General features: G+C 56.5%; 48 protein-coding genes, 1 tRNA gene and 1 pseudogene. 31 read left to right on the top strand and 19 right to left on the bottom strand.

Annotation, left to right across the window (positions count from 1 at the left end):
* Positions 1-115 precede the first annotated feature (115 nt).
* Positions 116-766: a sensor histidine kinase gene (locus DU506_RS22740; RefSeq protein WP_415843614.1), complete on the top strand. Its 651-nt coding sequence runs from the start codon at positions 116-118 to the stop codon at positions 764-766.
* A 12-nt stretch (positions 767-778) separates the two neighbouring features.
* On the opposite strand, the gene dsbG is transcribed toward DU506_RS22740, so the two are convergent.
* The 3 genes from dsbG to dsbD are packed head-to-tail and all read right to left on the bottom strand — an operon-like array spanning position 779 to position 4,277.
* Positions 779-1,564 (bottom strand): thiol:disulfide interchange protein DsbG, encoded by a 786-nt coding sequence (gene dsbG, locus DU506_RS03040; protein ID WP_235825416.1) that lies wholly within the window; start codon positions 1,562-1,564, stop codon positions 779-781.
* Positions 1,565-1,620: 56 nt separating this feature from the next.
* Positions 1,621-2,445, bottom strand: a complete 825-nt coding sequence (locus tag DU506_RS03035) for a TlpA disulfide reductase family protein (RefSeq protein ID WP_114485483.1) — start codon at positions 2,443-2,445, stop codon at positions 1,621-1,623.
* On the bottom strand, positions 2,442-4,277 hold the full coding sequence (dsbD, locus tag DU506_RS03030) for a protein-disulfide reductase DsbD (protein ID WP_235825415.1): 1,836 nt from the start codon (positions 4,275-4,277) through the stop codon (positions 2,442-2,444). The genes DU506_RS03035 and dsbD overlap by 4 nt, the downstream gene beginning before the upstream one ends.
* 345 nt (positions 4,278-4,622) lie before the next feature.
* On the opposite strand from dsbD, the gene DU506_RS03025 reads away from it, so the two are divergent.
* The 4 genes from DU506_RS03025 (at position 4,623) to DU506_RS03010 (ending at position 10,998) form a co-directional block, all read left to right on the top strand.
* A complete protein-coding gene (locus DU506_RS03025; protein ID WP_235825414.1) occupies positions 4,623-5,597 on the top strand; it encodes a L,D-transpeptidase family protein in 975 nt (324 codons plus the stop codon).
* A 303-nt stretch (positions 5,598-5,900) separates the two neighbouring features.
* Complete coding sequence (locus DU506_RS03020; protein WP_114485480.1) at positions 5,901-7,148, top strand: efflux RND transporter periplasmic adaptor subunit; 1,248 nt, start codon at positions 5,901-5,903, stop codon at positions 7,146-7,148.
* Positions 7,145-10,273: an efflux RND transporter permease subunit gene (locus DU506_RS03015; protein WP_114485479.1), complete on the top strand. Its 3,129-nt coding sequence runs from the start codon at positions 7,145-7,147 to the stop codon at positions 10,271-10,273. The genes DU506_RS03020 and DU506_RS03015 overlap by 4 nt, the downstream gene beginning before the upstream one ends.
* A gap of 53 nt (positions 10,274-10,326) precedes the next feature.
* Positions 10,327-10,998 carry a cell division protein ZipA C-terminal FtsZ-binding domain-containing protein gene (locus DU506_RS03010; RefSeq protein WP_114485478.1) on the top strand — a complete coding sequence of 224 codons (672 nt, stop codon included), beginning with the start codon at positions 10,327-10,329 and terminating at the stop codon, positions 10,996-10,998.
* 118 nt (positions 10,999-11,116) lie between these two features.
* On the opposite strand, the gene cydB is transcribed toward DU506_RS03010, so the two are convergent.
* The 4 genes from cydB to cydD form a co-directional block, all read right to left on the bottom strand.
* Entirely contained in the window at positions 11,117-12,118 is a 1,002-nt protein-coding gene (cydB, locus tag DU506_RS03005) for a cytochrome d ubiquinol oxidase subunit II (protein WP_114485477.1), read from the bottom strand.
* Positions 12,115-13,530 (bottom strand): cytochrome ubiquinol oxidase subunit I, encoded by a 1,416-nt coding sequence (locus tag DU506_RS03000; protein ID WP_114485553.1) that lies wholly within the window; start codon positions 13,528-13,530, stop codon positions 12,115-12,117. Before DU506_RS03000 ends, cydB begins: the two co-directional genes overlap by 4 nt.
* Before the next feature lie 141 nt (positions 13,531-13,671).
* The gene (gene cydC / locus DU506_RS02995) at positions 13,672-15,417 is read right to left on the bottom strand and encodes a thiol reductant ABC exporter subunit CydC (protein ID WP_114485476.1); all 1,746 of its coding nucleotides are present in this window, start codon (positions 15,415-15,417) and stop codon (positions 13,672-13,674) included.
* On the bottom strand, positions 15,410-17,077 hold the full coding sequence (gene cydD / locus DU506_RS02990; RefSeq protein ID WP_114485475.1) for a thiol reductant ABC exporter subunit CydD: 1,668 nt from the start codon (positions 17,075-17,077) through the stop codon (positions 15,410-15,412). The genes cydC and cydD overlap by 8 nt, the downstream gene beginning before the upstream one ends.
* A 193-nt stretch (positions 17,078-17,270) precedes the next feature.
* On the opposite strand from cydD, the gene DU506_RS02985 reads away from it, so the two are divergent.
* The 3 genes from DU506_RS02985 to DU506_RS02975 all read left to right on the top strand — a co-directional run bounded on the left by DU506_RS02985 (position 17,271) and on the right by DU506_RS02975 (position 20,470).
* The gene (locus DU506_RS02985; RefSeq protein WP_114485474.1) at positions 17,271-18,200 is read left to right on the top strand and encodes an aldo/keto reductase; all 930 of its coding nucleotides are present in this window, start codon (positions 17,271-17,273) and stop codon (positions 18,198-18,200) included.
* 30 nt (positions 18,201-18,230) lie between these two features.
* Positions 18,231-18,911 carry a DUF6064 family protein gene (locus DU506_RS02980; RefSeq protein ID WP_147273730.1) on the top strand — a complete coding sequence of 227 codons (681 nt, stop codon included), beginning with the start codon at positions 18,231-18,233 and terminating at the stop codon, positions 18,909-18,911.
* Between the two features lie 173 nt (positions 18,912-19,084).
* Positions 19,085-20,470 (top strand): GGDEF domain-containing protein, encoded by a 1,386-nt coding sequence (locus DU506_RS02975; RefSeq protein WP_220254279.1) that lies wholly within the window; start codon positions 19,085-19,087, stop codon positions 20,468-20,470.
* Positions 20,471-20,533: 63 nt separating this feature from the next.
* Here the strand turns inward: DU506_RS02975 and DU506_RS02970 are convergent, their stop codons facing one another.
* Both DU506_RS02970 and DU506_RS21565 read right to left on the bottom strand, forming a co-directional pair.
* Positions 20,534-22,051 (bottom strand): GntP family permease, encoded by a 1,518-nt coding sequence (locus DU506_RS02970; protein WP_114485472.1) that lies wholly within the window; start codon positions 22,049-22,051, stop codon positions 20,534-20,536.
* Between the two features lie 140 nt (positions 22,052-22,191).
* Positions 22,192-22,350: a hypothetical protein gene (locus tag DU506_RS21565; protein ID WP_181870678.1), complete on the bottom strand. Its 159-nt coding sequence runs from the start codon at positions 22,348-22,350 to the stop codon at positions 22,192-22,194.
* A gap of 60 nt (positions 22,351-22,410) precedes the next feature.
* Here DU506_RS21565 and feaR point away from each other — a divergent pair, with 60 nt between their 5' ends.
* The 4 genes from feaR to DU506_RS02950 all read left to right on the top strand — a co-directional run bounded on the left by feaR (position 22,411) and on the right by DU506_RS02950 (position 28,450).
* Positions 22,411-23,370 carry a transcriptional regulator FeaR gene (gene feaR, locus DU506_RS02965; RefSeq protein ID WP_114485471.1) on the top strand — a complete coding sequence of 320 codons (960 nt, stop codon included), beginning with the start codon at positions 22,411-22,413 and terminating at the stop codon, positions 23,368-23,370.
* A gap of 214 nt (positions 23,371-23,584) precedes the next feature.
* Positions 23,585-24,925 carry an alginate export family protein gene (locus DU506_RS02960; RefSeq protein ID WP_114485470.1) on the top strand — a complete coding sequence of 447 codons (1,341 nt, stop codon included), beginning with the start codon at positions 23,585-23,587 and terminating at the stop codon, positions 24,923-24,925.
* Positions 24,926-24,939: 14 nt separating this feature from the next.
* Positions 24,940-26,436: an aldehyde dehydrogenase family protein gene (locus DU506_RS02955; protein WP_114485469.1), complete on the top strand. Its 1,497-nt coding sequence runs from the start codon at positions 24,940-24,942 to the stop codon at positions 26,434-26,436.
* Between the two features lie 19 nt (positions 26,437-26,455).
* Positions 26,456-28,450, top strand: a complete 1,995-nt coding sequence (locus DU506_RS02950) for a copper amine oxidase (RefSeq protein WP_114485468.1) — start codon at positions 26,456-26,458, stop codon at positions 28,448-28,450.
* A 196-nt stretch (positions 28,451-28,646) separates the two neighbouring features.
* Here the strand turns inward: DU506_RS02950 and DU506_RS02945 are convergent, their stop codons facing one another.
* From DU506_RS02945 to gloB, 6 genes are read right to left on the bottom strand one after another with little or no spacing between them, the layout of a single operon-like run.
* Positions 28,647-30,236: an ABC transporter ATP-binding protein gene (locus DU506_RS02945; RefSeq protein ID WP_114485467.1), complete on the bottom strand. Its 1,590-nt coding sequence runs from the start codon at positions 30,234-30,236 to the stop codon at positions 28,647-28,649.
* Complete coding sequence (locus DU506_RS02940; RefSeq protein ID WP_114485466.1) at positions 30,229-31,305, bottom strand: ABC transporter permease; 1,077 nt, start codon at positions 31,303-31,305, stop codon at positions 30,229-30,231. The genes DU506_RS02945 and DU506_RS02940 overlap by 8 nt, the downstream gene beginning before the upstream one ends.
* Before the next feature lie 4 nt (positions 31,306-31,309).
* A complete protein-coding gene (locus DU506_RS02935) occupies positions 31,310-32,383 on the bottom strand; it encodes a microcin C ABC transporter permease YejB (protein ID WP_114485465.1) in 1,074 nt (357 codons plus the stop codon).
* A gap of 40 nt (positions 32,384-32,423) precedes the next feature.
* Entirely contained in the window at positions 32,424-34,292 is a 1,869-nt protein-coding gene (locus DU506_RS02930) for an extracellular solute-binding protein (protein WP_114485464.1), read from the bottom strand.
* A 32-nt stretch (positions 34,293-34,324) separates the two neighbouring features.
* Positions 34,325-35,467, bottom strand: coding sequence for a transglycosylase SLT domain-containing protein (locus DU506_RS02925; protein ID WP_114485463.1), 1,143 nt, complete (start codon positions 35,465-35,467; stop codon positions 34,325-34,327).
* Positions 35,468-35,520: 53 nt separating this feature from the next.
* Complete coding sequence (gene gloB / locus DU506_RS02920) at positions 35,521-36,288, bottom strand: hydroxyacylglutathione hydrolase (protein WP_114485462.1); 768 nt, start codon at positions 36,286-36,288, stop codon at positions 35,521-35,523.
* Between the two features lie 114 nt (positions 36,289-36,402).
* Between gloB and DU506_RS02915 the strand changes: the two genes are divergently transcribed.
* The 4 genes from DU506_RS02915 to nudC are packed head-to-tail and all read left to right on the top strand — an operon-like array spanning position 36,403 to position 39,198.
* A complete protein-coding gene (locus tag DU506_RS02915; RefSeq protein WP_114485461.1) occupies positions 36,403-37,200 on the top strand; it encodes a class I SAM-dependent methyltransferase in 798 nt (265 codons plus the stop codon).
* On the top strand, positions 37,193-37,681 hold the full coding sequence (rnhA, locus tag DU506_RS02910) for a ribonuclease HI (protein WP_235825413.1): 489 nt from the start codon (positions 37,193-37,195) through the stop codon (positions 37,679-37,681). The genes DU506_RS02915 and rnhA overlap by 8 nt, the downstream gene beginning before the upstream one ends.
* Positions 37,662-38,399: a DNA polymerase III subunit epsilon gene (dnaQ, locus tag DU506_RS02905; protein ID WP_114485460.1), complete on the top strand. Its 738-nt coding sequence runs from the start codon at positions 37,662-37,664 to the stop codon at positions 38,397-38,399. The genes rnhA and dnaQ overlap by 20 nt, the downstream gene beginning before the upstream one ends.
* Complete coding sequence (nudC, locus tag DU506_RS02900; RefSeq protein ID WP_114485459.1) at positions 38,392-39,198, top strand: NAD(+) diphosphatase; 807 nt, start codon at positions 38,392-38,394, stop codon at positions 39,196-39,198. Before dnaQ ends, nudC begins: the two co-directional genes overlap by 8 nt.
* A 44-nt stretch (positions 39,199-39,242) precedes the next feature.
* Here the strand turns inward: nudC and DU506_RS02895 are convergent, their stop codons facing one another.
* The gene (locus DU506_RS02895) at positions 39,243-39,554 is read right to left on the bottom strand and encodes an SCP2 sterol-binding domain-containing protein (protein ID WP_114485458.1); all 312 of its coding nucleotides are present in this window, start codon (positions 39,552-39,554) and stop codon (positions 39,243-39,245) included.
* Between the two features lie 175 nt (positions 39,555-39,729).
* On the opposite strand from DU506_RS02895, the gene sohB reads away from it, so the two are divergent.
* Positions 39,730-40,773, top strand: a complete 1,044-nt coding sequence (gene sohB, locus DU506_RS02890; RefSeq protein WP_114485550.1) for a protease SohB — start codon at positions 39,730-39,732, stop codon at positions 40,771-40,773.
* 51 nt (positions 40,774-40,824) lie between these two features.
* On the opposite strand, the gene DU506_RS02885 is transcribed toward sohB, so the two are convergent.
* The gene (locus tag DU506_RS02885; protein ID WP_114485457.1) at positions 40,825-41,145 is read right to left on the bottom strand and encodes an ArsR/SmtB family transcription factor; all 321 of its coding nucleotides are present in this window, start codon (positions 41,143-41,145) and stop codon (positions 40,825-40,827) included.
* A 276-nt stretch (positions 41,146-41,421) separates the two neighbouring features.
* On the opposite strand from DU506_RS02885, the gene DU506_RS02880 reads away from it, so the two are divergent.
* The 3 genes from DU506_RS02880 to DU506_RS02870 all read left to right on the top strand — a co-directional run bounded on the left by DU506_RS02880 (position 41,422) and on the right by DU506_RS02870 (position 45,124).
* Positions 41,422-43,350 (top strand): propionyl-CoA synthetase, encoded by a 1,929-nt coding sequence (locus tag DU506_RS02880; RefSeq protein ID WP_268877299.1) that lies wholly within the window; start codon positions 41,422-41,424, stop codon positions 43,348-43,350.
* Between the two features lie 244 nt (positions 43,351-43,594).
* Positions 43,595-44,281 (top strand): 7-cyano-7-deazaguanine/7-aminomethyl-7-deazaguanine transporter, encoded by a 687-nt coding sequence (locus tag DU506_RS02875; protein WP_114485455.1) that lies wholly within the window; start codon positions 43,595-43,597, stop codon positions 44,279-44,281.
* An 18-nt stretch (positions 44,282-44,299) separates the two neighbouring features.
* The gene (locus DU506_RS02870) at positions 44,300-45,124 is read left to right on the top strand and encodes an alpha/beta fold hydrolase (RefSeq protein WP_114485454.1); all 825 of its coding nucleotides are present in this window, start codon (positions 44,300-44,302) and stop codon (positions 45,122-45,124) included.
* Positions 45,125-45,141: 17 nt separating this feature from the next.
* Here the strand turns inward: DU506_RS02870 and DU506_RS02865 are convergent, their stop codons facing one another.
* Both DU506_RS02865 and DU506_RS02860 read right to left on the bottom strand, forming a co-directional pair.
* On the bottom strand, positions 45,142-46,530 hold the full coding sequence (locus tag DU506_RS02865; protein WP_114485453.1) for a 3'-5' exonuclease family protein: 1,389 nt from the start codon (positions 46,528-46,530) through the stop codon (positions 45,142-45,144).
* Positions 46,531-46,553: 23 nt separating this feature from the next.
* Positions 46,554-47,684, bottom strand: a complete 1,131-nt coding sequence (locus tag DU506_RS02860) for an ABC transporter substrate-binding protein (RefSeq protein ID WP_114485452.1) — start codon at positions 47,682-47,684, stop codon at positions 46,554-46,556.
* Between the two features lie 166 nt (positions 47,685-47,850).
* Here DU506_RS02860 and DU506_RS02855 point away from each other — a divergent pair, with 166 nt between their 5' ends.
* The 11 genes and pseudogenes from DU506_RS02855 to DU506_RS02805 all read left to right on the top strand — a co-directional run bounded on the left by DU506_RS02855 (position 47,851) and on the right by DU506_RS02805 (position 57,265).
* Positions 47,851-49,557, top strand: a complete 1,707-nt coding sequence (locus DU506_RS02855; RefSeq protein ID WP_114485451.1) for a potassium/proton antiporter — start codon at positions 47,851-47,853, stop codon at positions 49,555-49,557.
* Between the two features lie 48 nt (positions 49,558-49,605).
* A tRNA-Ser gene (locus DU506_RS02850) sits at positions 49,606-49,696 on the top strand.
* 724 nt (positions 49,697-50,420) lie between these two features.
* Positions 50,421-51,262: pseudogene (locus DU506_RS02840) on the top strand (toxic anion resistance protein); the annotation flags it as partial.
* 94 nt (positions 51,263-51,356) lie between these two features.
* Positions 51,357-51,914 (top strand): ferritin-like domain-containing protein, encoded by a 558-nt coding sequence (locus tag DU506_RS02835; RefSeq protein ID WP_114485449.1) that lies wholly within the window; start codon positions 51,357-51,359, stop codon positions 51,912-51,914.
* Between the two features lie 277 nt (positions 51,915-52,191).
* Positions 52,192-52,365, top strand: coding sequence for a hypothetical protein (locus DU506_RS21885; protein WP_220254278.1), 174 nt, complete (start codon positions 52,192-52,194; stop codon positions 52,363-52,365).
* Positions 52,366-52,470: 105 nt separating this feature from the next.
* Complete coding sequence (locus DU506_RS02830) at positions 52,471-53,220, top strand: SDR family oxidoreductase (protein ID WP_235825412.1); 750 nt, start codon at positions 52,471-52,473, stop codon at positions 53,218-53,220.
* A 41-nt stretch (positions 53,221-53,261) separates the two neighbouring features.
* Positions 53,262-53,531 (top strand): cyclic nucleotide-binding domain-containing protein, encoded by a 270-nt coding sequence (locus DU506_RS02825; RefSeq protein WP_181870676.1) that lies wholly within the window; start codon positions 53,262-53,264, stop codon positions 53,529-53,531.
* Between the two features lie 100 nt (positions 53,532-53,631).
* Complete coding sequence (locus tag DU506_RS02820) at positions 53,632-54,744, top strand: RNA-guided endonuclease InsQ/TnpB family protein (RefSeq protein WP_114485447.1); 1,113 nt, start codon at positions 53,632-53,634, stop codon at positions 54,742-54,744.
* Positions 54,745-54,943: 199 nt separating this feature from the next.
* Entirely contained in the window at positions 54,944-55,174 is a 231-nt protein-coding gene (locus DU506_RS22670; protein WP_328587951.1) for a helix-turn-helix domain-containing protein, read from the top strand.
* Positions 55,175-55,192: 18 nt separating this feature from the next.
* A complete protein-coding gene (locus DU506_RS02810) occupies positions 55,193-55,609 on the top strand; it encodes an ISAs1 family transposase (protein ID WP_181870675.1) in 417 nt (138 codons plus the stop codon).
* A 570-nt stretch (positions 55,610-56,179) separates the two neighbouring features.
* Positions 56,180-57,265 (top strand): mechanosensitive ion channel family protein, encoded by a 1,086-nt coding sequence (locus DU506_RS02805; RefSeq protein ID WP_114485445.1) that lies wholly within the window; start codon positions 56,180-56,182, stop codon positions 57,263-57,265.
* The last annotated feature ends 406 nt before the right edge of the window (positions 57,266-57,671 follow it).

The raw sequence follows: 57,671 nt of genomic DNA, 5'->3' as shown, positions 1-57,671 counted from the left end.
GCAGCTGAATTCACGCGACCATGACGACCTCTCGGCATTACCCGTTCGCAGGTTGCCCGGCGAAATTCGGCCGCTGATCGATGGCTTCAACACGTTGCTTGCACGGACTCGGCGGATGCTCGAATTGGAGCAACGTTTCACCGACGATGCCGCTCACGAGCTGCGGACACCGCTGACCGCCATTCGCACCCATCTTCAGATCGCACGACGGGTCGAGGGGAACCAGCACCGGGAAGCAATGCGGCAGGCCGAGGCGGGTGTGGGACGGCTGACGAAAACGCTCGACCAGCTGTTGCTGCTAGCACGGATGGAGAGCGAAGAGATCACCCGGGGAGGTCTCGATTCCACGCCTCTCGAGGAGGCACTGGAAACCGCGATGACCGAAACCGGCAGTCGCGACCGTTGTCGTTACAACGAGAGGGTGAACCGGATACACATCGCCCTGTCGGGTGCGCTACTGGTGATCGCTCTGCGTAATCTGCTCGGGAATGCGGTGCGTCATGGTTTGCCTGGCGCCCCGATCGAAATCGAGGCACAAGAATCGAATGGCATGGCGGTGATCAACATCATCAACCAGGGGGAGACCATTAGGCCCGAACAGCTTGCTCGCCTGACGGAGCGGTTCCAGCGAGGAAGTCACCCCCAGGGTAGTGGCCTGGGACTCTCCATCGTCGACGCGATCGTCACCCGTGCCGGTGGTCGGGTGACGTTCACGTCCGGCAACGGCGTCGGGTTGCGGGTGTCGCTCCAGTTGCCGTCGAGTTGATCCAGTGATGGTTCAGGGCGCGTCGCTACCCATGACGCTGCGAAGCTTGTCCGGCGTGGGAGCACCCATGACTTTGCGTACCTCGCCATCATCGTCCTGATAGAAGGTAACGGGTGTTGCGTAGAGTTGGCCGTCGCGCATCATCTGGGTGTTTTCGCTGACCCACTGTTCGCTTTGATCGCTGCCCGCGCTGTCCGGTAGGGTGCCGTTGCGGAAGTGCTCGGCGATCGCATCGCCGGGGTTATCCGCGCTGAGAAGCGCTGCCGCTTTTTCGGGGCTGTCTGCCTTGAGAATACCTACCATCAGATGGCGAATCTGAACCTTGCCGCTCTCGACCCAGGGTTGGGCATCCTCCCAGAACTTGCGGCAGTAAGGGCAGTTGGGGTCACTGAAGGTATAGATCACTCGTGGTGCATCGGCATCTCCATCGCGAACCCAATGGTGATCAGCCATCTGCTGCCAAAGCTCGGCGTTCTTGGGGCCGTTGACGAGCTGCTCCAGCCGCTCGGTAGAGATGTCTCGTCCCTGAGCATCGATCAGCGTGCCGACGATGGCATGCTCACCGTCCGTGGTCAGATACGCCGCGACGGCCTGGCCGCGCATGCTGGCGGCATAGCCCAGCCCGTCGGGCGCGTCGAATTCACCGTGAATCGTGAAACCTTGCTGCTCCAGCGCTTTAATCGGCGTGGGCCAGTCGTCGTCAGCGGTGGCTGGCAGGCTCGCCGCTAGGGCGATGCCGACACTGAAAGTAGCCATCAAAGCGCGCAGTGGCGTCATGCGGGGATTGCGAATGTACATAGGTGTTGTTTCCGGGGTTGGAAAGATAATGGTTGAAAAGATCATGGTTGGAAGGGTCATGGTTCGAGACGCTCGAGACTGCGATCGAGCGTGGCGCGAGAAAGCTCACCGAAGTGGGTGTCGATAAGCATGCCATCGGCGTTGTAATAGAGCGTGGTCGGCATGGCCATGGCTCCCACTTCCTGGCCGAAGGCCATGTTCGGGTCGCGATAGACGTGATCAAGCGCGAGAGACTCTCGCTGCATGAAGGTATTGATTGTGCCAACGCTCTCGCCCTGATTGACGAACACGAACGTTATGTCGTCCCGCTCCTGCTGGGCCTGTTCGAGTATCGGCATCTCGCGACGGCAAGGGGGGCACCAGCTGGCCCAGAGGTTGATCACCATGGGCCGGCCGGCGTCTTGCAGCACGACGGGCAAGGTCACCTGCGAGCCATCGAGGACGGCCAGCGGTATCGACGGTACGGTCGCCCCTCGAGGAATCATCAGTGCCAGCACACCCGCCGTCAGCGACCAGACCAGAGCGCCTGATACCACGGCGATGCCGAGCGGTCGCCTCTCGCGAGGGTGGCGCCATAGCCGCCAGGCGAGATAGAGCGAGGCGATGGCAAGACCGGCCAGCGGCTCGAAGCCGCCATCGCGGATGTCCAGCCAGGACCAAAACGTGTCGTAGCTCTCCCAGTATCGGGCGACAAAAACGCCCCGCGCCCCGACCACACCGATGAGTAGGGCATTGAACAAGCGATCGCCGACACTGACCTGTCGGCGGCGACCTAGCCAGGCACCGACGATCAGCGCGACGATCATCGACACAACCAGCAAGAGCTGTCCCAGACTCAGGCCGAGCGGGCCGATGGCCAGGCTGCGATCCAGAGGATTCATGGGCTGCTCCCGGTTGTGTCTTTGCCCGCTCGTTTAGCCTGATCGAAGCGGTCGAGAAAGGTTTCGGCGTTCAGTTCGCCGATGATACGTGCACTACGACGTTCGTCCCCGTCGGGGCCGAACCACATCAGCGTCGGCGGGCCGACGACACCGAAGTGCTGCATGATGGCCTGGTCATGAGCATCATAGTCGGTGACATCAATGCTCAGTCGTTGTACATCCTGCAGCTCGGCCTGGACGGTCGGGTCGGTAAAGACTTCCTGCTCGATCACCTTGCAGGAGATGCACCAGTCAGCCGTGAATTCGACGAGCGTCATCCGGTGACTTCCAACGGTCTGCGCGATACGTGCGTCGAGCATTGCCAGGTCATCGACTTCATCGAACGCGAGTGGCTGGCTGGCGGCCGATGCCGTCGAGGAATCGCCCGCCGGTGAGTAAACTGCCAGCGGGCGCCACGGATCATTGGCACCACCGGCGGCACCGATCAGTATCAACGAACTCCACAGGCCGATGATCGCTGCGCTGGCGGTTGCTACCTGGGGCACCACGCTCGAGGCGTTGGCGCTCCGTGCCAAGGCATGAAGCGAAACGGCAAAGCCCAGCCCCAGAGCGCCCCAAAGGCCGAGGACGATGGCATCCGGCACCACGCGGGCGACGAACCAGATCGCCATCCCCAGCAGAACGAAACCGAAAAAGGCTCTAACGCGAATCATCCAGGCACCCGGCTTGGGCAGCAGGCGACTACCCATGGTGCAGATCAGGATCAGCGGTGCGCCCATCCCGAGGCCGAGCGATAGCAGCGCCGCACCACCCAACCAGGGATTACCGCTTTCGGCGATGAACAGTAGCGCCCCCGCCAGCGGTGCGGTCATGCAGGGACCCACCAGCAGAGCGGAGAGCACGCCCATCCCGGCGGCCCCTTTCAAGCGTCCGCCGCGTTGACGCACCATCCTGGCATCCAGACGCTGCCGGAGCATTCTCGGTAGCTCCAGTTCGAACAGGCCGAACATGGCCAGTGCGAGAACAATGAAAAGCAGCGAAAACAGGCCGATGAACCAAGCGTTCTGGAACAGTATCTGCAGGTTGGCGCCGGCCATGGCGGCGGCAACACCGAGTATCGCGTAGGTGGCGGCCATGGGCAGAACGAAGGCGGTAGACAGCACGAAACCAGTCGTTCGGTGACTCTCTCCTGCCTTGCGCTGACCGACGATCAGGCTAGACAGAATCGGGATCATCGGCAGCACGCAGGGCGTGAATGTCAGAAGCAGGCCCATCCCGAAGAAAGCAACCAGCGCCCAGACCCAGTTAGCGCCAGCCAGTTGCGCCGCCAGTTGCTGATCTTCCGCCATCTCCGCTCTTGAATCGGAAGCGGGACTTGATGTCGCGGTGGGGGACGTGTTCGTGGTATCGGAGGGTACGTTGGTTACCGATGCGCCGGCCGCAGCGGGTGCCAGGTCGAAGGTCCGCTGCTGCGGCGGATAGCAAAGCCCGGCGTCGGCGCACCCCTGCCAGTGGAGGGTTATCGTGTCGGCGTCACCGGGGCGAGTGGTCATGTTCAACGCCTGCCGGTAGACCTCGGAGCGACCGAAGTACTCGTCCTCGATGGTCTCCCCATCGGGCATGTCCAGCGATAGCTCGCGGCCTCCCGCTTCGGCAGAGAAACTGTGGCGGTAGAGGTAGTAACCGGGTTCGATTTGCCAATCGATCGCCAGTTCATTGCCATCCTGAGCCAGCGTTGGCTTGAAGGCCTGATCCGGGGGAAGAAAATCCCCCTGCTGCCCGAAGGGACTCTGGGCGGTGGCCAATGTGGCAATGCTGAGCATAGCCAGCATCAGTACCCACCGCACGAGCCTCGATCGCATGACCCCTTGCATTGGCCGCGTTTTTGGTCGCATTTCCATCACTCCTGATTTGATGCCGGCTAGGTTGGACCATGGGGATGAGCTGAAAATGAACCTCCCTTGCTATCTCGGCCTCGAAGGTATATTCATAAAATAAATATCGTTATTCTGATGGGGTTCGACTGGCGTTTTTCTGGTCTTATGGGCGCGTCATCGACCTGTCGCTAAATAAATTAAAGCTTAAAATTGAGTATTGTTATGAATGGTAACTTAGTGGTTTCGGGTTTAAGAAACAGTGTGATATCAGTGCGTACTGCAGTGGCGTTAGGAGCATGTATGTGGCCGTTAGTGGGATATGCAGACGTGGACGCCATACCTGAAAACCACCATGTGATTCCGGCCAAAGGTGACCTTGTAGGACAGAATTATCAAGTGACAGCCAATAAAGAAGATACGCTGATCGATATTGCCCGCACGCATAACGTTGGTTATGAGGAGATACGCTCCGCGAACCCTGAGGTGAGTATCTGGATGCCAGGTGAAGGCGTCGCGGTCACGATTCCAAGACGCCATATTTTACCTAACGTAGCGCGAACAGGCATTGTGATTAACGTCGCCGAACTTAGGCTTTACTATTACCCTGAGGTAGGGGAAGGGGAGGCGCCGCGGATAGAAACGTATCCGATTGGAATTGGCCGCGAAGGCTATAATACGCCGCTTGGGATCACTGAAACGACCATTCGGTTAGAGCAGCCGGCGTGGTATCCGCCGCAATCAATGCGCCAGGAGGCCGCTGAGCGCGGAGATCCTGCCCCGGCTGTTGTCCCCCCAGGACCTGATAATCCCCTAGGTGAGCACGCAATTTTGTTGGATATTCCAGGATACCTGATTCATGGCACAAACCAGCCTGACGGTATCGGTATGCGCGCCAGTCGCGGCTGCATTCGGATGTACCCTGAAGATATTGGGTCGATATTTGATGACATACCCAGCGGCACCCAGGTCAATATTATCGATCAACCGATTAAAGTCGGTGCAGACGAAGAAGGTGCTGCTTATGTGCAAGTCTTCAAGACATTTGCTAATGATGAGTCAATGACTGAAACATTAAAGGAAATGCTTGTTTCGCAATCACTTGTTGTAGAGGGCACTTTGGATAAACTCGATGACGAACGATTAGGCGAACTTTTTGAGCAGCCGGATGATCAATTAAAATTGTTATCGTCATTATATAAAATGCCTAATGGAAGCGGTGATGAACCAACTGATGGGTCAGGAATGCTGAAAGATTTTTTAACGCGAATGGAGTGACAGCACGCAGCGGCTAAGCCGCGCGTTTTTTAATAAAATACCAATTATACAAACTGTGAAGTAAGAAGCAGGGCGCAAGAAAGCAACGAAGTTGGCTGCTTTAAAAGGTGCTTTCACGACGTGCTTTCAAGCGTTCGCGCTTCAGGCTTCCAGTGTGCCTGCCGAAAGAATGCGCCATGGAGCTTGAACCGTCGTACCGAGAATTGCTGCGTTATGTTGCCGCACCACCGGGGGCAGCCAATTCGCCTAAATGCTTTGGCAAGGTATAGTGGCCGCTGTTTTATTCCCTATGCAGATATCCTTATGCTTAAGCGTTTAATACCTGTGGTGATCCTGGCCCTCGGCATCGTCGGCTTTATGGCTTTGCGTTTGACGCGCCCTGAGCCTGCCCCGGCGGTGGCTCAGGAGCGCAGCTGGCCTGTAGAGGCGTTGTCAGTATCGCTCGTCGAGCATGTCCCGTTGCTGCCGCTATTTGGCGAAGTGATGGCACCCGAGATGATCAATTTAGTGGCGCCTATAGAAGCCCGGGTGGCTGCTCGCCCGGTCAGTGACGGGCAGCGAGTCCATGAAGGTGAATTACTGGTGGCGCTTGACGATGCTGATCTTTTTCCACCGCTACGCCAGGCCGAAGCAGAGGTGGCGGATCTTGAGGCCCAGTTAGAGAATGAGCACATCCGCCATGACAACGATCGCCAGGTATTAGCCCGAGAGCGTGAAATCCTTGCAAGTGCCACTCGTCAGCTGGAACGTAACCGGGCGTTGGTGGCGCGAAACCTTACTTCTCAAGCCGATCTTGACGTGGCACGAGACAATGTTGCGCGCGCTCAATTGAATGTGACCAGCCGTGAAAGTGCGGTCGCCGAGTTTCCCTCGCGTCTGGCAAGTCTGGAAGCGCGTCTGGCACGCACTCAGGTGATGCTGGCGACAGCGCAACGCGACCTGGAACGCGGGCGTGTTCATGCACCCTTCGAGGGTAGAGTCACTCGTGTACAAGTAGCGCCCGGTGATCATGTGGCCGCCCGTGCGCCCTTATTGTCACTTTATCCAATTGACGGCTTGGAAATGCGCGCTCGCATCCCCCAGCGCTTTCGAGCGGAAATTGAAGAGCATCTGACGCAAGGCACACCGTTACTGGCCATAGCCGAGAGGAGCGAGCAGCGTTTCGTCCTTGAACGTTTAGCGGGAGAGAGCGACCCGACTGGCACCGAGGCAATCTTCTCGCTAGAAAGCCAAGCTCATGGGCTACGCCCTGGCTCCATGGTGACAGTGCAGCTAGAGCGCCCTGCAGTAGCCAATGCGCTGGCGGTTCCCTACGCCGCTCTGCACGGCCCCAACTTGCTCTACCGCATTAATGGTGATAATCGACTTGAGCGCCAGCACGTTGAGCGCCTGGGAGAAATCCAGAAGGATGAAGGTGAGCGTTGGCTCTTGGTGCGTGCTGAAGAATTAAATGAGGGTGACCGAGTGATGGCAACCCATTTGCCCAATGCCATGCAGGGATTGCGTGTCGAGGTGACTGATGGGCTGGTGGGCAAAGGGATAAACCCATGAACAAACGTAGAGGCCTGATTAATTTTTTTGTCCACCATAAGGTGGCGGCCAACCTGGTGATGCTGGTGATGTTGTTAGGCGGCGCCTTAGGCATCGCACGCATGAACATCCAGTTTTTCCCTACCTTCGCCCTTGATGTGGTCACTGTGCGTGTGGTGTGGAGCGGGGCCTCTGCTGAAGACATAGAACAGGGCATTACCAATCCTCTTGAGCAGAAGCTTCGCAGTCTCGATGACTTGAAGCGCATGACATCGACTTCGGCTCAGGGCATTGCCAACATTACCCTCGAATTCGTGGAAGACAGCGACCCGGTGTTGACGCTTGATGAGGTTCGCCAGCAGGTCGACAGCTTCACTAACTTACCCGCAGCTGCTGAAGCGCCGGAGGTTTCGCGCCAGGCGCGCTATGAACCGGTGGCGCGGTTAATAGTACACGGAGATCTGGCGCCCCATGAGCTGCGCCAGTTAACTCAGCGTTTTGAAGACGAGCTGTTGATGAAGGGTATAGATCGAGTAGAAATTACCGGTCTTCCTGCGCAGCAGATCAGTATTGAAGTACCATCCGAGCGATTGCAGGAACTGGGGCTCTCACTGGAAGAAATTGCCGCTCGGGTCCAGAAGATGTCACGCGATTTACCGGCAGGATTGCTGGGCCAGCAGGACAGTACGAGAGAGTTGCGCTCACTCGAGCAACACCGTGACGCCCTAGCCTTCGAGGACATGACGGTTCTCAGTAGTGACCGAGTGCAGCTACGTCTGGGTGATATTGCCACGATTCACCAGGAGCCGCGCGAGAGGCAGGTCGAACTCGCCTATCGCGGTCAGCCAGCGGCCGAGCTGATTTTGCAGCGCGCCGAGACAGGCGACTCACTGGAAGCGGCTCGAACGTTGGACGCTTGGCTGGAAGAAGTTCGTCCAATCCTGCCATCTAACGTTGGGCTTGAGGTTTACGATGAGTCCTGGCAATTAATCGATGAGCGCATCTCGTTGCTACTGGGCAACGGTGCGACCGGCCTGCTCTTGGTGATTATCCTTCTCTATTTCTTTCTTCCAGCGCGCGTGGCGCTATGGGTGGCCATCGGCATTCCCACGGCTTTTCTCGCGTCCTTGGGCGTTTTCTGGGGCATTGGCGGTTCGATCAATATGCTGTCGTTGTTTGCCTTGATCATGGCGCTAGGCGTGATCGTCGACGATGCCATTGTCGTCGGGGAAGACGCTGACGCTCATCACCGCATGGGCGAGGAGCCTCAGTATGCCTCGGCCGGCGCGGCGCGGCGCATGTTATGGCCAGTGGTGGCATCATCACTCACTACGGTCGCCGCCTTCATGCCCCTGTTGATGGTGGGTGGGGTGATCGGCAATATCCTGGGAGATATTCCGGTCATCATGATCTGTGTCCTGATCGCATCGCTGCTGGAGTGCTTTGTCGTGCTGCCCGCGCACCTGCGCAACGCCTTTGTGCCAAGAGAAAAACATAAGCGGCCTGTCCGTGGCATCACGCGGCTACGTGAACGTTTCGAAACGCGCTTTGATGACTTTCGCGAAGGGCCGTTCCGGCGTTTCTCCGCGCTGACACTGCGCTACCGTGGCGTCACTCTCGCCAGTGCCTTGGCGATCACGCTGGTCACCGCCGGGCTTCTGGCCGGTGGTCGGCTGGGCTTCAATTTTTTCCCATCGCCTGAGTCTAGCGTGGTGTATGCCAATGCCAGTTTCGTCGCAGGTACCGACCGTACGCGTGTGGCTGATTTTGTCGATCATCTGCAGTCGACGCTGGAAGAGACGGATCAGGCCATGGGCGGAGGGCTAGTGCGGGTCGCAGTATCCCGTTATGGCGCTACCCAGGAAGGTGGCTCGCCTGGGCGCACGGGTGATGAGGTCGGGTCGTTGATGGTGGAGCTGATTTCCCCAGATGCTCGCGCCGTGCGCAATGCCGCCTTTATTCGCGCCTGGCGCGAGCGTATACAACAGCCGGCGGGCATCGATAGCCTCAATATTAACGAGCGTGCCGCTGGCCCACCGGGACGTGATGTCAACGTGCGACTGACGGGTGAAGACGCTGAAGCACTGCGACGCGCTGCCGATACCCTAGGGCAAGCAATGGCAGGCTTACCAGGGGTGATCAGTACGCAAGACGACATGCCATGGGGGCGCGAGCAGTTGATCTACCGGGTTAATGCGTTTGGCCAGGTGTTGGGCCTGACCACTGATGCGCTGGGGAGTCAGTTGCGCACCGCCTTCGATGGCCAAGTGGTACAAGTCCATCAGTCCGGTGCCGACGAAATAGAGGTAAGAGTGCAACTGCCTCGGGCGCAGCGCGAGCGTTTGACAACCCTCTCACGTCTGGCAATAACCTTGCCGGATGGCCGTCAGGTGCCGCTTTCCCAAGTGATGGACTTGGAATATCGTCAAGGCTTTGAAACCTTGCGTCATGCTGACGGTCAGCTGGCCGTGGAAGTAACCGCAGAGATCAATAGTCAGGTCACCTCGGCAGAGCAGGTGCTGGAAAGTCTTTCAGCAGAGCTATTGCCAAACTTGGAGCGTGAGCATTTCCTGAATTATAGCTTTGAGGGACGAGCCGCTGACCAACGAGAAACGTTGGCGGACATGCGTACCGGTTTATTGATTGGTCTGGGATTGATGTATGGTGTTCTAACCTGGGTGTTCGCGTCCTGGAGTCTGCCATTGATCGTCATGGCAATCATTCCCTTCTCACTTGTAGGGGCGTTGCTTGGACACTGGGCGCTGGGCATCGATCTCACCATCTTGTCGCTATTCGGCTTGTTTGGGCTGTCGGGCATTGTGGTGAATAACGCCATCATATTGGTCAGCTTTTATCGTCAGCAGCGCAAACAGGGGTTGGCGATTGATGTCGCACTCAATGAAGCGGTGGTGCAGCGAGTACGAGCGGTGCTGTTAACCTCACTGACAACCATTGGTGGACTCTTGCCCTTGTTGTTTGAAACGTCGCTGCAAGCGCAGTTCTTGATTCCCATGGCGACCTCTATCGCCTTTGGCCTGGGTGGTTCTACGCTGCTGGTGCTATTGGTGACGCCCGTTCTGCTTTCATGGCTAGAGCATGGCCGCGAAAGGTTGGCGCTAAAACCGGCGCGGGCAGCGTCGAATTGATAACCAGCTATGCGACTTGAAAACAAAACACCGGTAAAATCCAGGTTGTAGCAATGGAAACCAATAGCGGTGGGAAAACAAAAACAGGAGATAATATGCCGGATGAAATGCTGCTGCCCGTTATTCTTGGTGGATTATCGGTGATTTTAGGGCTTGTGACGGCTATTCTGCTCTACAAAATAGTGATTAAGCCTTCTCGCCAGTCGGCGCCTAACGCCACCACCGAAACGCCCACGAAAAACAAGCAACAGGCGGTGGCGCCCACCCAGGAGCGCCAGCCCTCAAAACATAAAGACGCCAAACCCAAGAAGAAGACGGAGCAATGTCTTTTCGTGGTTTTTGACGAGCCCAGCCATGAGATTAATGCCGCTTTGGGCGCGCTCCTGGCTGAACGCAACGCTTTTTACGAAGCTGACCTCGGGGCATTCCATCTACCCCCTGGACCCCAGGGTTACCCGCTGATGGTGGCCAATGCCACTTCTCCTGGCTTGCTGCCGCCGATCCATAAAGAAGGTGAGCACGCGCCTGTGAAAGGCATCTCCATCCTGATTCGCTTTCTAAATGCACGAAAAGTTTCCCGTCATCCCGATGATCTGATTGCCTTCACCCATACGGTGGCCGACCTGGGCGCGTCACGCATCCTCGATGCCGAGCAGAAACCCATCACGGAAGGCAAGCTGGCCGAGATGCGAAGGGAAGGCGAGGTCGCTGAACAAGAAGGTTAAGAGTCAAGGAGGTAAGCACGTGCCTGAGTTTTTAACGAGCTACTCCCGCTAAGCATCGCACAAAAAGGGCGCCACTTGGGCGCCCAGCGTGCGTCTAACCCATGCAGCTAAAGATGTGTCAGTGATACCCCTCGCCAACCTTGACCTTGCCGCGGAACACCCAGTATGACCAGGCGGTGTACGCTAGCACCACAGGGATGACAAATATCATCCCGACGAGCATGAAGAGCTGTGATTCCGGTGCGGAGGCGGCGTCCCAGATAGTGTAGTCAGGCGGCACAATCACGGGCCATTTGCTGGCGATGAGACCTAGGTAGGTGAAAATGAAAAGCCCCAGCGCCATTACGAACGGCAAACCCTCTTGCTGGCGCTTAACCGAACGGTAGAGCATGGCGGCGCACGCCATGGCCAGGATCGGAAAGACCCAGATCAAATGCAGTTGGTCGAGCCAACGAGCACGGACGTCCAGACTGACAAGGGGCGTCCATAGGCTGACAATGCCGAATACCACGAGTACTGCCAACAGCAGTTTGGGCGCAATGCTATAGGCCCAGGCTTGTACATGGCCCTCAGATTTGAGAATAAGCCAAGTGGCGCCCAGTAACGCATAGCCTGCCATCAAGCCTAAGCCGGTAAGAACGGTAAAGGGTGTCAACCAGTCGAGGGCGCCGCCCACGTAGACAAAGTCCTCCACCGCGAAGCCTTGAATGTATGCGCCGACCACGGCGCCTTGGGCAAAGGCGGCTATCGCTGAGCCCCAGCAGAAGGCGCGGTTCCACCAGTGACGATTTTTCTTGGATTTAAAGCGAAACTCAAAGGAGATGCCGCGGAAAATAAGCCCGGCGAGCATAAGAAACACCCCAATGTACAGCGCCGGCAAAAACACCGAATAGACAAGCGGGAAGGCCCCGAGCAGGCCGGCACCACCGAGTACCAGCCAGGTTTCATTGCCATCCCATATTGGCGCGATCGAGTTCATCATTACATCACGGGATTCCTCATCTGGAGCGAAGGGGTACAAAATCCCCAGTCCCAGATCGAAGCCGTCCATGAGCACGTACATGATGACGCCGAAGCCGATAATCGCTGCCCAAATCAAGGTAAGGTCGAGACCCATCATGCGTTAGCTCCCTTTATGTCATCCCCCTCAAGGGGGGTATGGGCCGCTGAAAGCGGACGTTTCGGACGTTCTACCTCATCGCTGTCCTGATCATCGGCCCCCGGCAGCATGCCTTCACCAACGACACGGCCCAAGTAGTAAATCCCGACCACAAACACCACGCCATAAACCGCCATATAGCCAATCAGGGTAAATAGCGCCATGGCGCCGGTGAGCGAAGGTGTCAACCCCTGAGCATGGGTCATCACGCCATAAACCAACCATGGCGCTCGGCCGGCCTCGGTCACAATCCAGCCAGCGAGAACCGCAAGGAAAGGGGTGCCGATCATTGCCACCAATGTTTTCAGGTACAGCGGGCTTTCAAACACTCGGCCTTTCCAGCGCAGCAATAGCCCGGCCAACGCCACGCCGATCATCAAGAAACCAATCCCGACCATGACGCGGAACGACCAGAACACAATCGCTACCGGCGGCTGTTCCTCAGGTGCAGCTTCATTGATGCCGGGTACCTCGCCATCGGCGCGGTGGGTCAAGATGATGCTTGCCAGGTCGGGTATGCCGATTTCAAAACGGTTCGTCTGAGTGTCTTGATCGGGTATGGCGAACAGAAGCAGTGGCACATTGGACTGGGTTTCCCAGTTCCCTTCCATGGCCGCAAGCTTGGTAGGCTGATGTTCCAGCGTATTGAGGCCATGGAAATCACCGATCACCACCTGAGCCGGCGTCAGCACCAGCAGTAACCATAGACACATGGAGAGCGCTTTTTTGTTCGCCTCTACATCACGTTGACGCAGCAAGAACCAAGCGCTCACGCCAGCCACGACGAAGCCACCCGTGAGGAAAGAGGCCATGCCCATGTGAGTGAAACGGTACCAGAACGACGGATTGAAAATCGCTTCGGCCCAGGAGGTGATGTGGAAGCGGCCGTCGATTAGCTCGTAGCCAGCGGGTGTCTGCATCCAGCTATTGGCCGAGAGAATCCAGAAGGAAGATATAAACGTGCCGACGGCAACCATGATCGCCGCGAACAGGTGAACACCTTCAGGCACTTTATTGCGTCCAAACAACAGTACACCCAAGAACGCCGCTTCCAAGAAGAATGCCGTTATTACCTCGTAGCTAAGCACCGGACCTAGAAAGTTAGAGGTGGCCAGGGCAAAGTTGCTCCAGTTCGTGCCGAACTGGAATGACATGACAATCCCCGAGACCACGCCCATGGCGAAGACCACAGCAAATACCTTGGTCCAGAAAAGGGCCAGACGGTCCCATGCGGTGTTTCCGGTTTTATAGAATAATCCGTGTAAGAGGGCGATATAGGATGCCAGGCCAATGGTAAACACTGGGAAAATGGCATGAAAAAGCACTACAAAGGCAAATTGCAGCCTGGATAATAATAGGGGATCCAGCTCCATGATGACCTCCAACGCATGTCGCAAGGAAGAGATAAGCATATCCGAAAATAAAACCTTATTAATCATGCAGATCAGGCATTTATTTTTTAATGGAATATGCTTATTACGTATACCTATTTTAAACGAAAGGAGTGTAACTAGTTAACGTTTGTTAGTGTTTGCGCCATGGCGTATTGTCGCAGCAGCGTTGGGGCGGCCTTCTATCAATCTCAGCATATGAGTAATACCGGGTGGAGTAGGGGCGTCGTTGCTGACGTCATGAACGAGATAGATAACGCTGCGCTCTTTTAGCCAGGCGTCTAAAGAATCAGACAATAGTTGTGCGGTAGGCTCATCAACACCGGCAAACGGTTCATCCAGGATCACCAAATCCGGTTGACATAGATAAAGACGCGCCAATGCGACTCGACGTGCCTGCCCACCGGAAAGTCTGCGTCCACCTTCCCCGACCCATGTGTCCAACCCTTGGGGCAGCGTCTGCACCCAAGAAGCCAGCGCAACGCGCTCAAGCGCCTGCCACAAGTCATCCTCACCGGCGTCTGGGTTAGCGAGACGCAGGTTGGTCGCTAAGCTGGCATCCAGAAGCTCGGTTTGTTGCGTGAGTACTGCGACACGTCGGCGCAGCGCAGCGTCAGGCCAGTATTCAAGCGGTATGCCGCCAAGAATGATATTCCCTTGAGTGGGTGTAAGTTGACGGCTAATGAGCATTGCCAGCGTGGATTTTCCTGAGCCGGATTCCCCCACAATTGCCCAGCGTTCACCGGGCTTGAGTGTTAGTGACAGATTATCTAACGCGGGTTGGAGGGCTGTAGGGTAATGAACGCTAACAGCATTTAATGATATTTCGTGGGCACTGCCCGGGTCGCTCGTGGTTGTTTCTGGCACCGGCTGTCGTTGCGCTTCCAATTGGTTCAGCCTCTCTGCGGCACTTTTAGTCGCCCCAAACCAGGTAAAGGCGGCGGGTAGTGCGCCGAGCGCTTCATTCATGGCCAGTACTGCCATGGGCAGCATTACCATCACTGCACCGCTGATGCTGCCCGCTTGCCACGCTAGCGCGGCGAGCCATAGCGTCATTAACGTGGCTGCACCGACGAGCCACCCTTCCAGGGCATTGCCCAGTGCGACCCAGTGCCCCAGACGCTGCTGTGCATGCTGTAAATGCTGCTCAATGGCGGTCAGCCGCTCGCGGTGAATGGCCAAACTTCCGTATGCCTTGAGCTCTGCCATGCCCTGCAGCTGCTCCATCGTGCGGCTGCGCAGCGCCTCGAGCTGGCTGACATGACGCTCGCTTGCCGCCAGACCCAGTCGCGCCTGGCCGAGCGTCAACCATAGCCAGCCAAGCAGGAGCAGTGCAGCGAGCGAACCGCCCGCCAAGGGCACGAACAGTGCCACTCCACCGCTGAGCAGCAGAATCGCAAGCAGCGCCACGGCAGGCGGTGCCAGCAGCCGTAGATAGAGGCTATCCAGGGTGTCGATGTCGGCTGTCAGGCGGTTGAGCCAGTCGCTGGCGCGGCGCTGCGCCAGGGCACGGCTATCCAGGCCGGCGAGTACACCAAATAGCTGGGTACGCAGATCGGCGAGCAGGCGCAGTACGGTATCGTGGTTATACAGTCGTTCCACATAACGGCTGACGGTCCGGCTAACGGCAAAAAAGCGAATCGCACCGCCAGGAACATACACCTCAAGCGAGGCGGCAACGCCAGCGGCGAGCAACAAACCGGTGAGGCCGGTGGCAGTAATAAACCAGCCTGAGACGGCGAGCAGGCCCAGCGCTGAAAACAGCGTCAGTGCCATCAACATCGCCCCCAAACCAAGCCGTTTACGACGTTTGGCGAGGACGGCCAGCCAGGGGCGGAACGTGACGGCCAGAGAATTGAGTTTAGCCATGGGGCACCTCCAGAACGTGGCCGTCGCGGATTTGCCAGTGGCGGTCGGTGAGGGCCATCAAGGCGGGGTGATGGGTGGCGATCACCAAGGTACGTCCAGCATGACGCAGCGTTTGCAGTGCTGCGATCACGGCTTGCTCGGTATCTTCATCTAGACTGGCGGTAGGCTCATCAAGCAATACCAACGGCGCTTGAGACAGGAACACCCGCGCCAGTGCCAAACGCTGTGCCTGCCCGCCGGATAGACCGAAGCCGCGTTCGCCAATGGGGGTGTCGATACCCGCAGGTAGCCGTTTGATCAATTCGCCGAGGTGAGCGCTCTCCAGCGCTTGATGCAGCTCATCAATGCTGGCTCGGGGCGCGGCCAAGCGCAGGTTGTCGGCCAAAGTGCCTTGAATCAACAGTGGACGCTGATCCATCCAGGCAAAGCGAAGCGCATCCGCCGGACGGCGCTCGCCGTCACTGGGCGCCACAAAGCCTGCGAGCAGCTGTAGCAGGGTGGATTTACCACTGCCCGAAGCGCCAGTGACGACAACCGCTTCTCCACGTGCCAACTGTTGCGTGACCGGCCCCAGGACAATTCCACGCCCAGGGTGTGTGACACTGGCGCCCTCCAGTTCGATGAGTGTATCGCTGGCATGAGGGGGAGCTACTGTGGTGTGGGCATGGCTGGTGAAAAGAGGCTCGTTTAATAGATGGGTCAGTCTATCAGCGGCGCCCAAGGCAGCGGCGCGGTCGTGGTAGCGCTGCGCCAAGCTTCGCAGTGGTTGGAAAAACTCGGGTGCAAGCAGTAGTACCAGCAAGCCGCTAAACAGCGTTAGCTCATCGGCGGGACCGTAGTCGATATAGCCTAACAGGCCAAAACCGATATAAATTGCTACTACCGCAATAGCGACCGAAGAAAAAAATTCCAGCACGGCGGAAGAGAGAAATGCTAAACGCAAGGTGCGCATGCTGCGGACACGATAGCCTTCCGAGGCCGTCCGTACGCTCTGCTCGGCTTGACGCGTTTGGCCGAATAACTGCAGCGTGGTGAGGCTACGCACGCGATCGATAAAGTGGCCGGAAAGGCGTGCCACTTCGGCGAACTGGTCGCGGTTCAGTTGCTCAGCACCCATGCCGACCAAGGCCATGAACAGCGGAATCATCGGCGCGGAGAGCAGTAAAAACAGGGCGGCTAGCCAGTCTTGCGTCAGTGTTATCGTCAGCACGCCGAGTGGCAGCAGCAGGGCAAGCCATAGCTGTACGCGAAAGTGGGCAAAGTAACCGTCGATCGCTTCCACTTGCTCAACCAGCTGATACGACAACGATGCTGAGTGGTAGCTCGCCAAGCGTACCGGCCCGAGGGCGGCTAGGTGATCAAGCAGGCGTTGGCGTAACTGCTTACGAATCACCAGCGATGCTTTCTGGCTCAGCGTTTCTTGAGCGTAGGTGAGCAGTCCGCGTAGCGGCAATAGCAGCAGCCAAACCGCAAACAGCGGCGTGAGGCGCGCAAGCGGCTGAGTATTCACCAACAAGGCGCTGACCAGCCAGGCAAAAAGCCCCATTTGCACCCAAGTCAATGCGCCGGCGACCATGCCACTGATAACAGCCAGAGTGAAACGACGGCGCTGAGTCGCCGCAAGGTCGTTCAGTAACCCTTTGGCAGTGAGCGCAGGCATGGTATTTCCTTTAGCGATGTATAAGTTTGGTATCGCTATCAAGCCTACGATGAATGTGACCCATCACCAAGGGGTGTGCGGCAAAGCGACTCGCATTCTCCGCAGTCTGCTGACAGGCAGTCAGTCTCGCCCACTGCCCGCTTCCTGACATCGTGACTACACTCTTCCTGTTGCATCGACTCAAGAGGTCTTCATGGCACACCGTACTCTGTCACGTCGCAGGCTACTACAGAGCATGCTGTCATTGGCTGCGTCCACAGCTGTACCGGCACTTCACGGCGATATCCCCGAGCAGACACCACTGAAACGCAAGGTGCCCGGTACCGACATCCAGCTGCCGCTGGTGGGCCTGGGTAGCTGGATTACCTTTAACGTGGGCAATGACCCAGCGCTTCTCAAGCAGTGCACGGCGGTGATGGAGGCCTTCTTTGCCATGGGCGGGTGCATGATCGACTCCTCGCCGATGTACGGAACCTCCCAGGCAACCATTGGCCATGGCCTTGAGGCGCTCGATGCCGTCAAGCAGGTCTATGCCACCGACAAGGTCTGGACATCCAGCCACGAAGAAGGCTCCAAGCAGATTGAGGCCTCACGCCGAGACTGGGGCGTTTCCCGCTTCGATCTGCTTCAGGTCCACAATCTGGTGGCCTGGGAGGAGCACCTCGAGATGCTGTTCGCGATGAAGGAGGCCGGTGAGATACGCCATGTGGGTATCACCACCTCCCATGGCAGGCGCCATGACACCCTGGAGCGCATCATGCGCGATCATCCGTTGGATTTCGTGCAGCTGACCTACAACATCGTCGATCGCGAGGCCGAATCACGCCTGCTACCCTTGGCTAGGGAGCGCGGCATCGGGGTGATTGCCAACCGACCCTTCCAGCGGAAACGCTTGATCCGGTACCTGGAAGACAAGCCTCTGCCACCTTGGGCTGCGGATATCGATGCAGGAGGCTGGGCTCAGTTCATCCTCAAGTTCATCGTTTCCCACCCGGATATCAGCTGCGCCATTCCCGCCACCACCCGCGCCGATCACGTGCGCGAGAACATGGCCGCTGCGGCAGAGCCCCTGCCCGATGCGACCATGCGCCGGCGCATGGTCGACTATGTCCAGAACCTTTGAGTCCAGCGTCTGTGACGGGAGATGTCGGTGATGGATATAAGCGAGTGGACGAGCTATCGCCCGGGAGATCTTTTGATGTTCTCGCTGCGAGTCTACGAACGCCTGTTCGTGCTGTACAACCAAGCGCTGTGGCCCGCCCAGCTTCTGGCGTTGGTGTTGGGCGCGGCCATACTTTTTGCCCTCTTGCGCCCCACATCCTTGCGTGTGCGCTTGGTGTTCGTGGCCCTGGCACTGGCCTGGGGCTTCGTGGCTTGGGTGTTTCTCTGGCAGCGCTATGCACCCATCAACCTGGGCATCCGCTACGCGGTACCACTGTTCGTGCTTCAGGCGCTGCTGTTGGCTCTGTGCGCCATGAAGGGCGCACCTGAGCTGCAAAGGCGCTGGTGCCTTTCGCGGACCATCGGCGTCGGTCTCTTCCTGCATGCCCTGGTCCTGCATCCGCTTCTGGCGGTGCCGTTCGGACGCGGGCTTGCGGGAGCCGAGGTGTTCGCGCTCACCCCGGATCCCCTGGCTATCGCCACCTTGGGTGTCGCCGTCATGCTCAGGTCGTCGTGGTGGAGTTGGGCGCTCTGGTTGGTCCCCGCGCTCTGGTGTCTGGCTAGCGGTCTCACCCTTTATCTGCTGGATGCCCGGGGTGCTTCTGTGCCGCTTCTAACGGTGGCGCTTGCCCTGGTTGCCCGGGTATGGCCAGGCGGGCGACGCCACGACTGAGGTTGTCGAGAGCGATCATCCTTTCCAAGTCATTCGGTATAGAAACGGGCACTTTCAAGTTCTTGTCTGGCTTTCAGCTGGCCAGACGAGGCGAAATGGTGTGTTATGGGGCATTCGATCAGGTGATTCAGGGAGTCGCTGTGGACAAGGGAAATGCAAGGGCAGGCGTGCTCATGCGGCAGATAACCGGTCTCTATCAGCGATTGCTGCTGACACTCTTTACTCTTATGCCCATGATGGCCGTCGCCTATATCGAGGTCTTTCAGGAGCCGAGCCTGCGCTTCGAGTCCCATATGGTGCACGAGATGGCGATTGCACTGGCCATCACGCTCAGTGCCTTTATCACCTACGTTACCTGGCGCTGCTATACGGTCTCGGGCGAGGTACTCGTGCGCTGGCTTGCACTAGGATTTCTGGGGTTCACACTGATCTACCTGCCGCACGGACTCCTGACGCGTCTTGCCCCTGACGATCAGGGGCTATTTCTCGTCTATGGCCCGGTTTCCCGGCTGGCGATGGCGGTCTGCTTTCTGGTGGGCCTGTACTACCATGACGCACCTGCGGATGCATTGGAATCACGTAAGCGACTATCTCCCTGGATAAAGGCCGGGGCAGCCTTTCTGGCGCTCGACCTGGTGCTTGCAGGTGTCTATTTCCTGTCGGCGACACAGGTAAAGTTCCTGTTTACCATGGTGGAGATAGTGGCCTTGATCCTGCTGCTGGCCGGTGTTCTTTTCATGGCTCTGCGGCGATTTCGCCTGCCGCTGATGGTCATCTACATGATTTCCCTTGGCGTTCTCTCCCAGTCCTCGATCGCCTTTCTGCTGTCCGACATCTGGAGCCACCAGTGGTGGCTGGCCCATGGTATTTCGGCCGCCGGATTCTTCATACTCAGCTTTGGTGTTGTACAGGCTTTCCGTACCACTCGCTCGTTTTCCACCGTTTACAGTCAGGCGCAGGTAATGGAGCAACTCAGGGTGCAGCAGGCCCGTACCCTGGATGCACTGGCACAACTCGAAAAGGCCAATACACAACTGGCGCGACAGGCCGCCACGGACTGGCTGACCGGCACCGCCAATCGCCGCCAGCACACGACAAGAGCTAAAGAAGATATTGCCCGAGCGTCACGGGATGACGGAGATCTGTCGGTACTATGTCTGGATATCGATCATTTCAAGCAGATCAACGACAGCCACGGCCATGATGTCGGTGATGAAGTGCTCAAGGGCATGTGTATCGAGATACAGCGCAATTTGCGGGCTCAGGACCTGCTGAGCCGAGTCGGCGGCGAGGAATTCCAGGTATTGTTGCCGGAAACGGACCTGGGGCAGGCGGCACGAATTGCCGAGCGAATCCGTGCCGCCGTTGCCGCGCTACGCTTTCAGGCGGAAGACACGACGGTTGGCATCACCCTGAGTATCGGTTGCGCACAGTTGGGGCAGGATGGAATCGACATGGATGCCCTTACGCGCAAGGGCGACAAGCGGCTCTACTTGGCCAAGGAAGGGGGGCGCAATCAGGTAGTGACCGATGACGCGCCCGTCGCGCTTTCCGACTGATCGGCCGGTAAGTGGCCGACAGTGAGTACGAAGACATGACCCGATGCCCGACGGGAGCGGTGCTTAAAAGGCTCCCAGCAGGGTGCCAGTGATGATCAGCAATACCAGGGATGCCAAGGGAATCAGCACCGCCACCACGGCAATATCGAGATAGGCCTGACGATGGGTCAGCCCGCAGATGGAGAGCAGGGTGATCACCGCGCCGTTGTGGGGCAGGGCATCCAGGCCGCCGGTGGCCACCGTCGTAACCCGGTGCAGCAGCTCGGGTGCGATGCCCGCTGCCTGACCCATTGCCAGGTAGGTATCGCCCAGCGTCGCCAGGGCGATGCTCATGCCGCCGGAGGCGGAGCCGGTCATGCCCGCCAGCAGGTTCACCGCGATGGCAAGGGAGATCAGAGGGTTGTCGCCACCTACCGAGGTCACCCAGAGGCTGATGGTCTCGAAGGCCGCGAGAGAGGCGATCACCGCGCCGAAGCCTACCAGGCTCGCGGTGTTGAAGATCGGTAGCAGGGAGGCGTTGGCGCCGCTGTCGAGAGTCGCGGTGAGGTGCGTCAGGCGCCGGTAGTTGGTGGCGATGATCAGCAAAATGGAAATCACCAGTGCCGAGATCACCGACCAGACCCCGCGCACCGAGTCGATGTCGGTGGCGCCGAAGGCGGGCTCGCTTAGATAGCCGGTCTCCATCGCCGGAATCACCACGGCGGTGAACAGCAGGTTCAGGGCGATCACCAGTACGATGGGCAGAAGGGCCAGAAGCAGGCCTGGCCGGTCAGACGCGGGTGGATGGGGTGTCACCTCCGCGAGATCGAACCCTTCCCCCGCGGCGTATTCCCGCAGCGGCGCGCCCACGGACATGTCTTTTCCTTTACCGGATTCGTTTTCCTCCTGCCCGCCATGGATCTTCCCGGTATCACTCTTCTCACCACCATGGCTCTCCTCACCATAGCCTTCGCCTGTGCGCTGTGCCCGGCGCGCCCGATGGTCGAGCCAGGCCTGCCCCGCCACCAGCATGAAAAGCCCGGTGAGGATGCCAAGGCCCGGGGCGGCGAAGGGCGAGGTACCGAAGTAGGGCATGGGTATGGCGTTCTGGATCGCCGGGGTGCCCGGCAGGGCGGTCATGGTGAAGGTGAAAGCGCCCAGGGCGATGGTGCCGGGAATCAGGCGCTTGGGAATGTCGGCCTGACGAAAGAGGGCGGCGGCGATGGGGTAGACGGCAAAGGCCACCACAAACAGCGACACTCCGCCGTAGGTCATCAGCGCGCAGGAGAGTACCACCGCGAGAATTGCTCGGGCCTCGCCCAGGCGTCGGACGATGGCGCTGGCCAGCACCTCGGCGCTGCCCGAGTCCTCCATCAGTTTGCCGAATATCGCCCCCAGCAGAAATAGCGGAAAGAAGCGGACGATGAAATCTCCCGCCGCGCCCATGAAGATCTGGGTGTAGCTGGCCAGAAGCGGTGCTTCCACCGAAACCAGGGCTACCAGCGCTGCGAGCACCGGCGCCAGGATGAGAAGGCTCAGACCGCGATAGGCCAAATACATGAGCAGCACAAGGGCGACAACGATTGACAGGATACCGGTCATGCGAGTGCCTTCAGTCGGCGCTCGGCCTGAGGTATCGGGTTGGTGTGCCGGGTTGCTTGCGTCGTCATCTTCACCCCTTATCGTCGAATTCCGCAGTTGCCGGATGGTGTAAGAGCGTGATGCTGCACTGCATTGCAAAGCTAGGCAAGCTTTGCCTCACCCATCAGGCGGTACGGTACTCGGTTTGCATCGCCTGTGCTGTCGGGTTGATACCGCTGCCGCGCCACCCATCCCTCTTTCCACGACTGCCTGGCTTGCGGAAATTGCTTTCCCATGGCGTCGGTGTGAGCATGGGTCATACACTAGAATCCTGACGTCGCGATTTTTGCGGGTATCATTACAACAAGAGGTGTTTTTCTATGCGCCCTTTAGAGAAGCCATCGTTTGATGAATGGCAGGCTAGCCTTTGCGCAGTTTGTGGTAGCTTTGAAACTCATCAGGACGCTAGCCGTAAATTTGTAGGGAGTGTTTCCAAGCAAGACCTTGATGGGCTTGAAATCGCCTATATCACAACGAATGTGCAGCGCATGATTCATCGCAGGAGCCGTTCACATAATGACGACCGTTTCTGTTTTCTTGTCCTGCAGCGGGCGGGTACCGCAATTTTCAGGCAGTTCGGGGAAGAGGTCTTTTTGCACTCCGGCCACATGGTGCTGATGGACTCGGGAAGTCCGTTTGAAATTAACCCCCAAGGCTTGACGGATCAGGTCTCATTGCACCTGGATCGAGAAAAAGTATGTGGTATCTTGCCTGAACATGTGAAGAAATTCGGCAGGTTACAGCTAGGTTCGGTTAGCGGACGGTTACTGCACCTTATCGTGGGTCAATTGCTTATGGATACGCAGAGACCTCTGTCCCAGGCGGAAGGTGATTCGTTGCAGGATTCCGTCATACCCTTATTGAGGCCTGCTCTCCAGGGAGGCCATGAAACACCTTCGATTTATCATCTCGATGACCTTTACCAACTGGCCACTCATGAGATTGAAAAAAACCTGAAAAGCCCGAGACTGGATGCCGAAACCCTGGCGGTTCTCGTGTGCGTTTCCGTGCGAAAGTTGTACCGTTGCTTTGAAAACCAAGGTGAGTCCGTCCATGGTTATATTGTAAAAAGGCGTATACAGCGTGCTGCGCAGGATCTGATTGACCCGCAACTTCATGTCCGCTCTATATCCGCTGCCGCCTATGAATGGGGGTTTTGCGATCCTTCCCATTTCAGTAAGGCATTCAAGAAAGTTTATGGCTGTAGTCCCAAGGAATATCGCGCCAATTTCCTCATGCTTGCAAACGCGGAGGACTCCATATACGTCAACAGACCCTAAAGACTTAACTTCATAAAAATAGGACTGCACCAGACCGGCTTTGAAGCCGGTTTTTTAATGCCGCAATGCTGGCTTTGCTCCGTGCGCAATCAGGCCCCTCTGTGCGATTGGCAGGAAAGTACCGGTTTTTGGCAGAGATATACAGGCGCCGCAAGACCATGCCAAGTACTTTGCATATGACCCCCCTATTAAAAACAATCAAGGAAGGGACGAAATGCAAGAAAGTCATCATATAAAGCAAACCTTGGCAAGACTGGCAACCAGCGGCTGTGCCTTATCAGTGCTGGCGATCGCCCCGGCTAGTTTTGCCTATGAAATGGCGAATCTGGGCGAATCGACGGTCAATATCAACGTGCAGGCGGTTTATGCCGCTTTCCACAGCGGGCGGGGCTATGACCAATTCGGCAACACCGAAGACAAGGACTATGACTGGCAAGAGGGCTACCTTGAATACGGGTTCGAGCTAGCTCCCAAATCCTTCGGAAAAGGAGGTATTTACGCTGAGCTAAGTGCCGTCACCACTGCAACCTGGGGAGATGGCGATGCCGCAGGCTTCACCATGGGGGATGAGAACGAGTCAGATATCGAAGACGCCTATCTTGGGTACCGCCATGATGGGGTCATGCTAGGCGGAAAGCCGTGGAGTGTGGATGTGTCCGCGGGTAGCCAGGTCATTCAGTTAGGCGATGGTTTTCTCATTGCCAGTGATGCCGTCAATTTCGGTAGTGGCCTGGGTGATGATTTCAATCGAGGCGGCGCCTACTACTTGGCTGGTCGCAAAACCTTTGACCAAACCTTCCTGTTGAAAGCGTCGAACGCTGCCTGGCAGACCCAGCTGGGCTGGATCGAATCGGATAACCGTGCCCAGGCCAACACCGAATTGGGAATCATGGCGCTTCAGCACAGCCATGAGGCTGGGGCTGTCGAACTGACTTATATCCGTGGGCTGGAAGTAGACGAAGCATTCGCTTCACCTGCCCAACTGGAACGCGACGGCATGGACACTTATAGCCTGCGTTTCGAGCAAGCCCTGGGTAGCGAAAATGCTTCGATCCAGGGGGAGTATGCCTACCAGACAAAAGCCACCAACGAGAATGCCTGGTACCTCGAACCTGCTTACACCTTCACCGATATGCCTTGGCAGCCGACGTTTACCTTGCGTTATAGCCGTTTCTCCGAGGACTGGGACCCGCTTTTCTATGGGTTTACCCGTGGCTTCGGGACTTGGTTTCAAGGCGAAGTCGCGGCTAATTATGCCGGTCCTTTCAACTCGAACACCGACGTCTGGCATCTAGGCGCAACCGCGCAGCCCACTGAAACGCTTTCACTGGGCGCCTTGTACTTTGATTTCGATACGTTGGATACGAGCAACCAGCCTGATATGAGTGGCCAGGAAATCAATCTCTACGCTGAATGGTTTCCGAGCCAACATCTTTTCGTAATGCCGCTACTCGGCTGGTACCAGCCCGAGAAATCCGCATCGCAGGGCGGGGTACAGCTGGGGGATGACGATACCAATGCCTATGCCCAGTTAATAGTCGGCACTTTCTTCTGAAAACCGGAGGTTTTATGAATGATGTGAGTATTGAGCGCCTTCCTGAGGTCGAGGCTTTCCTCAAGCGTGCAACAGGCTCGTACATCGATGGCAACTTCATTGCCGGGGCGGAGAGAAAGGTGGATGTGTTCAACCCGGCCACCGGTGAAGCACTAAGCCAGGTCGGACTGGCTGACGAGGCGATTGTCGATCGAGCGGTGTCTGTCGCCAAGGCCACATTTGATAGCAAAAAGTGGCGTGGCATGAAGCCCGCCCAGCGTGAACGAATCCTGCTGAAATTCGCCGACTTGCTTGAGAACAACAGCGAAGAGTTCGCTCAGATCGAGACCCTAAACCAAGGCAAGTCGATCAATATCACCCGCGCACTGGATGTTGGCTATTCGGTGGACTTCATGCGCTACATGGCGGGGTGGACGACCAAGGTCGAAGGCAAGACGGTCGATGTTTCTATCGGCATGCCCGAAGGGGCGGAGTTCAACGCCTATACGATCCGCCAACCCGTCGGAGTGGTTGCCGGCATCGTGCCGTGGAATTTTCCGTTGATGATCGCGCTATGGAAAATCATGCCGGCCCTGGCCACGGGCTGTTCAGTGGTCATTAAACCGGCCTCGGAAACACCCCTCAGTGCACTGCGCCTGGCGGAACTGGCTATCGAAGCGGGCGTACCCAGCGGTGTGTTCAATGTGGTGGTGGGCTCAGGCTCTACCGCTGGCGCTCAGCTCTCGCGCCACCCTGATGTTCGCAAGGTGACATTCACCGGCTCCACAGCGGTGGGTAAGCAGATCGGCCACGCCGCTGTCGATCATATGGCGCATTTCGCCTTGGAATTGGGGGGCAAGAACCCGATGCTTGTCCTGGAGGATGCCGATCTGGACAAGGCCGTGCAAGGCGCCTTGATGGCGGGTCTCCTCAATCAGGGCCAAGTGTGCGCTGCCGCTTCACGCTTCTATGTGCACCGCAGCATTTATGACGGCTTCTGCCAACGCCTCTACGAAGCCATCTCGCAGATGTCCGTCGGGCCGGGCATGGACCCCACCACTCAGCTCAATCCGCTCGTATCCAAGCGCCACCAACAAAGCGTTCTGGGCTATATCGACAAGGCCGAGCAAGAAGGCGCGAGGGTTCTTCGTGGCGCTGAAGTACCTGATGACGGGGGCTATTACGTCTCGCCTATCGTCCTTGCCGATGTGACTCAGGACATGACCGTGGCGCGAGAGGAAATTTTCGGCCCTGTGCTGTCGCTCATCGTTTTTGATGACGTGGATGAGGCCCTGGGAATGGTCAATGACAGCGACCTGGGACTGTCGGCAAGTATCTGGACCAACAATCTTACCCAGGCCATGCGCCTTATTCCCGAGATCGAGGCGGGCACCGTCTGGGTCAATACGCATGTCACGCTGGATTCGAGCCTGCCTTTCGGCGGCTTCAAGCAGTCCGGGATTGGGCGTGAATTCGGAAGAGAAGCCGTGGAATCCTTTACCGAGATCAAATCGGTGTGTATCGCTTACTAGCTGAAGAAGGACAATAATCATGAGCTATGTGCATAAAGGGCTTGGCGCGATCATGGCGTCAGCCAGCCTGTTCGCCATACCGGCAGTTGCCGAGGTCACGCACCCACTTGATGGGCTGGAAGGTGAAGAGTACCAGGCAGTGACCCAGATTCTTCGAGACGATGGCAAACTCACCGATAGCGGGCGTTTCCCCTTGATCGAACTGGTGGAGCCCGATAAATCGTTCGTGCTCGATTGGGAAGAAGGCGACACCATCCCACGTACCGCGCGAGCTATCGTCAAGGAGGAAGGCTCTGCGTTTGAAGCGATTATCGATCTAGTTGACGGCAAAATAGTTTCCTGGAACGAAACCGGCGGCCAAAGCATGCTGCTGTTCGACGAGTTCATCAAGACAATGGATCTGGCACTTGGCCATCCAGACATGATAGAGGGGCTGCAAGCCCGGGGCCTGACCCCCAACGACGTTTTTTGCTTGCCGCTGACGGCGGGAAATTTCCTGACCGAGGAAGAGCGGGGCGGTCGCTTGATGAAGGTGCCTTGCTACCTGAACCCGGAAGCCTCCAACTTTTACGCTAAACCCATCGAAGGGCTGGTGGCGCTGGTCGACCTCAATGCAATGGAAGTGGTCGAGGTGATCGATACCGGCGCTATTCCCTTGCCCGAAGACCCCTGGGGTTATACCGATGAGGAGATCGACGAGCGTTACGGCTTGCGCGAAGAATCCAACCCGGCTGAGTTGACTCAACCCGGTGGGGCGAACTTCACCATTGAGGGAAGCGAGATTGAATGGGACATGTGGCGCTTCAATTATCGTATCGACAAGCGTCCGGGGCTCGTTCTTTCCAATATTGCCGCCAAGGATGACGACGACTGGCGCTCCGTGCTTTATCAGGCGCATCTCTCCGAAGTGTTCGTGCCGTACATGGATCCGGACGAGGGTTGGTACTGGCGCACCTACATGGACAGTGGTGAGTATGGCTTTGGACTATTTCTGACCCCGTTGCGGCCAAGGGTCGACTGCCCCGCCCACTCCACCTTTCTGCCCGCCATGGTCCACACGGACACCGGCGAGCCGTTGGAGATTCCCGATGCAATCTGTGTCTTCGAGCGTAGCACCGGTGATCCCATCTGGCGTCACTATGAAATTTTCGCCCAGTCCGAGGAACAAGCCGTGCCCACTGAAGGCCGTCCGTGGACCGAGCTTGTGGTACGTACCGCTTCCCAGATCGGCAACTATGACTATCTGATCGACTATGTCTTCATGCAGGATGGCCGCATTCGGGTGATGGTCGGTTCAACCGGGCTGGACGCCGTTAAAGGGGTCGCCTCGAAGAGCATGAATGACGACACAGCGGAGAAAGATACCCAGCACGGGACATTGATCGCGCCGAACCTCGTCGCGCCGAACCATGATCATTTCTTCAATTTCCGCTTCGACTTCGACATCGACGGCCAGGAAAACACCTTCATGCGCACCGGAATCGTGCCGGCCACGGTAGAGGACGATGCGGTTCGTCGGTCCATGTGGACGACTGAAATGTCAGTGCCGGAAACCGAGAAGGAGGCGCAGTACCGCGTCAACCCCAATACACCCGCCATGTATCATGTGACCAATACCAACAAGGAAAGTGGTCTGGGTCACAACCCGGGCTACATGATCCTTCCCAACAATAGCGTCGCTTACAGCCCGCTGGATGTGGTCAACGATGCGCCCGCTATCCGCAATGCCTATATCGACAAGACCTTTTGGGTTACCCCTTACGACAAGGCCCAGCGCTATGCCGGCGGCGAGTATGCCTTCCAGAGCACAGGAGAGGATACCTTGCCGAAATGGGCCGAGGAGGGACGTTCGGTCAAGGATAAGGATATCGTGGTCTGGTATACGATGGGCTTCCATCATATACCCAGAATGGAAGACTGGCCGGTAATGCCGACGATGTGGAAAGGCACGATTCTCTCGCCCTTCAACTTCTTCGACCACAATCCGTCCATCACGGTGCGTACACCGGAGTAAGGTGTTAACCACCCAAAACCTTGTCTTCAGGTAGACGGCGAAGCTCTGGCGAAATGCCGGAGCTTTGTCGTTAAAGACGACGCGCTACTTCAGTTCGAATAGCTTGCCAGTCATTTTTATACCGTTATATTGAGTTGCTTCAAGTACTATCTCAAAACCACCCATTCACAAGCTATCCAGCCCAGAAAATTCTGATTTAGGAAGCGGGTGCCAGGTTGGCTGCCGCCACCAAGGTCCGGGTGTAAGAATGTTGCGGATTGGATAGCACCTCGAGGCAATCGCCTTGTTCCACCACCTCACCTTCCTTCAATACCATGATGCGATGTGCCATGGCGCGTATCACTGCTAGGTCATGGCTGATGAACAGGTAGCTTAATTGACGACGATGCTGAAGCTCTCGCAATAGTGTGACAAGCTGCTTCTGTACGCTGCGATCCAGTGCCGAGGTGGGTTCGTCGAGCACCAGTAATTCAGGTTCGAGAATGATGGCACGGGCGACAGCAATGCGTTGGCGTTGCCCCCCGGAAAATTCGTGAGGATAGCGGGCGGCACAGCTTTCGGGTAATTCGACTTCACGTAATGTCTGGTTGACCCTTTGCGTGACTTCCTGTTTTGAAAGCTTGGGATAATGAAAGCGCAGGCCTTCACTGATAATGTCGAACACCGGCATGCGTGGCGACAGGGCGCCATAAGGGTCTTGAAACACCATCTGCAAACGGTGGCGTTGTCGACGCAGCTGATTACCGCTTAGCTGGTCGAGCCGCTCGCTGCCCAGCCTGATTTCACCACGACTGGTGGTGAGGCGCATCAGCGCTGAGGCCAGGGTGGTCTTGCCCGAACCGGATTCGCCCACGATTCCCAGGGTTTCGCCCGGCGTGATGTAAAGGTCTGTGGGTTTCACCGCCTCAAAAGGCGGCGGTTGGCGTCCGAAGAGGCCTTTTCTGGGGCGCGCGAAGCTGACCGCAAGTGCTTTAGCTTCGAGCAGGGGCTGAACGCGTGCTACCGGGGCCGGGCGGCCTTCGGGTTCGGCATCGATCAGCGCTTGGGTGTAGGCACTTTGGGGGCGCGTAAACACCGTTTCCACCGGGCCGGTTTCTTGCTCTTTCCCCTGGTACATCACGCAAACCCGGTCGGCATGGCGCCGCACAAGGTTGAGGTCATGGGTAATGAACAGCATGCCCATGCCATAGGCATCACGCAGCTCCTTCAACAGCGCGAGAATTTCTTGTTGTACCGTCACATCCAGTGCCGTGGTGGGTTCGTCAGCCACCAGCAAGTCGGGCTGGTTGGCAATTGCCATGGCGATCATGACCCGCTGGCGCTGGCCCCCGGAAAGTTGATGCGGCCAGACATCCAGCAGCTCATCGGGGCGCGGCAGCTTGACCTGGGTAAGCAGTTCGCGCATGCGCTGGCGGGCCTGGTTGCCGCGCAAACCCTGGTGCAGGCGCAAGGTTTCGCCAATCTGTTTGCCGATGGTGTGCAAGGGATTGAGCGATGTCATCGGCTCCTGAAAGATAAAACCGACGCGATTGCCGTGGATTTTCGTCCAGTCCGCATGCTTGAGAGAATCAAGCTCGGTATCGCCAAGACGCCGATGCCCGGTGATGTGGGCATTCGGCGGTAACAAGTTCATCATTCCCAGGGCGGAAACCGATTTCCCCGAGCCGGATTCCCCTACCAGCGCCAAGGTTTCGCCGGGCTGAATATGCAGCGACAGATCCTCAACGATGGAGGTTTCATCAAAGGCAATACTCAGGCGTTCGATTTCCAGCAGCGGCTTAGGCATGCGCCTGTTCCTTGTCTTGATCGGGTTGGACGCTATGAATGTGGCGCGGGTCGAAGGCATCACGCAAGCCCTCGCCAATGAATACCAGCAGCGACAGCATGATGGCGAGGGTCATGAAGGCGGTAATCCCGAGCCATGGCGCGTGCAGGTTGTTCTTGCCCTGGGCGGCCAGTTCTCCCAATGAAGGCGCGCCGGGGGGGAGGCCGAAACCCAGGAAATCCAGGGCCGTCAGAGTGCCGATCGCCCCGGTAAACAGGAACGGGATGAAGGTGAGGGTCGCCACCATGGCGTTGGGCAACACATGACGCCACATGATCAGGCGTGACGGTAGGCCCATGGCCTTGGCGGCGCGCACGTATTCCAGGTTACGTGCGCGCAAAAATTCGGCACGCACGATATCCACCAGACCGAGCCAGGAAAACAGCAGCATGATCCCCAAAAGCCACCAGAAGCCCGGTTGCACGAAACTTGCCAGAATGATCAACAGGAAAAGTACCGGTAGGCCCGACCAGATTTCGGTAAAGCGCTGGCCGATCAAATCCACTTTCCCGCCGAAGTAGCCTTGAATGCCGCCGATCAGCACGCCCATCACCAGCGAACCCGCTGTGAGCACCAGGGCGAAGGCCACCGAGAGCCGAAAGCCGTAGATCACCCTGGCCAGTACATCGCGCCCCTGGTCATCGGTGCCCAGCCAGTGGCGAGCATCGGGAGGCGCGGGAGAAGGCCGGGTCATCTGCATGTCCAGCGTCTGGTAGGAAAACGGGATTATCGGCCACAAGGCCCAGCCATGTTCACTGATCTGTTGCTGTATGAAAGGGTCGAGGTAGTCGGTACGCGTCGGCAAGAATCCATCGAACTCGGTTTCCGGATAATCCACCAGCAGCGGTACGTACCAGTTTCCCTCGTACTGCATGACGATGGGTTTATCGTTGGCGATAAGCTCAGCAAATAGGCTCAAGATAAACAGTACGCCAAACAGCCACAGTGAAATATACGCGCGGCGGTTGGCTTTGAACGCTGCCAGACGGCGCCGGGTAATTGGGGAAAACCGGTTTGTCAAAATGCCCATCAACTCATGATTCCCGGGTGGCGAAATCGATGCGTGGGTCGACCCACACATAGGTAAGATCGGATATCAGCTTGAGCACAAGGCCGATCAGGGTATATAGGAACAGGGTGCCGAAAATCACCGGATAATCGCGTTGCATCACGGCTTCGAAACCCAGCAAGCCCAGCCCGTCCAGCGAGAAAATCACTTCGATCAGAAGCGCCCCAGTGAAAAAGATGCCGATCAAGGCGGCGGGAATCCCGGCGATGATGATCAACATGGCGTTGCGAAACACATGGCCGTAAAGCACGCGGCGTTCGCTGGCTCCCTTGGCTCGCGCAGTCAGCACATATTGCTTGTGGATTTCATCCAGGAAGCTGTTTTTGGTCAGCATGGTCAGGGTGGCAAAACTGCCGATCGAAAGGGCGACTACCGGCAAGGTGATATGCCAGAAATAATCCTTGATCTTGCCTAGAGTAGATAGCTGGTCGAAGTTCGGCGAGGTCAGTCCTCGCAGCGGGAACCAGTCAAGGTAGGTGCCGCCGGCAAACAGCACGATCAGCAGGATAGCGAACAGAAACCCCGGAATGGCATAACCCACGATCACCAGCCCCGAGGTCCACACATCGAATCGTGACCCATGGCGTAGTGCCTTGCGCACCCCCAAGGGAATCGAGATTAGATACACCAGCAACGTGGTCCAGAGCCCCAGTGAGATCGAGACGGGGAGACGCTCCAGCATCAGGTCGATCACCGGGCGATCACGAAAGAAGCTGGTGCCGAAATCCAGCGTGAGGTAGTCGCCCATCATGCCCAAGAAACGCAGGTGGGCCGGCTGATCGAAGCCGAACTGCTGTTCGAGCTGTTCGATGAAGCGTGGATCGATCCCCCTGGCGCCACGCGATTCATCTTGCACCTGAACTTCCGCGCCGCCCATGTCCATGCGTGTGCTGGCCATGGCGTCGGCACCTTCAAAGCGGGCCAGCATCTGATCGATCGGCCCCCCCGGGGCCGCCTGAACGATAATGAAATTCAGCAGCATGATCCCGAACAGGGTAGGGATCATCAATAGCAGACGGCGTAAGGTATAACGAGCCACGTAGCGTTCCTTTTACGGCTGGGTTTGGCGTTGGTTACTCCTAACGCTGTTGCTCAGCTTCTTGTTGGGGATCCACCCACCAGGCATCCAGATCCATGGCGTATTGGGGGAAGGGTTCGGGGTAGCCGAATTTATCCCATATCGCAATTCGGGTCTCACCGGAATGATAATGAGGAATCACATAAAATCCCCAGCGCAGGACGCGGTCCAGAGCACGGGCGACTTGATGGAGCTCTTCACGGCTGTCCACGGCAATCAATTTTTCCACCAAAGCGTCCACCACCGGGCTTTCCAGGCCCATGCGATTACGGCTTTGCGGGCTGTCCGCTGCCTCGCTGGTCCAGTAGTCACGTTGTTCGTTGCCGGGGTTATTGGATTGGGGGAAATGGCTGATCACCATGTCGAAATCGAAATTCCGCTGGCGGTTGAGGTATTGATTGATATCGACGATACGCAACGATGTCTGCACGCCCAGACGCGCCATGTTGCGAAGCATGGGTTGGACTACCCGTTCGAGGCCGGAATCGTAAAGCAGTACTTCCAGTTCCAGTGGCTGTTGCGTCTCTTGATTGACCAGCACGCCATTTTTAATCTTATAACCGGCTTCCTGCAGCAGGCTGAAGGCCAGACGGAACCGCTGGCGCATATCGTCGGGGCGTGCCATGGGAAGAGGGCTGGTAAAGACGCGTTGTGAATGATGCTCTTCGGCAATCTGTTCCCGAAAAGGAGCGAGCAGGGCCAGTTCTTCGCCACTGGGCAAACCCTGTGCTTCCATTTGAGAGTTCTCGAAAAAGCTTTCGGTGCGCTGATAGGTATCGTAGAAGATATTGGTGTTCAACCAGTCAAAATCAAACGTCAGGCTCAGGGCTTCGCGCACACGCGGGTCGCTGAATTTATCCTTGCGCAGATTGAACACAAAGGCCTGCATCATCGAAGGATTGACGTCGGGCACGGTAAGGCGCTTGACCTTCCCTTCACGGTAAGCGGGAAAGTCATAGCCGGTTGCCCAGGTGGCGGCACGCGCATCGATGCGAAAGTCAGTGAGCCCGGCCTTGAACGCTTCCCAGGCGATGTCGCGGTCACGGTAATAGTCGAAGATAAGCTGGTCTATGTTGTAGCGCCCGCGATTGACCGGCAGATTTTTGCCCCAGTAATCTTCATCGCGTTGAAAGACGATACGTCGACCGGGGTCTATCTCGGCTATCCGATAAGGGCCGGAGCCGGGATGTCGTGCCAGCGTCGGGGCGGTGAACTCGCGCGGCTCCCAGTAATGCCGGGGCAAGATGGGCAACTGGGCGACAATCAGGGGAAGCTCGCGGGAGTTGGTGTCGTTGAACGTGAAACGTACCCGGTGGTCATCCAGGGCGACCACTTTTTCGACTCCGGCATAATAACTGCTGTAGAAGGGGTTGCCTTTGTCGCGCAGTAATTCCAGCGTAAAGACCACATCGTAGGCGGTGACGGGTTCACCATCCTGAAAGCGGGCTTCCGGACGCAGGTCGAACTCGATCCAGCTGCGATCAGGCGCCAGACGTACGCCTTGGGCGAGTAGTCCATACAGGCTGAAAGGTTCGCCTGGATTTTCTACCATCAGGGTGTCGTATATCTGAAAGATACCGGTGGCGGGCGTGCCACGAATAATGAACGGATTGGTTGAATCAAAACTGCCACCTACCGCCGTGCGGGTCATGCTGCCCCCTGTGGGAGCTTGCGGATTGACATGCGGAAAGTAGGGAAAATCTTCCGTCAGCGCCGGGGTGTCATAAAGGGAAAGGGCGTGAACGGTTTGTATCGCTTTGCGGGGCATATCGTTGTGCTCGACGGTTTCACCCAGCGCAATGTCGAGACTCAAGATAGCCCCCAAGCTCCAAGGCAATAGAGCATGGAAAAATTGCGCGACGCATCGCATGACGGCCTTCCTTTTAAACGAGGTCAAACACCTCAGCCCTCTGAGAGTGTCAGGAGCTGTCCCGGCTGTATAGCTTCCGGCCGATCGATGCCATTCAGGCGCGCCAGTTCCTGCTGGTTGACCTTATAGCGTGCCGCAATGGCGGAAAGGCTATCGCCGCGTTGCACCAGGTAAGTATTACCGTTTTCTGCGATCTGTTGGGTGCCGTTGTTGGTCAAGCCGGCAAGCAAGGAAACGTCGGCTTGTTCCGGCACCAGCAGTATCCGTGCCAGCCGTGGCTCCAAGGTGCCGTTAAGCAGTCCGGGATTCAGCTCAGTCAATGACGACGGGCTGATTTTCATCAGGCGTGACGCTTCTGCAAGGCTTACCGGCTGGCTGAGCCTTACTTGAGTGAATGCAGGTTGGGTATGAATATCGGGTAGGTTTATCTGGTAGTGCGCGGGATCGTTGACGATTGCCGCAATCGCATACAACTTGGGTAGGTATTGCATGGTTTCGGAGGGAAGTCGCAGGCTCCAGTAATCCTGCTCCGCTGTTTGGCGTAACGCCCGATTAACCGTGCCGGCGCCAGCATTGTAGGCCGCCAGAGAAAGCGTGAGATCGCCTTCATACCATTGGTCGGCTTGCATTTCGATGTAGTCCAGCGCCGCGGCGGTGGATCTTATAACGTCGAGTCGCCCATCATAGTTACCATTGCGTACCAGACCCAGAGCATCGCCGGTTCTCGGCATGAATTGCCATAGGCCGGCGGCACCCCGGTGGCTGCGGGCGACGGGGTCAAAGGAGCTTTCCACAAAAGGTATCAAGGCCAGCTCGCCCGGCAAGCCGCGCTCAGCGACTTGTTGCGTGATCCATGCGAGCCAAGGCCGGGCGCGTTCGGTAATCGCCACGATATTTTCGGGGCTGGAACGGTAAAAATCGATCCATTCCTCTACACGCGCTTGGGCTTCGGGGGGTAGCGGTTGCTTCTGCCATTGGAAGGTCTTGCGTAACATGCTCCAGGCATCTTGCTGCTTGAGTTCCAAGGCTTCCCAGAAATGCAGCTTGAGAGGAAAGACGCTATTGAATCTTTCGGTTGTAGCCGCCTGACTGGTGGTCGTGGCCGCTAGCAATCCCAGGAGCAGCGTACCGCCGGCACTCAATAAGAGGCGTTGGCGTAAAGTACGGTAGGTCATAAACAAGATAATCCATGTCAAAATGACGTTTAAAAGTGTTGTTAAAGAGGGTGTTAAAAACGATTTTTCCATTCGCGCAAGGTAGTGAACGTCGCCAGGTTATCGTCAGCCGGACCTTGTGTGCCCGCCGCTTGACGTACCCCTGATGTCTCGGTGCGCAGGAATGGGTTGATTTTTAGCTCGCGTCCAATCGTGCTGGGTAATGTGGGGCGTTCGAGTGCTCTGACTTTACGGCATTCTTCAAGCGTAGCCTTGACGTCCTGATTGTCAGGGTCTGCCACTTGAGCAAACGCCAAGTTTGCTTGTGTGTATTCATGCGCGGCAAATACCAAGGTGTCTCGAGGAAGGCGAGCCAGGCGCGTCAGAGCCTGTTGCATCTGTTCGGGTGTGCCTTCGAACAGACGCCCGCATCCGGCGCAAAACAGGGTGTCGCCACAGAACAGCAATGGCGGAATGCCGGGAGCAAAAAAACTGATGTGATCGAGTGTATGGCCGGGAGTGGCCATCACATCGAACAAGCGACCCATGACGCGCACCTCATCCCCGTCACCGACTTCTTCATCAATGCCGCTGATCTGGGGATTTTTGGGGCCAATCACGCGAGGGGCGTAGCGCTTAATAAGCTCGGCCAGGCCTCCGGTATGATCGTGATGGTGATGGGTGATCAGGACAGCCTCGAGGGTGAGCGACTCGCGTTCGAGCAGCTCGATGACCGGTGTTGCTTCGCCTGGATCCACCACGCAAACGCCTTGACTCGAATCCTGTCTTAATAACCAGATATAGTTATCGCTTAGGGCGGGAATCGGTGTCACGCTCAGCATGGGCGAGATCCTTGGAGGCGGTGAATAAACTGTTAGCGGCTTCAGGTACCCGCCAACACTACGAACTACGATAAAGTGGCTAAAAAACCTTAACTGTGGAGGGAAGCGCTTTTCATGTCAAATTCGACAACGGCGATGGAACTGGCCCAGTGCCTGAAGGAAAGCAGGCAATATTGGGATTCTGAGGCGGGTCGAACTCAGTGGGAAGCGCAGCGTGCCTGTCTGGGTCCGGTGTGCGAAGGGCTTTTTGGGGGGCATAGTCTGGAGATGGGAATGGCTGGGCCGCTTACCACCATGTGCCCGATTCGCCACCCTATGCGTTGGGCGCCGGTGCATGGCATGGCCGAGACTGAACGAACCTTGGTGTGCCCGCCGGATGCGCTGCCACTCCCCGACCAATGTCTTGATTTAACCGTGCTTCACCATTGGCTCGAAAATGTGCCCAATGCCCATCACACTCTGCAGGAGGCTGCTCGCGTCACGGCAGATAATGGAAAACTGGTTATCTTCGGCTTCCATCCTTTTGGGGTGGGGCAGTTGTCACGTCATCGGCCTTTTCGTCGTCACCAGATCCCCTGGAACGGCACATGGCGTACGCCGGCCGGCCTTCGTGAGTGGTTGGCGTTTGTCGATTTTGAAATAGAACGCGTAGACTATTGCTGCTTTCGTTGGCCTGGGGGCAAGGCAGGCCCTGAATTTTGGGAAACGTTGGGTAGGCGCTATAACTTGCCTATCGGAGAAAGTTACATGATTCAGGCAAGGCGTCAGCAACAGCGGGCGTCGATCAAGCCGCTGAGGTTCAGCCTGAAAGCGCCGATACGCAACACTACGCAGGGTGCGACGCGGTCAAGTTCCGAAAACCATGGGCGCCATGCTAGCCCCTGCAAAAGGAAGGACGACAACAGTGAGTGAAGTACCCCATCAAGACCCACCGAAGGTCACCATTTATACCGATGGTGCCTGTCGTGGAAATCCGGGACCCGGCGGGTGGGGCGCCGTCCTGTACAGCGGAGGGCATGAAAAGACGCTGAAAGGCTTCGAACCGGTCACCACCAATAATCGTATGGAGTTGATGGCCGCCATCATGGCGCTGCGTGAGCTGAAAAAACCTTGCAAGGTGCTCTTATGGACGGATTCGCAGTATCTTCGCCAAGGCATCACCCAGTGGATCAGCAATTGGGTCAAGCGTAACTGGATGACCTCCGCACGGCAGCCGGTAAAAAATGTCGAGCTGTGGAAAGCCTTGCAGCAGGAAACGGCTCGGCACGAGATCGAGTGGCATTGGGTAAAAGGCCATAATGGTCACGTCGACAACGAACGCGCCGACGCCCTGGCCAATGCCGCCATTGATGAGCATAACCGGAGAGTTGCCCATGAGGCAGGTAATACTTGATACGGAAACCACTGGCATTGACCCTCGATCCGGCCATCGTCTGGTGGAAATCGGAGCGGTGGAAATGGTCAACCGGCGCTTCACTGGCCGAACGTATCATCAGTACATCAATCCCGAGCGTGATATCGGCCCGGAAGTGGTGGCGGTGCACGGCATCACCAATGAAAAGGTAGCCAATGAACCGGTATTCGCCGACGTTGCCGAGACATTCCTGGATTTCATCCGTGGTGCGGAACTGGTCATTCATAACGCGCCGTTCGACGTAGGCTTCATCGATCATGAGTTTACGCTGTTAAGCCAGCGTCCTGGTGCGCCGGCATTAGGCTTGGTAGCACAGCACTGTCGGGTGTTGGATACCCTTGTCATGGCTCGCCAGAAGCACCCGGGGCAGCGCAATAGCCTGGATGCCTTGTGCAAACGCTATGACATCGATAATGGGCACCGGGTCTTGCACGGTGCGTTGTTGGATGCCGAGATTCTCGCCGATGTCTATCTGGCGATGACCGGTGGACAAACCGCACTGACGCTTGAAGCGAGTACCGCCGCCCAGCAGGGCCTCGTCACCGCAGCCAACCAAGGGCTTGCCATTGAACGCTTGAGCATCCCCGCAGGGCAGCTTCGCGTGATACGGCCAACGCAGCAAGAGCAGGCCGCACATCTGGCTAAATGCGACGCCAACGGGATTGACTGGCCGAAAACCGAGCTCCGCGATGCTTAAACGCACTATCCCCACTCCGGAAACACATGGGCGCGTGATTCGACTTGCCCGGGGGAAGATCGCCCCGGCTTTTGTGCCGGAAAATGAAAATTTGCCGTTTTCTCCCTTGCAGCCGGAACAGCCTTGGGTGTCTACGCTGCAACCTTTGTGCTATTGGCATGACGAGCCTGTCGCCCTGAGTCTGGAAGATACGCCGGGAGACGACTGGATTGATGGACGGCGTTGGTTGTCGCAACTGCCCGAATCCTGGTACGGGTTGGTTTCCACTGCCTTGCAGGTCGGTGCCTGGCTGGAAAATCATCGCTTTTGCGGGCGCTGCGGTGAGCCTTCAAGCAAGTTGGAGGCGGAATTCGCCATGCATTGCTATGCATGTGGGCATCGTAATTATCCGCGGATTTCCCCTTGCATCATCACCTTGGTGACTTGTGGCGAGGCGATGCTACTGGCGCGCAGCCCGCGTTTTGAAGCGGGGCGCTATTCCACTTTGGCTGGTTTTATCGAGCCGGGCGAGACGGCTGAAGAAGCTGTGCACCGGGAGGTGTTCGAAGAAGTGGGGGTATATATTGACCAGGTTCGCTATTACCGGAGCCAGGCATGGCCGTTTCCACATTCTTTGATGCTGGGCTATTTCGCTGAAGCCACGACTCGAAGGATCCGTATTGATGGCGTTGAAATCAGCGATGCTGCTTGGTTTTCCCCGCGTCAATTACCCATTTTACCCCCTGTCTTTTCGATTTCCCGCGAATTGATCGAAGTTCATCTCGATCGGTGGGCGGATAATTCTGAGCGGAAAAAGTAGCCCTGCTTTGCACAGGGCGCACTTCGCTCACTCAGTCCTGTTTCTTAATCGGAGGGAAATAGCTTGGTAAGCTGAGTAGCCAGCATGACATTGCCGGTTGCTTTGAGCTTACCGGTCATGAACGCGGTCATGCCGTTGACATCACCACTCATGATACCTTTGAGCGTATCGGTGCTAAGGCGCAGGCTGACGGAAGGGTCTTCGTGCTCACCTTCGTTAATGTCCAATGTGCCTTCTTTGACCACCAGATAATGGCTGCCGGCATCGTTAAAATGAAACTGAAAAACTTCATCCATGTGGGTAGCGGCTTGCGGATTGAAGCGAGCTTGCAGTTTTTCCAGGGTGTTGGTTGACATCGTTAGACTCTCTATCTGACTGAAAAATTTAGTGTGAAGCACCGACATTCGGTGGCGGGGAGTTTGTACGAGGTTATTTCAAACATTCGTTTCAATCAAGCGCCCTAGGATAATATAGTTAACGGAAGCCTGCGGTTGCGGCTTTTACATAGGTTCGCCAAAGGAGAAGACTATGATGAATGAATGGGCGGTTGATATAGCCACTTTCGTTGTCCAGGTAATCATTGTGGTGATGTTGGTGGGGGGTGGGCTATTGCTCCTGCTGCGGTCACGTCATGAATCGAACGAACAGCTGACATTGCACATCGAAACTCTCAATGACCAGCGTCGCTATCGTCGACGCCGGTTGGCAATAGCGGCTACTTCGCTTTCCCAGCGCAAAAGCTTGATCAAATCATTTCGCCGCGACGATAAGGCCAAGCAAAAAGGCAAAGGTGACACCGATAAGGGGGCTGAACCCGCCAGAGTATGGGTATTGGATTTTCACGGCGATCTCAAAGCCTCGGCCACGGGGCATTTTGCCGAAGAAATCTCAGCCGTGCTGGATGTCGCCGAACGTAATGATGAAGTGGTGATACGCCTGGAATCGGGTGGAGGGCTTGTGCACGCTTACGGATTGGCCGCTGCTCAGATGGATCGTTTACGCGAAGCCGGCCTCAAGACAGTAGTATGTGTGGATAAGGTCGCTGCCAGCGGGGGGTACTTGATGGCGTGTACGGCCAGTGAGGTACGTGCTGCTCCTTTTGCTGTGCTTGGCTCGATCGGCGTGGTGGCTCAAATACCTAATATTCATCGTTTGCTCAAGCGCCATGACATTGATGTGGAATTGCTGACCGCAGGCAAGTACAAGCGCACCTTGACGGTCATTGGGGAAAACACCGAAGAAGGCCGGGAAAAGTTTATCGAAGATCTAGAGGATACCCATCGGCTTTTCAAGGAATATGTCGCTGAGCGGCGTCCATCCATGGACATTGAGTTGGTGGCGACAGGCGAGATCTGGTATGGAAGCGAAGCGGTGAGTAAGGGGCTGGTCGATGCGGTGGGTACCAGCGAAGCTTACCTGGTCGAGCGTATGCAGGCCTCGCGTGTGTTGTCGGTAAAGCTTGAACCGCCCAAGACCATGAGCAACAGGCTGGGGCTGGCTATCTCGGTCGCCGCAGAGAGCGTCTTGCTCAAAGGGTTGGGCTTGCTGGAGGCCAGCCGTTGGCACAAGCAATGAGTCAAACAGTTAATCAGCATTGCCCAGGCTAACGCCGTACTGGTCTTTGTGCTATTGCGCGTAATACTGCGCCAATGTCTCCAGGATGGCATTGGCGCTTTGGCTGGCCAGCGAATAAAAGATGGTTTGGGATTCGCGGCGGGTGGTGACCAGACCATCGTTGCGCAAGATGGCCAGGTGCTGAGAAAGCGCCGACTGGCTCAAGGCCAGCTGATGATTGATCTGGGTGACCGATAATTCCTGGTTGGCCAGCAAGCACAATATCTGTAGGCGTTTTTCATTGGCCATGGCCTTGAGCAGGTGAGTCCCCTGAGCAATGGCGTTGCCGTCTTGTTGCAGCAGGCGCGAAGCGGCGTTGGTTGAAGAGGGCATGACGATCTCCCAGCCTACGTAATAATGACACGAGGCATGGCATAAATTATTGAGAAACCAGCGCTTATCGCGTGGATTACGTTTTTATCAATTATGATTTAATGATCAATAATTTCAGCCGCTATGTCCAAGTTATTGTTTAACGATGTATCAATGGTGTGAATTTTTTTGATGTCGACAATCTTTTCGGCGGCTTGCACCTTTAGTCGCTTTTTAGCCCATAGTATGAAGGTGAAACGGCTGTTTTCTTTCTAGACTGTCAACAATCATTGCAATCTGGAAGAAAAACTACCCATGAACCGCTATCAACAAGAATTCACCCGTTCCATTGAGCAGCCAGAAATGTTCTGGGCAGAACAGGCGAAACGCATTCCCTGGTTCACTCCACCGTCCACTATCCTTTCCTATGATGACCAGCAGCATGCTCGCTGGTTTGCCGATGGGGAAATGAACATCTGTCATGCGGCTCTTGATCACCATGTGGATCAAGGCCGTGGCGATCAGGCTGCAATCTATTGGGATTCTCCCGTCACCCAAAGCAAGAAGGTCATCAGCTACCGTGAAATGCGTGATCAAGTGGCTTATTTTGCCGGCGCGCTAAAAAACCTGGGCGTTGAAAAAGGTGATCGGGTCATCATTTACATGCCCATGGTGCCTGAGGCGCTGGTGGCCATGTATGCCTGTGCTCGGCTCGGGGCGGTGCATTCGGTGGTATTCGGCGGTTTTGCCCCGCACGAACTTGCGGTACGTATTGACGATGCCAAGCCTAAGGTGGTGATAGCGGCTTCCTGCGGAGTGGAAGTCAATAAGGTGTTGCCTTACAAGCCGATCATTGACGAAGCGATCAAGCAGAGCACCCATCAGCCGTCAGCCTGTGTGATCTTTCAACGCGACCAGGGTATTGCCGAGCTGGGGCCGAATGACCATGACTGGGATGAGCTGGTAAAAGCTGCCGACTTTACCGATTGCGTCCCGGTCATGGGGACCGACCCGCTGTACGTTCTTTACACCTCGGGTACGACGGGCAAGCCCAAAGGCGTGGTGCGCGATACCGCCGGCTATGCGGTAGCGCTTGCATATTCGATGGAAGCGATCTATGACATGGAACCCGGTGAGGTCTTTTTCTCCGCGTCGGACGTCGGCTGGGTGGTGGGGCATTCCTATATCGTTTATGCCCCTTTGCTGCGGGGATGCACCACGGTGGTTTACGAAGGCAAGCCGGTAAAAACCCCGGATGCCGGAGCGTTCTGGCGCTTGATCGAGGAATACAAGGTCAAGAGTTTTTTCACCGCGCCTACCGCGTTTCGCGCCATCAAGAAAGAAGACCCGGATGCCAAGCTGCTCGAACAATACGATATCAGCAGCATGAAGGCTCTATACCTGGCGGGTGAAAGATTGGACCCACCGACGTTCCATTGGCTGGATGATCTGCTTGATGTACCCGTCATCGATCATTGGTGGCAAACCGAAACCGGCTGGCCGATTGCTGCCAATCCACGTGGCATCGAAGCCATGCCTACCAAGGCCGGTTCCGCCACGGTGCCGGTGCCTGGGTTCAACGTTCAGATCCTCGACCGTGAAGGCGAGCAGACCGAGCCCATGAATCAGGGCAGTGTGGTGATCAAGCAGCCGTTGCCACCTGGTTGTCTGGTCGGTGTATGGGGAGACCCCCAGCGGTTCCATAGCGCCTACATGGCAGCATTTCCGGGTTACTACCTGACCGGCGATGGCGGTTTTTTCGATGAAGATGGTTACCTGTTCATCATGGGACGCACCGATGATGTGATCAACATTGCTGGCCATCGCTTGTCGACCGGTGAAATGGAAGAAGTAGTCGGCGCTCATCCGGCGGTAGCGGAGTGCGCGGTCATTGGCATTCATGATGAACTGAAAGGGCAGTTGCCGGTCGGGTTGGTCATTCCCAAGGATGGCTTCGACGGCGATGAAGCAGCGCTGGAAAAGGAGCTGATCGCCTTGGTGAGGGATCAGATCGGACCGATTGCCTGCTTCAAGCAAGTGCTGGTGGTCAACCGCCTGCCGAAGACGCGTTCAGGCAAGATTCTGCGCAAATTGCTGCGCAATATCGCCGATGGCAAGGATTACGGACTTCCCTCCACCATTGACGACCCGTCCAGTTTGCAGGATGTGCATGACGCCATGCGTGAGCGTGACGTGGGTTCCTCCACCAAGGCACAGCCCATCTGATCGTTCAAGGCGCGATGTGATTGTTCAAGATCTGCATAGCCTTCGGCCTAGAGTCCTATGGTCTTTTGCGCCAAGCTAACATCTTCTACCCCAAGCCACCTCTGTGCAGGTGGCTTTCTTTCACCAATCGCTTGCGTATAATGCCAGCGCATCAAGTCATCTTGTCTGTGTTCCAGCACAACAAGTCGTCTTGTGTCGGGAGGGTTCCCTCACCCCTCTGTTTTTTCAAAAAGGATAACCTGCCATGTTTGTTTTATCTGAAACGCAGCGCCGCCGCTGTCTCGCCCTGATGGTAACCTTCCATATTTTGGTAATCGCAGCGAGTAATTATCTCGTACAGTTACCTTTTACATTGTTCGGGTTACATACCACCTGGGGCGCGTTCAGCTTTCCCTTCATTTTTCTGGCCACTGATTTGACTGTGCGGCTGTTTGGCAAGGAAACCGCACGCGCTATTATCATGCGGGTGATGCTGCCTGCACTGGTGGTGTCTTACGTGGTCTCGGTCGTTTTTCCTCGCGGAAGCTTCGTGGGTATCGAAGCCTTGGGGGAATGGAATCTATTCGTGGCACGTATCGCCCTTGCCAGTTTCATGGCCTATGTGCTCGGCCAGCTGCTGGATGTCCGGGTGTTCGATCGGTTGCGTCACTTGGCGTGGTGGGTTGCGCCGGCCTTTTCCACGGTGTTGGGTAATCTTGCGGATACGTTCGCTTTCTTTTCCATGGCCTTCTACAACAGCCCCGATCCATTCATGGCCGCTAATTGGGTTGAAATTGCCATGGTGGATTACGTGATTAAGCTGGGTATCAGCCTGCTGTTCTTCTTGCCGCTTTACGGCATCTTGTTGGCGTGGCTTTCCCGGCGGCTGGTTACGTTGACGGGGAATCAGGATGTTGCGCCGCTATCGCTCGCTGACAGGCCATCGTCATAACCAAGTAAAGGAGCCGAGATGTCACGCCAAGTCCCTACACTTTCCCTGCATTATCTGGATTCAGGGGTGCCGGAAGGAAATACACATAACCCCTTGCCGTTAGTGGTCGTCCATGGACTTCTGGGCAGTGCCGACAACTGGCGTTCGCACCTCAAGGTCTGGCAGGCATCTCGCAGAGTGATCGCGGTGGACCTGCGCAATCACGGCCGTTCCCCGCATGCCAAGGGCATGAGCTACCGGGAAATGAGCGAGGATGTGCTGGCGCTGTTGGAGCAGCTAGGTATCGAAAAGGCCCATTTTCTCGGACATTCCATGGGCGGAAAGGTGGTTATCAGCGTGGCCCGTTTGGCGCCTCAGCGGGTGGCGTCATTGTTGGTAGCGGATATTGCTCCGGTAGCCTATTCGCATGGCCATGACAGGGTGTTCGCCGGTTTGCGTCGGCTCGAGGCGGGCAAGCCCAGGAACCGTCGTGAAGCGGATGAGCTTCTGGCCGAGCATATCGAAGAGCGAGCCGTCCGTCTGTTTCTAGCCACCAATCTGGAGCGCAATGAAGGTGAGGGTGTTCTCACCTTGCGTATTGGGCTTGATGAGATAATGGAGGGTTATCCGGATCTTATGCAATTGCCGGCAGGAGATCAGCCCTACGAGGGGCCGACCTTGATACTGCGGGGTGCTAATTCCGATTATGTCACTGACGACATGCTACCGGCGACCCGCGAGATGCTGCCCTGCACGAGAGTGGTGACACTCAAGAACGCCGGCCATTGGTTGCATGCCGAACAGCCCGAAGCGTTTCAAGAAGCAGTGCGAGTGTTTCTGGCGGCGCAACCAGACAGTGCCTGATTGCGCCGGTTCGGTCATTAAAGCTCGATCACTTCGAGTTGATGCTGTTGGCTATCGCGCAGAAAGCGGTTGAGAATACGATAGCTGTCGACATCAAATTGCGGGGTAGCCGCTTGAAGGCGTCTTGCATCATCAAGGGTGGGGGTGCTGCCCAGGTAACGCCAATCTTCCACGACATGCCAACCACCGATCTTACTGGCAGGGTGATGCTCACCGATGGCAATGCGCCCTTGCCAGGGCCATGCCTGAAGCTGCAAGCGCGCCATGGCCTCCCGGGCACGCTGGGTATGCTGAGTTAGCGATTCCACGCCGGTGCAAGCGCCGCGACACTTGCCGAGCTGATTGGCAAAACAACGCCCCCGGCCTTTTTCCAGCCCTATCACCTGGGGGCACAACCGCTCCTCATCGACAATTTTTTTCAGTGCGGCGCGCGCTTTTCTCGCGCTGCGAAACAAACCATACAGCGCCAGGCCTGATGCCTGGTTGAGTTGTGTTTCATTGCTTAACTGTGGCTGAGGCGAGTCATCCGGCCAGTACCAGCTGTACAGGTTGCCTTGGCGTCGCAACTGGCGGTTCATGATGGGCATCAATCCTTTGATCAATAGGGCTTCACGTAGCTGAGCCCCCAAGTCACCGCTGGTTTCCTCCCATTCGATATGTTGTACCTGCTGCGCCAGACGCATCTCCTTGTCATCCTGATGGTCGCGCTGGAAATGCCCCAGCACTCGGCTGCGTAGGTTGATGCTCTTGCCCACGTAAAGCGGCAGGCGGTTATGACCATACAAGAGATATACGCCGGGTGAAGAAGGTATCTCGTTGAGCAGGTCGGGGGTCAGGTGAACGGGCAGACTTCTATGTTTGCGTTCGGTTTCCAGCAGTGAAGCGAAGGTATCGTCGGGTAGGGTGGCGTGCCAGTGTTGCCAGAGTTTCCATAACGCTTGGGCATCGGCTTCGGCGCGGTGACCCGAGGCATAGGGAATGCCATGCTGCTTGAGCAGCGCGCCCAGGTTGTGTTCAGGTTGTTGCGGAGCCAGGCGACGTGACAAGCGCAGGGTGCAGATCACCTCGGCCCGATAGGCAATACCGACACGCTTGAATTCGTTACGCAGAAAACTGTGATCAAAGCGTGCATTATGCGCGACTAGCCGAGCGCCGCCGAGCCACTCCTGAAGGGCCGAAGCAATATCACCAAACCTTGGGGCCTCCGCCAGTAACGTATCCGTAACTCCGGTTAACTCGGCAATAGCGGCAGGGACCCGGCATTCCGGGTAAATCAAGCTGCTCCAGCGGGCCACCTCCCGGCCATCCACGACTTTAAGTGCCGCGATTTCGGTGATTCTATCTCGGGTACTACGAGTGCCGGTGGTTTCCAGGTCGATAAACACCAAAGTTTCGGTAGCTGGCATTGCTTGGGTATCGCCTCAAAAAGTCAAGGTGCATGGGGGTCAATGGCCAGGCGTTCCACCGAATAAGGGGAGTCTATCTGGCCTCTCTGGTGAAGGAATGCCTCGAAACCTGCATAGCGCCGATAATCCAGAGCGGCCGGGCGCAAAGCCATGCGCCGCAAGATATCATTCCATGCGCCTTGATTGATCTCATTATCCAGGATGGGCTGTGCTTGAATCATCAATTGCCATGCTTCTTCTGGATGCTCGACTATCCACTGGCTGGCCTTTTCCAGTGCCGTCACCAAACGCGATATGACGTCACGGTCACGGTGTATTTTTTCGCTGTTGGCTAACAGGATCAATCCATCGTAGTGAGGGATTTCAAATTTTGCGGTGCGTAGCACCGTTGTAGCGACGCCGTCATTTGCCAGCTGGGGTGGGAGAAAATGAAAGAAACCATCCGCCACGGCATCCACGCGTTGTTCACGTAAAGCATCCGCCGCATCGTAATGCAGATTTTCCGGGAGATTTTCGGAAACCAATGGCGTTTCCGGTATCAGCTGAGAAAGAACCATCTCGCGGCTGTCCTGGGTAGCGAAGCCGTAGTGCAGTGCAGCAAATTCTTCGCTATTTTCCGGGGGCTGTTCGCCAGCAATGATGACTGCCGTCATGGGTGTTTCAATCAAGGTGGCAATACGCACGAGCGGTGCCCCTTTATGCACCTGTAAGTGCAATTGAGGTTGTCGGCTCAAGGCAAAGTCCACTTCGCCGGCGGCCAGTAACTTGGTGGGCACCGACGGATCCGCAGGCGTCGAAAGCGTTACTTGCAGCCCCTGCACAGCGAAGAGATCGCGTGCCTGCGCTATCACAAAGGCAGCATGTTGGGGGCTCAAATACCAGTCGAGCATGATGTCGATCGTCTTGACCGGTGGGGGCTCCAACGGGTCTGGTGGGGTAAAAGCCATCTCGGGGGCTTCAGGTTCCTCTTCAATGGATGGGGAAAACAGAAAAGAAGGAACCTCTACCTGGCTATCCAGCATCAATGGGGCGGTATCTGCCTCGGTGGGAGCCGCAGCTTCATTGGTTTCCTCGGCTAACGCTGTCGACAGCGGATAGGCGAGTGTCGCGACCAGACTCAGCAGGATAATTCCCAAAGGAAGGCGTCCAGGCATGGGGCTTGGCTCCAAGGTGGTTGTTAACGGGGAGTGTATCCGTTTGCGAAACGCCCTGACCAGCGCAACATATCACCTTCTTGGTTGAGCCAAGTAACGTCGACGTCGGTAAATTAGTCGGAGCATGCGATAATGATTGCCACGATGCACAGAGGGAATAAGCGCGATGGAGGCAATCAATACGCTTTTCTTGGTAAGCGGTTTTTTATTGGCGCTCAGTATTCTGGCCAGCCGTTTATCTTCGATCATGGGAGTGCCCCTGCTGCTGATCTTTCTGGCGCTGGGTATGTTGGCGGGAGAAGAAGGCCTGCTGGGGCTTGAATTCGATGATTACTCCTTAGCATTTGTCATCGGGCATCTGGCACTGGCCATGATCCTGCTCGATGGTGGTTTGCGAACGCGCTTGAAAACCTTTCGCGTGGGTTTCAAGCCTGCGCTAACGCTCGCTACGCTCGGCGTGTTCATCACAAGCGGCCTGGTAGGTTTGATTGCTACCTGGATTTTCGATCTCTCGCTGATCGAGGGCTTTCTGGTCGGAGCGATTGTCGGCTCCACGGATGCCGCAGCGGTGTTTTCCATGCTCAGTGGTCGGGGGGTCAATCTCAACGAAAGGGTGGGCGCTACTCTTGAAATCGAGTCGGGTACCAACGACCCGATGGCGATTTTTCTGACGGTAATGCTGGTGGAGCTCCTGGTGGGTGATATCGGCGGCCCCTTGGAAACCCTCGGTTTTCTGCTCATGCAATTCGGTTTGGGTCTGGTGATCGGGCTGGGGGGAGGTTGGCTGAGTGCCAAGTTGTTGCGCTGGCTGGATTTGGCGCCTGGTCTCTATGCGATGCTCGCCCTGGGGTTGGGTTTCAGTGTTTTCGGCCTGACCAGTGTCTTCGGCGGCAGTGGCTTTCTGGCGATATACCTTGCTGGTTTGATGATCGGCAATCAGCCAGGACGCCATCTCAATTTCATTCTTCCGGTACACGATGGCTTGGCCTGGCTGAGTCAAATCGGCCTGTTTCTAGTATTAGGACTTTTGGTGACGCCTAGTGAACTATGGGAATATGCGTTGCCGGCTTCGCTGGTGGCGTTGGCACTGATTTTTGTCGCTCGGCCCTTGGCGGTTCTGATTACCATCAAGCCTTTCTTCAAGTTTCGCTGGCGTGAAACCTTCTTTATTGCCTGGGTGGGGCTGCGTGGCGCAGTGCCTATTGTACTGGCGATATTTCCGCTAATTGGCGGCGTGGAAAACGCATCGCTCTACTTCAACGTCGCCTTTGCCGTGGTGTTGATGTCGCTGTTGATACAGGGTGGATCGTTAACCTTGGTGGCTCGTTGGTTACGGGTGGAGGTGCCTATCGGTGTGACCCCCAATCGACGTGGCCCCTTGGGCATCCTGCCCGAAAATGACTATGAAATGTTCGTCTATGAGGTGGAAAATAAGGACCTGGAAGAAGTGCCGATTCGCTTGCTGCGGTTTCCTTCCGGGGCCTTGATCTCGGCGCTTTTTCGTAACCATGCCATGCTGCATCCGAAGGGCAGCACGCGCCTGCATGAGGGGGATGTGATTTGTGTGATAGGCCGCACGGAAGACTTGCCGGCATTGAACCGCTTGTTCAATGGCGACTCCAAACTGAAGCAGGAACGCGCCTTCTTCGGTACCTTTACGCTTGATGGATCGGCGTTGATGCAAGATGTCGCCCAAGCATACGGACTGACACTCAGTCCCGGGGAGCAAGACATGACACTGGAGGAATTTGTGTCACTTCGAGTAGGTGGCCATCCGGTAGTGGGGGATGATGTGGATTGGCACGGAATTCACTGGGTAGTCAGTGAGATGGAAGGAGGCAAGATCACCCGCGTGGGCTTGCGTCTTTATTAACCCCATTGACTCACGGAAAAATCCTGATAATATATGCACCACCAAGTCGGAGGGATGGCAGAGCGGTTGAATGCACCGGTCTTGAAAACCGGCGTAGGTGAATAACCTACCCAGGGTTCGAATCCCTGTCCCTCCGCCAAGTATTACGATTAAGCCGCTGATTTAAGCGGCTTTTTTGTGTCTGGTGTTTAGTCAGCCCATACTTTAGATTTGGCTTTCACTGAAGCGCACAGGATGCTGTTGGACAGCTTCCCCTTCCCTAGGTCTCTTATAGGCCAGTATCTGATACCTCATGGTCGTCTCAGTTGAGACAGCTCGGTTGGAGCGGACATCCTGATAAGTCTCTCACTGCTATGGCCCGCGTCCATCGTGTGGATGGATTCGCCTCAGCATCGCACGCACGGTGGTTACCGCTTGGACGGCCTACAGATGATAGACGTGAGCTACTCGATGCTGCCATTCGAGGTCTGTGGCGCCCTTGGCGTAAAGGTTATATCGCTATCGCATGGTCGGGGTAATGCTGCTGGATATTTCACATCAGCTAGCTCTGGGCGAAATACCACATACCAGTGTGGAGACAAGGCGCAGCGAGCAGCTTTGGGTAATTGCTTTTCTGATGTTATCGACATTCGATGTTCTCCTTTGCTGGTTAACCCAGACTGATTGCGCCGACATTGGAGCGCACCAGGTGAACTGAGCTGCAGTCAGAGTTATTCTTGTTCAGAGGCGTTTGAGTAAGCCAGCACTAGACATGATGTTTTGACCTGCCCTCCTCAATGTGGCTCTGTCTAAGGGTTGTTTACCCATCCCCAACGATAACCCACGATCGTTGAGGACGGGCAGGTCAAAACATCATGTCTAGGGGCTGGGATCCCACTCGCCATCGCCTTGCCCCGAGCGCCCTGGACCGAGTGCTGGCGACTATCCCCGGCATCGACAGCAGCCTGCAGCGCTATTTCCAGAAGTTCGAGAATGCCCAGCAGGCGCTGGACGCGGTTATCGAGGACCTGAAAGGAGGTCGCGACATGCTGCATCGTGACAACATCACCCTGAACGATGACCAGCAGGCCCTGCGCGAGCTGAACCGCCAGATCGCCCTTGGGCCGCTTGATTGATCGCCGCCTGCAGGACGCTATCGCCGCTCGCGATGCCGATGATCCGCGGCGTCGCTTCCTTGAGGAAGAACTGCTCTTTCCCCTGCGTCAGCGCATCGTCGACCTCCAGCAGCAACTGGCGGTGAGCCAGCAGGGCGTGCTGGCGCTGGAGGTCATCATCTGCAACAACCGAGAATTGATGCGCGGCGTGGACAGGGCCATCAACGTGACCGTCTCGGCCCTCACCGTGGCGGTGACCGTGGCGATGGCCATGGCCATGGCCAATCAGCGCCTGGTGCTGGATCGCGTCGAAGCCCTCAACACCACCACGTCGCAGATGATCGGCGGGCCCTGCGCCAGCAAGGCGTGGACATCCAGAAGCGGGCCTCCGGCGCGATGCTCGACATGCAGGTGCTCGAGGAGGCTTTCGGCGAGGTGATGGGCACAATCGATGATCTCTCGACCTATCGTCAGGAGGCCCTGCTCCGGCTGGATGAGCAGATCGACCGCCTGGCGACCCTGTCGCAGCAGGCAATGCATCCATCGAGCGTCTCCGAGAGGGTAACGAGGCACAACCGCGGAATGGCCGCTTCTATAAGCCGGCGCCGTGACTCGCGCGGTCTGAGCGCAGTTTCGCGTCGGCGGCAGGGATGTTCTACGCTTGGGAAGAACTCCATGACATGGCCGACCCGAGGAGACCCCGCCATGACCAGCCAGCCCTTTCTTACCGACATCAAGACGATTCGTGACCGTGCCCGCCAGCATATCGAAGACGGTGCCGTCACTGCCGGATACAACGCCGATCGCGAGACGGTGATCCAGCTGCTCAACGAAGTACTGGCCACCGAGATCGTCTGCACGCTGCGTTACAAGCGTCACCAGTACATGGCGACCGGCCTCAGCGCCAAGGTGGCGGCAGACGAGTTTCAGGAGCATGCCAGACAGGAACAACAACACGCCGACTGGGCGGCCGAGCGTATCGTCCAGTTGGGCGGTGAGCCTGATTTCTCGCCGGAAGGCCTGGTGTCGAGGGCACATGCAGAATACGTGCCCGGCGAGAACCTGCGGGACATGATCAAGGAAGACCTGATCGCCGAACGCATCGCCATCGACAGCTATCGTGAAATTGCCGCCTATCTCGGCGACCAGGACCCAACCACACGGCGCATCATCGAGGATATCCTCGCCCAAGAGGAAGAGCACGCCGACGACATGCAAGGCCTGCTCGAGGGGCTCGACGCCCTGCAACGCAACAACGCCTGACCGCTGCACTGTATTCGACAGGAGATTGACGCTATGTCCAGCCCTGAGCACAGTGTTAAGTGATCTTACCCATCATCACTTAACACTGTGCTGAAGAAAGACGCTTTCACTTTCCACCATCAAGCAGAATTTTAACCTGCGCCCCTCGGCTTCGGAGGGCTTCCACTGCCAAACAAAAACCAAAAAACGATGGGCTGTTGACATTTCCGGCATAGGGGGCCATTGGTAACGGTCGCTTAAAAGCGATGCGTTCCTACTATTTTCTAATTGGCTGGTAATGGATGAAGAGGAAAATGTACGGGGATTACTCAAACTTCCTGTAAAACCTCGCTTGAGCGTCACTGAAGAGCGCGTTGTGATGATCTGCACTTCTGACCGGAAATTACTCAGGCTTGATGAACAGATGCAGCAAACCCGTAAAGACAAACAGCAAGAAGGCGAGCCAAAATAATAGGCGGTGATCTCAAGAATACGCATAAATTTTTGCTAGTATAACCATAGACCTGCCACCTCAGTGCAACAGGAAAAACCAAACATCATTATGAGCAATAGTCGCGTGATTTATTTGACAGGCGGTGCTCAGGGTATCGGACTGGGCATTGCCGAGCATTTACTCCACCAAGGTGACTGTGTTGCCTTGACGGATATCGATGCCGAAGCGATTGAATTCTGTCGGGAGCGGCTTGGTCACCCGCAGCAACTGCTTGCCATGTACTCGGATGTACGCGATGAAGCACAGATTGCCGATAGCCTGGCTCAAACTCTGACGCGCTTTGGCCGGCTGGACGGCGTGATTCATAATGCTGGGATTGCCGATCCGTTTTGTGGCCCCGTCGAGACCCTTGAACTAGCCACTTGGCAGAATTATCTGGATACCAACCTCACCCCGGGCTTTCTGTGTGCCAAGCATGCAGCACCTCATTTGCGTGCCACCCGCGGCAGCCTGATCTTGATAGGATCGACTCGCGCCCTGCAATCGGAGCCCGACAGCATTGCCTATGCGGCAAGCAAAGGCGGCATCCAGGCGCTTACCCATGCCTTGGCGGTAAGCCTGGGGCCGGGTATCCGCGTCAACGCCATCAGTCCCGGATGGATTGACGTGAGCGACTGGCAGAAAACGTCACAACGCCAGCCAGCTGAACTCGACGAACAGGATCATGCCCAGCATCCCGCCGGCCGGGTGGGAAGACCCCAGGACATCGCCGCCATGGTCGCCTATTTGCTTTCCAATCAAGCCGGCTTTATCACTGGACAGAATTTCGTGATAGATGGTGGCATGACGCGCAAGATGATTTACGCTGATTGAGACAGTGGTTTGGGGTATCTTCCGCTTGGCGCAGCTTCCATATGCCCTACCTGATTCCCGGCGATCTCTGTGATGTGCATATCGCTCTTCTTGAGGAAATGGATCACTCGATACGTGCGCTTACGCCAGTGACATTGCGCAAGTTTCCAGCAGTTCAGATACGCAGCATCATGGAAAACCATCATCGCCTGGCACGAACTCTGCTCTGGTTGCCCCTGGTGGATGAGGCCGTGTTGCGGGAATGGCTGGTCAATATGGAGACTCGGCCAGCCGAGACTCGCATGGCGCATATCTTATCTAGAAGCGCGTAATACCTCTTCCTGAGTCGCGTAGCGCGAAGGGAGGGGATACAAGCGCGGCGTCCGAGAGGACGCCTTGTGTTCTTACGCAAATGATACTAAACTGTAATTCATGAAAAGCGAACGCGCCTACAAGTACCGATTCTACCCGACGCCCGAGCAGGAAATCCTGCTGGCGCGGACGTTTGGGTGCGTGCGGTTTGTCTGGAACGCAGTGCTGCGCTATCGCACCGATGCGTTCTATCAACGCCAGGAAAAGATCGGTTACAACGACGCCAGCGCTTTCCTGACCCAGCTGAAAAAGCAGCCTGACACCGCGTTCCTGGCCGAGGTCAGTTCGGTGCCCTTGCAGCAATGCCTGCGCCATCAACAATCGGCCTTCAAGCACTTCTTTGCCAAGCTCGCACGATACCCGCGATTCAAGTCAAAGAAGCAGCGGCAGTCCGCCACCTTTGCCAGTTCGGCGTTTGCGTATCGCAACGGCGAGATCGCACTGGCCAAGTGCCAGGAACCCCTCAGCATCCGCTGGAGCCGCGTGCTTCCGTCAGCCCCCAGCACCGTTACCGTGTCCCAAGACCGCGCCGGTCGCTATTTCATTAGCTGCTTGTGCAAAGTGGACGCCGAATCACTGCCCATCACGCCCAAGATGGTGGGTATCGATCTCGGGCTGAAAGACCTGTTCGTGACCAGTGACGGCAAGCGCGTCAATAACCCCCGCCATACGGTGCGTCACGCATGCAAATTGGCGCGGGCGCAACGGCAACTGAGCCGTAAGCAAAAAGGCTCGAACAATCGGGCGAAAGCCAAGCAGAAAGTGGCCAGGCGCCACGCGAAAATTGCCGATGCCCGGCTTGACCACCTTCATAAACTCACCCGGCAGATCGTCAACGAGAACCAAGTGATCTGTGCTGAAAGCCTCGCGGTGAAAAATATGGTCAAGAACCGGTCTCTGGCGAAAGCCATCAGTGATGTGGGCTGGGGGGAGTTGGTGCGCCAGCTCGACTACAAGGCGGAATGGGCGGGGCGCCAGTTCGTCCAGATCGACCGTTGGTACCCCAGCAGCAAGCGCTGCCATGGCTGCGGGTTTGTGATGGAATCACTGCCGCTCGATGTTCGCACCTGGGACTGCCCGGACTGCGGCACCCAAGGCATCGACCGCGACATCAATGCCGCCCGCAACATCCTACAAGCCGGCACCGCGCTGTTAGCCGGTGCTGAGAGTTGAAGCACTACCGAGGGGCACTCGGGAAGTTACGCCTGTGGAGTTTGTGTAAGACCGGCAATGCCAAGGCATTGAGGCGACGGACAGCGAAGCAGGAACCTGGGAGGTAACGACCAGGGAATCCCCTTCCACAAGCGCGCTAGCGCTGAAGGTGGGGGAGGATGTCAATGTGAAATGCTGATACGCTCGCGTATTGCTGGCTGTGCTGAGGATTGTGCTGAGGATAATAGTTTTTGAGTTTCCGCTTACCCAGGCGGAACTCGGTGAATCGTTGGGACTAACCCCGGTGCATACTAATTATGCTTATCAAAAACTGCGCCGGGAAGGCTTGGTGACGCTGGACAAGAAACGTTTGACGATCCATGACTGGGAACGATTGAAGACGTTTTCTCAATTCGATCCGCTCTACCTGAATTGCCAAAACCTACCTTGAACCAACCCCGGCGCAATCTTGGTTGCTTTAGCTTCGAGTCAAGCCGGATCGGCCAGGGAAGGCCATCAGTGGCCCGGCCTGGGAGCGGTTGGGCGCATTACGCGGCGTCGAGAACTGGTCAATAAAACATCAGAAGAAACCGCGTATTACTTGCTGAATGACACCATGTCACCGGCGCGAATGATCGATGTGACTCGCCAGCATTGGGCCATTGAAAATAGTCTGCACTGGGTGCTGGATGTCACGTTCAAGGAAGATGAAAACCGCACGCGTCGCGGTCATGGCGCTGAAGATCTGGCTCTCTTGCGCAAACTTGCACTTAACGCCACCGAACGAGAGCCCTCGAAAGGCTCCAAGAAGGGGAAGCGCAAGAAAGCCGGTTGGGATGACGACTATCTACTCGCTATCATTCAGCAGTTCGCTCAACTGCGATAGCCCTGGGGTATAAGTACAAACTCGCGCAGCGCACGATTGATCACAGCTAAAATGAGGATGCCGGTCCAAATCACCAATGTCTTTAAAGCGACTACCGTAAGCATCGATTGCTCCTATAGCGCTTAACAGAGATTATATAAGTATCAAGAGCGGTTTTTTAGGATTCCCCAAAATGAACGGCTTGTCCTGAAAATGATGGCATTACAGATAATAGAAGGGCTTGGGCATATATGCACACGTTCTGAAAGGCCGCTTTTGACCGTTCTCTACCGTTCGAAAAGTTGTATGAACGTACGCAGCGTGGTTTCGCAACTGCCTATCGCAATCTCCGTTGACACCCTGTCAGCGCTCTGAGTGTGTGTTTGATCCAGAACCTTATTTTGGTGAAGAGAGTAAACGAGCTGGAAGAAGAGCTAAAGCAATATCAGTCGAGGTTCTTTGAGAGATGCTAATTTCATAAGTGCGGACAGTTACAGAGATTTATCAAAGGTTCTGGGTGACTTTCTGGCCTTTCCAAGCCGCATATCTTAGGTTATTCGGGGTGGAGCCACCATCCAGAAGGAAAGTGCAATGCTGAAAACTTTGGAAGCGGATTTACAGGCCTGGATGTTGCCGGGCATTTCGGCGTTGCTTGCCGTGATAGCCAGTTACACCCTCTACCGGCTGACGCTAGCGGTAATCCGGCACTTTTCGAAACGGCGAACCGTTCCCCGGCTGTTTCTGGACGCGGCTGCCAAGGCGCTGGGCTTGGTCACCAGCTTGCTGGTACTCAGGGCTACGCTCAATGGCGCTCCGGATGACCTGCTGCTCTTGGCGCCGGTGAAACAGGTGGTCACATTGCTACTGATTCTGTCCCTGACGTGGGCAGCGGTTCGCCTGACCTCAGTCATTGGCGACGTTATCGTGTTGCTAAATCCGGTATTGGAAGGACAGTGGAAACGGGCACGCAGAGTAGAGACGCAGACACGCTTTTTGGTCCGTTGCTTGAATGTTCTCATTATCATCGTGGGCATTGGTGCCGCGCTGATGACCTTCGAGCCGGTACAGAAAGTGGGCGCCAGCCTGCTGGCGTCCGCAGGTATTGGCGGCATTATCCTGGGTTTTGCTGCACGACCGGTATTTAGTAACCTGTTGGCGGGCATTCAGATTGCGCTCACCCAGCCGTTCCGCATTGATGATGTGTTGTACGTGCAGGGCGAGTGGTGCTGGGTCGAGGAAGTGACCGCAACCTATGTAGTCCTGCGGGTGTGGGATCAGCGTCGGCTTATAGTACCGTTGCAGTGGTTTATCGAGAACCCTTTCCAGAACTGGTCGCGGAATACGACGGATTTACAGGGCACGGTCTTTATCTGGGTTGATTACACCATGCCCATCGAGCCACTGCGCCAGGAGTTCTCGCGTTTGCTGGATATGATGAAGCAGTGGGATGGCAAGGTGGCGACTGTTCAGATTACCGACTCCAATGATCAGGCGCTACAGGTCCGCTTCCTTATGAGTGCACCTAACTCCAGCCAGAGCTGGGATCTGCGATGTGCTATCCGTGAGGGGCTGGTGACGTTTATACAGCAGCATTACCCCTCGCAACTGCCCCGCCTTCGCGCGCGATTGGTGGATATTTCTCCGGAGTTTGAGGGTAACGCCAACCAACCTGGATGACCTTCAAGGAGAACCGCCTGAGGTATCTAGGCTTGGTCGCCGACTCCAATCTGGTAACCGAAAAAAGCCGTAGTGCTGTCGCCGGACTTTGAATCGCCCCGAGATTTGTAGACACCACCTGGTCTTATAATGGTGGTATAAGGGGGATCGCCTGAGGGGCCAATTAAAATGTTGTAACTGTTCAGCTCACGCTGCCTGACTCCGCTCGTCTCGTCGCATAAACAAGGGCATCTCACCCGCAAAGAGTTGCTCCAGTGCCACGTGAGCCGACAGGCCCTGCTTGACCCCGGGTTATTCACGACGCAGGCCTGAAAACGAAGATAGCGAATGGTAACCTCTATAAAAATCAGTACGTTCCGGCAAGAACCTGATGCAAGAGGACCATTCGCTATGGGTGAAAGATTAC

Source organism: Vreelandella rituensis, from assembly GCF_003336665.1.
GTDB lineage: Bacteria > Pseudomonadota > Gammaproteobacteria > Pseudomonadales > Halomonadaceae > Vreelandella > Vreelandella rituensis.
This window is presented reverse-complemented; position numbering and strand designations above follow the sequence as displayed.

Bases quoted from the DNA above. Each gene is read 5' to 3' on its own strand.
- DU506_RS22740 (WP_415843614.1), top strand. From the start codon at position 116: ATGCTCGAATTGGAGCAACGTTTCACCGACGATGCCGCTCACGAGCTG.
- dsbG (WP_235825416.1), bottom strand. From the start codon at position 1,564: ATGTACATTCGCAATCCCCGCATGACGCCACTGCGCGCTTTGATGGCT.
- DU506_RS03035 (WP_114485483.1), bottom strand. From the start codon at position 2,445: ATGAATCCTCTGGATCGCAGCCTGGCCATCGGCCCGCTCGGCCTGAGT.
- dsbD (WP_235825415.1), bottom strand. From the start codon at position 4,277: ATGCTGGCTATGCTCAGCATTGCCACATTGGCCACCGCCCAGAGTCCC.
- DU506_RS03025 (WP_235825414.1), top strand. From the start codon at position 4,623: ATGTGGCCGTTAGTGGGATATGCAGACGTGGACGCCATACCTGAAAAC.
- DU506_RS03020 (WP_114485480.1), top strand. From the start codon at position 5,901: ATGCTTAAGCGTTTAATACCTGTGGTGATCCTGGCCCTCGGCATCGTC.
- DU506_RS03015 (WP_114485479.1), top strand. From the start codon at position 7,145: ATGAACAAACGTAGAGGCCTGATTAATTTTTTTGTCCACCATAAGGTG.
- DU506_RS03010 (WP_114485478.1), top strand. From the start codon at position 10,327: ATGGAAACCAATAGCGGTGGGAAAACAAAAACAGGAGATAATATGCCG.
- cydB (WP_114485477.1), bottom strand. From the start codon at position 12,118: ATGATGGGTCTCGACCTTACCTTGATTTGGGCAGCGATTATCGGCTTC.
- DU506_RS03000 (WP_114485553.1), bottom strand. From the start codon at position 13,530: ATGGAGCTGGATCCCCTATTATTATCCAGGCTGCAATTTGCCTTTGTA.
- cydC (WP_114485476.1), bottom strand. From the start codon at position 15,417: ATGGCTAAACTCAATTCTCTGGCCGTCACGTTCCGCCCCTGGCTGGCC.
- cydD (WP_114485475.1), bottom strand. From the start codon at position 17,077: ATGCCTGCGCTCACTGCCAAAGGGTTACTGAACGACCTTGCGGCGACT.
- DU506_RS02985 (WP_114485474.1), top strand. From the start codon at position 17,271: ATGGCACACCGTACTCTGTCACGTCGCAGGCTACTACAGAGCATGCTG.
- DU506_RS02980 (WP_147273730.1), top strand. From the start codon at position 18,231: ATGGATATAAGCGAGTGGACGAGCTATCGCCCGGGAGATCTTTTGATG.
- DU506_RS02975 (WP_220254279.1), top strand. From the start codon at position 19,085: ATGCGGCAGATAACCGGTCTCTATCAGCGATTGCTGCTGACACTCTTT.
- DU506_RS02970 (WP_114485472.1), bottom strand. From the start codon at position 22,051: ATGACCGGTATCCTGTCAATCGTTGTCGCCCTTGTGCTGCTCATGTAT.
- DU506_RS21565 (WP_181870678.1), bottom strand. From the start codon at position 22,350: ATGACCCATGCTCACACCGACGCCATGGGAAAGCAATTTCCGCAAGCC.
- feaR (WP_114485471.1), top strand. From the start codon at position 22,411: ATGCGCCCTTTAGAGAAGCCATCGTTTGATGAATGGCAGGCTAGCCTT.
- DU506_RS02960 (WP_114485470.1), top strand. From the start codon at position 23,585: ATGCAAGAAAGTCATCATATAAAGCAAACCTTGGCAAGACTGGCAACC.
- DU506_RS02955 (WP_114485469.1), top strand. From the start codon at position 24,940: ATGAATGATGTGAGTATTGAGCGCCTTCCTGAGGTCGAGGCTTTCCTC.
- DU506_RS02950 (WP_114485468.1), top strand. From the start codon at position 26,456: ATGAGCTATGTGCATAAAGGGCTTGGCGCGATCATGGCGTCAGCCAGC.
- DU506_RS02945 (WP_114485467.1), bottom strand. From the start codon at position 30,236: ATGCCTAAGCCGCTGCTGGAAATCGAACGCCTGAGTATTGCCTTTGAT.
- DU506_RS02940 (WP_114485466.1), bottom strand. From the start codon at position 31,305: ATGGGCATTTTGACAAACCGGTTTTCCCCAATTACCCGGCGCCGTCTG.
- DU506_RS02930 (WP_114485464.1), bottom strand. From the start codon at position 34,292: ATGCGATGCGTCGCGCAATTTTTCCATGCTCTATTGCCTTGGAGCTTG.
- DU506_RS02925 (WP_114485463.1), bottom strand. From the start codon at position 35,467: ATGACCTACCGTACTTTACGCCAACGCCTCTTATTGAGTGCCGGCGGT.
- gloB (WP_114485462.1), bottom strand. From the start codon at position 36,288: ATGCTGAGCGTGACACCGATTCCCGCCCTAAGCGATAACTATATCTGG.
- DU506_RS02915 (WP_114485461.1), top strand. From the start codon at position 36,403: ATGTCAAATTCGACAACGGCGATGGAACTGGCCCAGTGCCTGAAGGAA.
- dnaQ (WP_114485460.1), top strand. From the start codon at position 37,662: ATGAGGCAGGTAATACTTGATACGGAAACCACTGGCATTGACCCTCGA.
- nudC (WP_114485459.1), top strand. From the start codon at position 38,392: ATGCTTAAACGCACTATCCCCACTCCGGAAACACATGGGCGCGTGATT.
- DU506_RS02895 (WP_114485458.1), bottom strand. From the start codon at position 39,554: ATGTCAACCAACACCCTGGAAAAACTGCAAGCTCGCTTCAATCCGCAA.
- sohB (WP_114485550.1), top strand. From the start codon at position 39,730: ATGAATGAATGGGCGGTTGATATAGCCACTTTCGTTGTCCAGGTAATC.
- DU506_RS02885 (WP_114485457.1), bottom strand. From the start codon at position 41,145: ATGCCCTCTTCAACCAACGCCGCTTCGCGCCTGCTGCAACAAGACGGC.
- DU506_RS02875 (WP_114485455.1), top strand. From the start codon at position 43,595: ATGTTTGTTTTATCTGAAACGCAGCGCCGCCGCTGTCTCGCCCTGATG.
- DU506_RS02870 (WP_114485454.1), top strand. From the start codon at position 44,300: ATGTCACGCCAAGTCCCTACACTTTCCCTGCATTATCTGGATTCAGGG.
- DU506_RS02865 (WP_114485453.1), bottom strand. From the start codon at position 46,530: ATGCCAGCTACCGAAACTTTGGTGTTTATCGACCTGGAAACCACCGGC.
- DU506_RS02860 (WP_114485452.1), bottom strand. From the start codon at position 47,684: ATGCCTGGACGCCTTCCTTTGGGAATTATCCTGCTGAGTCTGGTCGCG.
- DU506_RS02855 (WP_114485451.1), top strand. From the start codon at position 47,851: ATGGAGGCAATCAATACGCTTTTCTTGGTAAGCGGTTTTTTATTGGCG.
- DU506_RS02835 (WP_114485449.1), top strand. From the start codon at position 51,357: ATGACCAGCCAGCCCTTTCTTACCGACATCAAGACGATTCGTGACCGT.
- DU506_RS21885 (WP_220254278.1), top strand. From the start codon at position 52,192: ATGGATGAAGAGGAAAATGTACGGGGATTACTCAAACTTCCTGTAAAA.
- DU506_RS02825 (WP_181870676.1), top strand. From the start codon at position 53,262: ATGCCCTACCTGATTCCCGGCGATCTCTGTGATGTGCATATCGCTCTT.
- DU506_RS02820 (WP_114485447.1), top strand. From the start codon at position 53,632: ATGAAAAGCGAACGCGCCTACAAGTACCGATTCTACCCGACGCCCGAG.
- DU506_RS02805 (WP_114485445.1), top strand. From the start codon at position 56,180: ATGCTGAAAACTTTGGAAGCGGATTTACAGGCCTGGATGTTGCCGGGC.